General features: G+C 62.3%; 57 protein-coding genes, 2 tRNA genes and 1 pseudogene (1 of these 60 cut by a window edge). 41 read left to right on the plus strand and 19 right to left on the minus strand.

Going from position 1 to position 55,396, the window contains the following annotated elements; translation table 11 throughout:
• The 3 genes and pseudogenes from ABVK50_RS08430 to ABVK50_RS08440 all read left to right on the plus strand — a co-directional run.
• Positions 1-533 carry the 3' portion of an ABC-F family ATP-binding cassette domain-containing protein gene (locus ABVK50_RS08430; RefSeq protein WP_353641991.1) on the plus strand. 1,345 nt of this gene lie to the left of the window's left edge, so the window shows 533 of its 1,878 coding nt (coding positions 1,346-1,878); its start codon lies off the left edge, out of view; it ends in the stop codon at positions 531-533.
• A gap of 404 nt (positions 534-937) precedes the next feature.
• Positions 938-1,120 (plus strand): hypothetical protein, encoded by a 183-nt coding sequence (locus ABVK50_RS08435; RefSeq protein WP_353641990.1) that lies wholly within the window; start codon positions 938-940, stop codon positions 1,118-1,120.
• Between the two features lie 10 nt (positions 1,121-1,130).
• A pseudogene (locus ABVK50_RS08440) lies at positions 1,131-3,253 on the plus strand (molybdopterin oxidoreductase family protein).
• 7 nt (positions 3,254-3,260) lie between these two features.
• Here ABVK50_RS08440 and ABVK50_RS08445 read toward each other — a convergent pair.
• The 5 genes from ABVK50_RS08445 to purM form a co-directional block, all read right to left on the minus strand.
• Positions 3,261-3,554: a type II toxin-antitoxin system RelE/ParE family toxin gene (locus tag ABVK50_RS08445; RefSeq protein ID WP_353641989.1), complete on the minus strand. Its 294-nt coding sequence runs from the start codon at positions 3,552-3,554 to the stop codon at positions 3,261-3,263.
• Positions 3,547-3,834 (minus strand): type II toxin-antitoxin system ParD family antitoxin, encoded by a 288-nt coding sequence (locus ABVK50_RS08450; RefSeq protein ID WP_353641988.1) that lies wholly within the window; start codon positions 3,832-3,834, stop codon positions 3,547-3,549. The genes ABVK50_RS08445 and ABVK50_RS08450 overlap by 8 nt, the downstream gene beginning before the upstream one ends.
• Before the next feature lie 87 nt (positions 3,835-3,921).
• Positions 3,922-4,437 carry a histidine phosphatase family protein gene (locus tag ABVK50_RS08455; RefSeq protein WP_353641987.1) on the minus strand — a complete coding sequence of 172 codons (516 nt, stop codon included), beginning with the start codon at positions 4,435-4,437 and terminating at the stop codon, positions 3,922-3,924.
• 28 nt (positions 4,438-4,465) lie between these two features.
• Positions 4,466-5,179, minus strand: a complete 714-nt coding sequence (purN, locus tag ABVK50_RS08460; protein WP_353641986.1) for a phosphoribosylglycinamide formyltransferase — start codon at positions 5,177-5,179, stop codon at positions 4,466-4,468.
• A complete protein-coding gene (gene purM / locus ABVK50_RS08465) occupies positions 5,176-6,240 on the minus strand; it encodes a phosphoribosylformylglycinamidine cyclo-ligase (RefSeq protein WP_353641985.1) in 1,065 nt (354 codons plus the stop codon). The genes purN and purM overlap by 4 nt, the downstream gene beginning before the upstream one ends.
• A 191-nt stretch (positions 6,241-6,431) precedes the next feature.
• On the opposite strand from purM, the gene ABVK50_RS08470 reads away from it, so the two are divergent.
• From ABVK50_RS08470 to ABVK50_RS08485, 4 genes are all read left to right on the plus strand, one after another.
• On the plus strand, positions 6,432-6,989 hold the full coding sequence (locus tag ABVK50_RS08470) for a CDP-alcohol phosphatidyltransferase family protein (RefSeq protein WP_353645975.1): 558 nt from the start codon (positions 6,432-6,434) through the stop codon (positions 6,987-6,989).
• Entirely contained in the window at positions 6,961-8,157 is a 1,197-nt protein-coding gene (locus ABVK50_RS08475) for an AI-2E family transporter (protein WP_353641984.1), read from the plus strand. The genes ABVK50_RS08470 and ABVK50_RS08475 overlap by 29 nt, the downstream gene beginning before the upstream one ends.
• On the plus strand, positions 8,144-8,845 hold the full coding sequence (gene hdaA, locus ABVK50_RS08480) for a DnaA regulatory inactivator HdaA (protein ID WP_353645974.1): 702 nt from the start codon (positions 8,144-8,146) through the stop codon (positions 8,843-8,845). Before ABVK50_RS08475 ends, hdaA begins: the two co-directional genes overlap by 14 nt.
• A gap of 97 nt (positions 8,846-8,942) precedes the next feature.
• On the plus strand, positions 8,943-9,716 hold the full coding sequence (locus tag ABVK50_RS08485) for a GGDEF domain-containing protein (protein WP_353641983.1): 774 nt from the start codon (positions 8,943-8,945) through the stop codon (positions 9,714-9,716).
• A gap of 48 nt (positions 9,717-9,764) precedes the next feature.
• Here the strand turns inward: ABVK50_RS08485 and ABVK50_RS08490 are convergent, their stop codons facing one another.
• From ABVK50_RS08490 to ABVK50_RS08500, 3 genes are all read right to left on the minus strand, one after another.
• Positions 9,765-9,977: a hypothetical protein gene (locus tag ABVK50_RS08490; RefSeq protein WP_353641982.1), complete on the minus strand. Its 213-nt coding sequence runs from the start codon at positions 9,975-9,977 to the stop codon at positions 9,765-9,767.
• A gap of 200 nt (positions 9,978-10,177) precedes the next feature.
• Positions 10,178-11,482: a beta-ketoacyl-ACP synthase II gene (gene fabF, locus ABVK50_RS08495; protein ID WP_353641981.1), complete on the minus strand. Its 1,305-nt coding sequence runs from the start codon at positions 11,480-11,482 to the stop codon at positions 10,178-10,180.
• Between the two features lie 47 nt (positions 11,483-11,529).
• Positions 11,530-12,108 carry a TetR/AcrR family transcriptional regulator gene (locus ABVK50_RS08500; RefSeq protein ID WP_353641980.1) on the minus strand — a complete coding sequence of 193 codons (579 nt, stop codon included), beginning with the start codon at positions 12,106-12,108 and terminating at the stop codon, positions 11,530-11,532.
• A gap of 86 nt (positions 12,109-12,194) precedes the next feature.
• Here ABVK50_RS08500 and ABVK50_RS08505 point away from each other — a divergent pair, with 86 nt between their 5' ends.
• The 18 genes from ABVK50_RS08505 to ABVK50_RS08590 all read left to right on the plus strand — a co-directional run bounded on the left by ABVK50_RS08505 (position 12,195) and on the right by ABVK50_RS08590 (position 29,550).
• Positions 12,195-13,304, plus strand: a complete 1,110-nt coding sequence (locus tag ABVK50_RS08505; RefSeq protein WP_353641979.1) for an efflux RND transporter periplasmic adaptor subunit — start codon at positions 12,195-12,197, stop codon at positions 13,302-13,304.
• Positions 13,305-13,341: 37 nt separating this feature from the next.
• Positions 13,342-13,794, plus strand: a complete 453-nt coding sequence (locus ABVK50_RS08510; protein WP_353641978.1) for a nuclear transport factor 2 family protein — start codon at positions 13,342-13,344, stop codon at positions 13,792-13,794.
• A 123-nt stretch (positions 13,795-13,917) separates the two neighbouring features.
• Positions 13,918-17,037: an efflux RND transporter permease subunit gene (locus ABVK50_RS08515; RefSeq protein WP_353641977.1), complete on the plus strand. Its 3,120-nt coding sequence runs from the start codon at positions 13,918-13,920 to the stop codon at positions 17,035-17,037.
• Positions 17,038-17,464: 427 nt separating this feature from the next.
• A complete protein-coding gene (locus tag ABVK50_RS08520) occupies positions 17,465-18,010 on the plus strand; it encodes a hypothetical protein (RefSeq protein ID WP_353641976.1) in 546 nt (181 codons plus the stop codon).
• A gap of 415 nt (positions 18,011-18,425) precedes the next feature.
• Positions 18,426-19,643 (plus strand): phage portal protein, encoded by a 1,218-nt coding sequence (locus ABVK50_RS08525; protein ID WP_353641975.1) that lies wholly within the window; start codon positions 18,426-18,428, stop codon positions 19,641-19,643.
• Positions 19,636-19,995 carry a gene transfer agent family protein gene (locus tag ABVK50_RS08530; protein WP_353641974.1) on the plus strand — a complete coding sequence of 120 codons (360 nt, stop codon included), beginning with the start codon at positions 19,636-19,638 and terminating at the stop codon, positions 19,993-19,995. The genes ABVK50_RS08525 and ABVK50_RS08530 overlap by 8 nt, the downstream gene beginning before the upstream one ends.
• Positions 19,992-20,522: an HK97 family phage prohead protease gene (locus ABVK50_RS08535; RefSeq protein WP_353641973.1), complete on the plus strand. Its 531-nt coding sequence runs from the start codon at positions 19,992-19,994 to the stop codon at positions 20,520-20,522. The genes ABVK50_RS08530 and ABVK50_RS08535 overlap by 4 nt, the downstream gene beginning before the upstream one ends.
• Positions 20,519-21,679: a phage major capsid protein gene (locus ABVK50_RS08540; protein ID WP_353641972.1), complete on the plus strand. Its 1,161-nt coding sequence runs from the start codon at positions 20,519-20,521 to the stop codon at positions 21,677-21,679. The genes ABVK50_RS08535 and ABVK50_RS08540 overlap by 4 nt, the downstream gene beginning before the upstream one ends.
• Positions 21,680-21,736: 57 nt before the next feature.
• Positions 21,737-22,474, plus strand: a complete 738-nt coding sequence (locus tag ABVK50_RS08545; protein ID WP_353641971.1) for an Ig domain-containing protein — start codon at positions 21,737-21,739, stop codon at positions 22,472-22,474.
• Between the two features lie 3 nt (positions 22,475-22,477).
• Positions 22,478-23,056 carry a hypothetical protein gene (locus ABVK50_RS08550; protein WP_353641970.1) on the plus strand — a complete coding sequence of 193 codons (579 nt, stop codon included), beginning with the start codon at positions 22,478-22,480 and terminating at the stop codon, positions 23,054-23,056.
• A gap of 70 nt (positions 23,057-23,126) precedes the next feature.
• A complete protein-coding gene (locus ABVK50_RS08555) occupies positions 23,127-23,396 on the plus strand; it encodes an HNH endonuclease signature motif containing protein (protein WP_353647022.1) in 270 nt (89 codons plus the stop codon).
• Complete coding sequence (locus ABVK50_RS08560) at positions 23,393-23,713, plus strand: hypothetical protein (RefSeq protein ID WP_353641968.1); 321 nt, start codon at positions 23,393-23,395, stop codon at positions 23,711-23,713. The genes ABVK50_RS08555 and ABVK50_RS08560 overlap by 4 nt, the downstream gene beginning before the upstream one ends.
• On the plus strand, positions 23,710-24,012 hold the full coding sequence (locus tag ABVK50_RS08565) for a head-tail connector protein (protein WP_353641967.1): 303 nt from the start codon (positions 23,710-23,712) through the stop codon (positions 24,010-24,012). The genes ABVK50_RS08560 and ABVK50_RS08565 overlap by 4 nt, the downstream gene beginning before the upstream one ends.
• 1 nt (position 24,013) lies before the next feature.
• Entirely contained in the window at positions 24,014-24,412 is a 399-nt protein-coding gene (locus ABVK50_RS08570) for an HK97-gp10 family putative phage morphogenesis protein (RefSeq protein WP_353641966.1), read from the plus strand.
• A 2-nt stretch (positions 24,413-24,414) separates the two neighbouring features.
• Positions 24,415-24,822: a DUF3168 domain-containing protein gene (locus ABVK50_RS08575; protein WP_353641965.1), complete on the plus strand. Its 408-nt coding sequence runs from the start codon at positions 24,415-24,417 to the stop codon at positions 24,820-24,822.
• Entirely contained in the window at positions 24,822-25,139 is a 318-nt protein-coding gene (locus tag ABVK50_RS08580; RefSeq protein ID WP_353641964.1) for a phage head closure protein, read from the plus strand. Before ABVK50_RS08575 ends, ABVK50_RS08580 begins: the two co-directional genes overlap by 1 nt.
• 2 nt (positions 25,140-25,141) lie before the next feature.
• Entirely contained in the window at positions 25,142-26,794 is a 1,653-nt protein-coding gene (locus ABVK50_RS08585) for a terminase TerL endonuclease subunit (protein WP_353641963.1), read from the plus strand.
• Between the two features lie 8 nt (positions 26,795-26,802).
• Positions 26,803-29,550: a phage tail tape measure protein gene (locus tag ABVK50_RS08590; protein WP_353641962.1), complete on the plus strand. Its 2,748-nt coding sequence runs from the start codon at positions 26,803-26,805 to the stop codon at positions 29,548-29,550.
• Between the two features lie 3 nt (positions 29,551-29,553).
• Here ABVK50_RS08590 and ABVK50_RS08595 read toward each other — a convergent pair whose 3' ends face one another.
• Positions 29,554-30,432 carry a hypothetical protein gene (locus ABVK50_RS08595; protein ID WP_353641961.1) on the minus strand — a complete coding sequence of 293 codons (879 nt, stop codon included), beginning with the start codon at positions 30,430-30,432 and terminating at the stop codon, positions 29,554-29,556.
• A gap of 146 nt (positions 30,433-30,578) precedes the next feature.
• On the opposite strand from ABVK50_RS08595, the gene ABVK50_RS08600 reads away from it, so the two are divergent.
• Positions 30,579-31,736 (plus strand): Shedu immune nuclease family protein, encoded by a 1,158-nt coding sequence (locus tag ABVK50_RS08600; protein ID WP_353641960.1) that lies wholly within the window; start codon positions 30,579-30,581, stop codon positions 31,734-31,736.
• On the opposite strand, the gene ABVK50_RS08605 is transcribed toward ABVK50_RS08600, so the two are convergent.
• The gene (locus ABVK50_RS08605; protein ID WP_353641959.1) at positions 31,726-31,974 is read right to left on the minus strand and encodes a toxin-antitoxin system HicB family antitoxin; all 249 of its coding nucleotides are present in this window, start codon (positions 31,972-31,974) and stop codon (positions 31,726-31,728) included. The genes ABVK50_RS08600 and ABVK50_RS08605 overlap by 11 nt on opposite strands.
• Before the next feature lie 92 nt (positions 31,975-32,066).
• On the opposite strand from ABVK50_RS08605, the gene ABVK50_RS08610 reads away from it, so the two are divergent.
• The 4 genes from ABVK50_RS08610 to ABVK50_RS08625 all read left to right on the plus strand — a co-directional run bounded on the left by ABVK50_RS08610 (position 32,067) and on the right by ABVK50_RS08625 (position 33,655).
• Entirely contained in the window at positions 32,067-32,216 is a 150-nt protein-coding gene (locus ABVK50_RS08610) for an Arc family DNA-binding protein (protein WP_353641958.1), read from the plus strand.
• On the plus strand, positions 32,213-32,401 hold the full coding sequence (locus ABVK50_RS08615; protein WP_353641957.1) for a hypothetical protein: 189 nt from the start codon (positions 32,213-32,215) through the stop codon (positions 32,399-32,401). Before ABVK50_RS08610 ends, ABVK50_RS08615 begins: the two co-directional genes overlap by 4 nt.
• A 76-nt stretch (positions 32,402-32,477) precedes the next feature.
• A complete protein-coding gene (locus ABVK50_RS08620) occupies positions 32,478-32,615 on the plus strand; it encodes a hypothetical protein (protein ID WP_353641956.1) in 138 nt (45 codons plus the stop codon).
• Positions 32,612-33,655, plus strand: coding sequence for a tyrosine-type recombinase/integrase (locus ABVK50_RS08625; RefSeq protein WP_353641955.1), 1,044 nt, complete (start codon positions 32,612-32,614; stop codon positions 33,653-33,655). Before ABVK50_RS08620 ends, ABVK50_RS08625 begins: the two co-directional genes overlap by 4 nt.
• Positions 33,656-33,754: 99 nt before the next feature.
• Here ABVK50_RS08625 and ABVK50_RS08630 read toward each other — a convergent pair.
• From ABVK50_RS08630 to ABVK50_RS08640, 3 genes are all read right to left on the minus strand, one after another.
• Positions 33,755-33,831, minus strand: a tRNA-Arg gene (locus ABVK50_RS08630).
• Positions 33,832-33,888: 57 nt separating this feature from the next.
• Positions 33,889-34,194, minus strand: coding sequence for an ETC complex I subunit (locus ABVK50_RS08635; protein ID WP_353641954.1), 306 nt, complete (start codon positions 34,192-34,194; stop codon positions 33,889-33,891).
• A gap of 23 nt (positions 34,195-34,217) precedes the next feature.
• Positions 34,218-34,294, minus strand: a tRNA-Pro gene (locus ABVK50_RS08640).
• 345 nt (positions 34,295-34,639) lie between these two features.
• On the opposite strand from ABVK50_RS08640, the gene ABVK50_RS08645 reads away from it, so the two are divergent.
• Positions 34,640-36,262 carry a glycoside hydrolase family 43 protein gene (locus tag ABVK50_RS08645; RefSeq protein WP_353641953.1) on the plus strand — a complete coding sequence of 541 codons (1,623 nt, stop codon included), beginning with the start codon at positions 34,640-34,642 and terminating at the stop codon, positions 36,260-36,262.
• A gap of 85 nt (positions 36,263-36,347) precedes the next feature.
• Here the strand turns inward: ABVK50_RS08645 and ABVK50_RS08650 are convergent, their stop codons facing one another.
• From ABVK50_RS08650 to ABVK50_RS08660, 3 genes are all read right to left on the minus strand, one after another.
• Positions 36,348-37,022, minus strand: a complete 675-nt coding sequence (locus ABVK50_RS08650) for an adenylate/guanylate cyclase domain-containing protein (RefSeq protein ID WP_353641952.1) — start codon at positions 37,020-37,022, stop codon at positions 36,348-36,350.
• A gap of 160 nt (positions 37,023-37,182) precedes the next feature.
• Positions 37,183-38,814, minus strand: a complete 1,632-nt coding sequence (gene groL / locus ABVK50_RS08655; RefSeq protein ID WP_353641951.1) for a chaperonin GroEL — start codon at positions 38,812-38,814, stop codon at positions 37,183-37,185.
• A gap of 58 nt (positions 38,815-38,872) precedes the next feature.
• Positions 38,873-39,187, minus strand: a complete 315-nt coding sequence (locus ABVK50_RS08660) for a co-chaperone GroES (RefSeq protein ID WP_353641950.1) — start codon at positions 39,185-39,187, stop codon at positions 38,873-38,875.
• A 302-nt stretch (positions 39,188-39,489) separates the two neighbouring features.
• Here ABVK50_RS08660 and ABVK50_RS08665 point away from each other — a divergent pair, with 302 nt between their 5' ends.
• From ABVK50_RS08665 to arsK, 7 genes are all read left to right on the plus strand, one after another.
• Positions 39,490-39,822 carry a helix-turn-helix transcriptional regulator gene (locus ABVK50_RS08665; protein ID WP_353641949.1) on the plus strand — a complete coding sequence of 111 codons (333 nt, stop codon included), beginning with the start codon at positions 39,490-39,492 and terminating at the stop codon, positions 39,820-39,822.
• Positions 39,823-39,836: 14 nt separating this feature from the next.
• Entirely contained in the window at positions 39,837-40,346 is a 510-nt protein-coding gene (locus ABVK50_RS08670) for an arsenate reductase ArsC (protein WP_353641948.1), read from the plus strand.
• A gap of 60 nt (positions 40,347-40,406) precedes the next feature.
• Positions 40,407-41,471 carry an ACR3 family arsenite efflux transporter gene (gene arsB / locus ABVK50_RS08675; RefSeq protein WP_353645973.1) on the plus strand — a complete coding sequence of 355 codons (1,065 nt, stop codon included), beginning with the start codon at positions 40,407-40,409 and terminating at the stop codon, positions 41,469-41,471.
• Positions 41,468-41,887, plus strand: a complete 420-nt coding sequence (gene arsC, locus ABVK50_RS08680) for an arsenate reductase (glutaredoxin) (RefSeq protein ID WP_353641947.1) — start codon at positions 41,468-41,470, stop codon at positions 41,885-41,887. The genes arsB and arsC overlap by 4 nt, the downstream gene beginning before the upstream one ends.
• A gap of 80 nt (positions 41,888-41,967) precedes the next feature.
• Positions 41,968-42,288, plus strand: coding sequence for a metalloregulator ArsR/SmtB family transcription factor (locus ABVK50_RS08685; RefSeq protein ID WP_353641946.1), 321 nt, complete (start codon positions 41,968-41,970; stop codon positions 42,286-42,288).
• A 58-nt stretch (positions 42,289-42,346) separates the two neighbouring features.
• On the plus strand, positions 42,347-43,786 hold the full coding sequence (locus ABVK50_RS08690) for an NAD(P)-binding domain-containing protein (RefSeq protein ID WP_353641945.1): 1,440 nt from the start codon (positions 42,347-42,349) through the stop codon (positions 43,784-43,786).
• A complete protein-coding gene (gene arsK / locus ABVK50_RS08695) occupies positions 43,783-45,018 on the plus strand; it encodes an arsenite efflux MFS transporter ArsK (protein WP_353641944.1) in 1,236 nt (411 codons plus the stop codon). Before ABVK50_RS08690 ends, arsK begins: the two co-directional genes overlap by 4 nt.
• Here arsK and ABVK50_RS08700 read toward each other — a convergent pair.
• Both ABVK50_RS08700 and ABVK50_RS08705 read right to left on the minus strand, forming a co-directional pair.
• On the minus strand, positions 45,015-47,090 hold the full coding sequence (locus ABVK50_RS08700) for a response regulator (protein ID WP_353641943.1): 2,076 nt from the start codon (positions 47,088-47,090) through the stop codon (positions 45,015-45,017). The genes arsK and ABVK50_RS08700 overlap by 4 nt on opposite strands.
• A gap of 32 nt (positions 47,091-47,122) precedes the next feature.
• Entirely contained in the window at positions 47,123-52,867 is a 5,745-nt protein-coding gene (locus tag ABVK50_RS08705) for a HAMP domain-containing protein (protein ID WP_353641942.1), read from the minus strand.
• Between the two features lie 285 nt (positions 52,868-53,152).
• On the opposite strand from ABVK50_RS08705, the gene ABVK50_RS08710 reads away from it, so the two are divergent.
• The 3 genes from ABVK50_RS08710 to ABVK50_RS08720 are packed head-to-tail and all read left to right on the plus strand — an operon-like array spanning position 53,153 to position 54,053.
• Positions 53,153-53,518 (plus strand): hypothetical protein, encoded by a 366-nt coding sequence (locus tag ABVK50_RS08710; protein WP_353641941.1) that lies wholly within the window; start codon positions 53,153-53,155, stop codon positions 53,516-53,518.
• A gap of 5 nt (positions 53,519-53,523) precedes the next feature.
• Positions 53,524-53,790: a DUF5985 family protein gene (locus ABVK50_RS08715; protein WP_353645972.1), complete on the plus strand. Its 267-nt coding sequence runs from the start codon at positions 53,524-53,526 to the stop codon at positions 53,788-53,790.
• Positions 53,791-53,798: 8 nt separating this feature from the next.
• Positions 53,799-54,053, plus strand: a complete 255-nt coding sequence (locus ABVK50_RS08720) for a DUF5985 family protein (protein WP_353641940.1) — start codon at positions 53,799-53,801, stop codon at positions 54,051-54,053.
• Positions 54,054-54,055: 2 nt separating this feature from the next.
• Here ABVK50_RS08720 and ABVK50_RS08725 read toward each other — a convergent pair whose 3' ends face one another.
• Positions 54,056-55,228 carry a cystathionine beta-lyase gene (locus tag ABVK50_RS08725; RefSeq protein ID WP_353641939.1) on the minus strand — a complete coding sequence of 391 codons (1,173 nt, stop codon included), beginning with the start codon at positions 55,226-55,228 and terminating at the stop codon, positions 54,056-54,058.
• Positions 55,229-55,396 lie beyond the last annotated feature (168 nt).

Genomic DNA, 55,396 nt, shown 5'->3' on the forward strand with positions numbered 1-55,396 from the left:
ACCTGTTCATCCTAGACGAGCCGACGAATCATCTGGATATCGATTCGCGCGAATCGCTGATCCATGCGCTCAACGATTTTCCGGGCGCGGTGATCCTGATCTCGCACGATCGCCATCTGATCGAGGCGACGGCCGACCGGCTGTGGCTGGTCAAGGACGGGCAGGTGAATCCCTATGACGGCGATCTGGCGGATTATCGCCAGCAGGTCACCGGCGTTGCTGGCGATCGCAAGGAGCGGCGCGAGGCGGAAAAGGCATCCAAGGCCGACCGCCGCCGCGAGGCTGCCCAGCGCCGCGCCGCCTTGGAACCGGTCGCCAAGGAGATCCGCGCCACCGAGGCGCTGATGGACCGCATCCGCAAGCGCATCGACGGCATCGAGGACGAGCTTGCCAATCCGGCGGTCTATGAGAAGGATCCTTCGACAGCGACGCGGCTCGCCAAGGAGCGCTCGCAGCTTGCCCAGACGCTGGCCGGCCATGAGGAAAAATGGCTTGCATTGTCGACGGAATATGAGGAAGGCACGGCGGAGTAGATCGACTTATGGGGGAGCCAACCTTCGACCGCGTCTGCCTAGAGGACTGCTATTTCCTCGGAATGATCGCTGATGGAACGCGGCTTCGTCTGCGCGTATTATTTGCCCTACTGCCTAGTCACCCTTTCTATGCGCGGCCTCTTCCAAATGAAGCGTATTGCTACCGTGAGGGCGATATCACGTTTGAATCGCCCCATATAGCCGAGTTGCATGCCGCTCAAGTCGGTCTAACAAAACATCGGATAACTGCTGATCCAGATGGCACACTAGATCTGGGAAGCATTGAGGTCGTTACGGAAGGTGATCACTACCGCGTCATAACCGAGTGGTTCGATCTAAGACTTAGCGCCGAAAGCGTGTCTGTGACGATGGAAGCTGGAATCGATTCGGACTAGGATCATCCTATGAACCAGCATCAGGAAGCCGAGGACTTCTTTCGTGCGAGAGCGGCAAGGGCTGACCGCAATGCCTTTCTCGATTTTCTCGACGGCGGAGGAAATGAGCCTCCTCCCGAAGGCGATGTCCTTCCAGCAAAACCTGCGCATGTAAAATCGATAAGCGGTGTACGCGGCGGGAAGACCGGCTAAAGTCCATCTCATGAACCAGCACGCTAGGATAAGAATCGGCCATTCGGCCTGTCCGCATGACTGTCCTTCGACCTGTGCGCTCGACGTGGAGATCCTTGACGGCAACCGCATCGGCAGGGTGCACGGGGCGAAGGAGAACAGCTACACGGCCGGTGTGATCTGCGCCAAGGTGGCGCGCTATGCTGACCGCATCCACCATCCCGACCGGCTTCTGAAGCCGCTGGTGCGCGCCGGCGACAAGGGCGAGGGCGTCTGGAAGGAGGCAAGCTGGGAAGCCGCGCTCGATCTCGTGGCGGAAAAGTTCATAGCCGCGGAGGAGAAGCACGGCTCGGAGACGGTCTGGCCGTATTTCTACGCCGGAACGATGGGTTTGGTACAGCGCGACGGCATTGAGCGGCTGCGCCACGCCAAGAAATATTCGGGCTTCTTCGGCTCGATCTGCACCAATCTCGCCTGGACGGCTGGATGATGGGCGCCGGAGCGTTGCGGGGGCCGGACCCACGCGAGATGGCGAAGTCAGATTGCGTGGTGATCTGGGGCACCAATGCGGTGGTCACCCAGGTCAATGTGATGACCCACGCGGTCAGGGCGCGCAAGGAACGCGGGGCGAAGATCGTCGTCATCGACGTGTATGAGAACGCGACGATGAAGCAGGCCGACATGGGGCTGGTGCTGAAGCCCGGCACCGACGGCGCGCTGGCCTGCGCCGTCATGCACGTGCTGTTCCGCGACGGCATGGCCGACTGGAACTATCTCGAAAAATACACCGACGAGCCGAAGGGGCTGGAAGCGCATCTGGCGACCCGCACGCCCGAATGGGCCGCTTCGATCACCGGCCTTTCGGTCGAGGAGATCGAAGCCTTCGCGCGGCTGGTCGGCACGACGAAAAAGACCTATTTCCGGCTTGGCTACGGGTTCTCGCGCCAGCGCAACGGTTCGGTGAACATGCACGCGGCCATGTCCATCGCGTCGGTGACGGGATGCTGGCAATATGAAGGCGGCGGCGCTTTCCACTCCAATTCGGGCGTGCTCAAGCTCAATGGCGAGCTGCACGAGGGCACGCGGCTGCGCGATCCCAACATCCGCTATCTCGACCATTCGCGGATCGGCGCCGTGCTGACGGGCGCTGCCGACGCCCTGTATGGCGGCCCGCCGGTCACCGCGATGCTGATCCAGAACACGAATCCGGCCAATGTGGCGCCCGAGCAGCGGCTGGTGAAGCAAGGTTTCCTGCGCGACGACCTCTTCACCTGCGTACACGAGCAGTTCATGACCGACACTGCGAAGCTCGCCGATGTCGTGCTGCCGGCCACCATGTTCATGGAGCATGACGATATCTACAAGGGCGGCGGCAATCAGCACATCACCCTGGGACCGAAGCTGATCGACCCGCCGGAAGGGCCGCGCACAAATCACTTCGTGATCGAGGAGTTGGGTAGGCGGCTGGGTGTGTCGCATCTGCCGGGCTTCGGCATGACAGAGCGCGAGCACATTGAAATCATGCTCGAAAAGAAGGGGCTGAGCAGCTTTGACGCATTCAGAGAGGAGCGCTGGGCCGACCTGCAGCCGGATTTCGAAGAGGCGCATTTCCTCAAGGGTTTCGGTCATCACGACGGAAAGTTCCGCTTCAAGCCCGACTGGACCGGGCAGGCGGCGCCCAACCGTCCGCCGAAGAGCATGGGCATCTTCGGCCCGCATGAACTTCTGCCGGCATTTCCCGACCATGTGGACCTGATCGAGGTTGCGGACGAGGCGCACCCGTTCAGGCTAGCGACATCGCCGGCGCGCAATTTCTTGAACTCGACCTTCACCGAAACGCCGGTTTCGAAGGCGCGCGAAGGCCGGCCGGAACTGCTTATCCATCCCGAAGACGCGGCGTCGCTGTCGATATTGGACGGCGACCGCGTCGAGATCGGCAATTCGCGTGGCGAAGTGGTGCTGCACGCCAAGCTTTTCGACGGGATGAAACGCGGCGTGGTGATCGCCGAAGGTATTTGGCCGAACGATGCGCATGAACGCGGCGAGGGGATCAACGTGCTGACCGGCGCCGATGCCCCCGCGCCTTATGGCGGCGCGGCGTTCCACGACAACAAGGTGTGGGTGCGGGCTGCCAAATCGAACGGCGCGGACTGAGGCGCGTCTATAGGAGCGTCGTCAGATCGCGCGCGCCGTGCACGACGCGGACAATCTCCACGTGTTTACCCATGTGCCGGTAAAGAACCAGATAACTTCCGACAACCAGCGCGCGCGCATCTGGAGCGATATCGGGCCTTCGCGAGCCGGAATCGGGGAATGTCGCAAGCTGCTTGATCCGAACAGCGAAGGTCTCGAGAACCTGATCTGCTGCGGCGGGATTGTCCATCGCGACACTGCACCAGATGTCGATGAGATCGTCTTCAGCCGCCGGGCTGCGGACGATCCAATACTCAGCCATTGCGCGATGTGTCCGATCCGTTCTCGAACCGGTTGCGCGCGCGCCGCACAATGTCGTCGATATCAAACGGCTCGGGCCGGCCGCTTTCAAGCCCTTGGGCCCAGGCTTTTCTTAGTCGATCTAACTCCGCTTGGCGCAAGGGTTGCCGAAGCCGCCACTCACGCAGGGCCTCACGGATGACCTCACTTGCCGAACCATATTCACCAGTGGCGACGGCCTTCTTGACCACATCGAGCAGTTCCGGCGACAGCGCTACGCTTACTTTTTCGACAGACGACATTCGGCGAACTCCTTGGGAAAACTGGTAGCAAATTTTGCTACCAGTTTCAAGATTCGGTATCGATTTGGGGATAAGCCCCGCCGACCTTCAGCCGAGGTCTTTGGGTCGCAGAAAATGCGTCAGCCGCGCACGGCCGAGGCCAAGTTCGACCCATTTGCCGTCGAAATCAAAGCGGGCGAGCGCAGCGGTCGGGAATTTTTCGTGAAGCCGCTTCAGGGCTTTGGCCCCCGAATCGTCGCCCGCAAGCTGCTTGGCGAGGTCTTCGAAACCGGGATTGTGGCCGAGGATGAGCAGGGTTCTCACTGCTTCCGGCGTTCGCCGAATTTCGGACAGCACGTCTTCCGCTGCAGCGTCATAGAGGGTGTCGGGGAAATCGACTGAGACGGAGCTGGGCAGTGCGGCCGCGACCACCTCCCATGTCTCGCGCGTGCGCGCGGCCGGCGACACCAGCGCCAGTTGCGGCAGCCAGTTGCGGGCGGCAAGTTCTCTCCCCATGCGCTCAGCAGCTTTGCGTCCGCGCGGGGCGAGCGGCCGGTCGAAATCCATGAGTGACGGATCGTCCCAGCTCGACTTCGCGTGGCGCAACAACAGCAGCTGTTTCATGAACCCGGTTTGCGGTTGACGGGCTGTGTCACGGCGTGAAGCGGGCGAGTTGCTCCAGGTCGACGGCTTCGCGGATAGCACTTGGCGAAGACAGGAAACCGCCTGCGCTCTGCTCGACCAGTTCGGTATCGGCAAAGACAGTGCGGCCGTTTTCCATACGCGCCATGCCGAGCGCGACCATGCGCAGGGCGAGCGGATAGAGATGGTGCTCGGCCTTGAGCACGCGCGCGGCAAGCGTGGCTTCGGTGTCGTCCAGAAGCACCGGGACCGCCGCCTGCGCGATGATCGGGCCGGAATCGGTTTCGGCCGTGACGAAATGGACCGTGCAGCCGTGGATGCGCATTCCGGCTTCGAGCGCACGTGCATGGGTGTCAAGCCCCCGGAAGGCGGGAAGCAGGGCGGGGTGGATGTTGAGCATCCGTCCCTTCCATTTTTCCACGAAACCGGTGGTCAGGAGCCGCATGTAGCCGGCGAGGCACACTATCTCGGCCTCGAAGGCCGAGAGCGCATCGTCGATTGCCGCGTCGTGGGCTTCCTTGCTGGAAAAATCGCCCCGCGCGATTGTGCGGGCCGGCAGATCCTTGGCTGCGGCGATATGGAGGCCGCGCGCGTCGGCCTTGTCGGAGATGACGCCGACGATCTCTGCCGGGAAGTTCCGCTCGGAAGCCGCCTCGATCAGCGACGCCATGTTGGAGCCGCGCCCGGAAATCATGATGACTGTGCGTTTGCGGCTGATGCTCATAGCGCGATCGCTCCCCGGTAGATGACGCCTGCGTCGCGGCGCGGCACGATGCGGCCGATCGGCGATACGGTTTCGCCGGCCTCTTGGAGCACGGCCGCGACCTGAGCGGCCTGGCCCGAGGCGACGACGAGGATCATGCCGACGCCGCAATTGAAGGTGCGCATCATCTCGTTCGGCGCGACACCGCCCGTCTTGGCGAGCCAGCCGAACACCGGCGGCACGTCGATCGCCTCGAGGTCGAGTTCGGCGGAAAAGTCCTTGGGCAGCACGCGCGGTATGTTTTCGGGAAAGCCGCCGCCGGTGATGTGCGCCAGCGCCTTGATGCCGTGAGTGCCGCGTATCGCCTTCAACACCGATTTCACATAGATGCGAGTAGGCTCGAGCAGCGCTTCGGCCAATGTGCCTTCGTCGGCGAAAGGCGCGGCGTCCTGCCAGCCGACGCCACTTGCGGCGACGATGCGGCGGACCAGCGAAAAACCGTTGGAGTGCAGCCCGGATGAGGCGAGGCCAAGCAGCACGTCGCCCTCGACAATGTCGTCGGTGGGCAGGAGCTGGCCGCGTTCGGCGGCGCCGACGGCAAAGCCGGCGAGGTCGTAGTCGTTGCCGTGATACATTCCGGGCATTTCCGCCGTCTCGCCGCCTATCAGCGCGCAGCCGGCTTGGCGGCAGCCTTCGGCAATGCCCGCGACGATTGCCGCGCCCTGGTCGGGATCGAGCTTGCCCGTGGCGAAATAATCGAGGAAGAACAGCGGCTCCGCGCCCTGCACGACGATATCGTTGACGCACATCGCGACGAGGTCGATGCCGATCGTGTCGTGCTTGCCGGCCTCGATCGCGACTTTGAGCTTGGTGCCGACTCCGTCATTGGCGGCGACCAATATGGGATCGGAAAAACCGGCGGCCTTCAGGTCGAACAGCCCGCCGAAGCCGCCGATCTCGCCATCCGCGCCGGGACGCCTCGTCGAGCGGACCAGCGGCTTGATCTTTTCCACCATCGCATTGCCGGCGTCGATGTCGACACCCGCCTCGGCGTAGGTGAGTCCGTTTTTCCGTTCGCCCATTTCGCTTCCCTGGCTGCGGCCGCTATCATGGCGCTATTCGCATGAACCGTCACGCCCCGCAAGAAGACGAGCGGATGCCGGGCAGGTTCGGCGAGCAGGCAGCCTGCAAACAGGACTTGCGCGCCCGCACCTTGAGGCCGATGCTCGTTTTGACCATGTATCGGAAGGGGCGATCTGAATATGGAGATGATGTGACCGTCGCCAACATGATCACGATCCTGCGCTTTGTGCTGGTGCCGGGCGTTGTCTATGCGCTTTTGGCCGGCCACATGGATTGGGCCTTCGCCGGCTTCCTGATTGCGGGCATTTCGGACGGTGTCGACGGCTTCGTCGCCCGGCACTTCAACCAACGCTCCGAACTTGGCGCGTATATGGACCCAATGGCCGACAAGCTGCTGCTGGTCAGCGTTTTCGTCGTGCTGGGCTTTATGGGCGAACTGCCTCTGTGGCTGGTGATCGCCGCCGTCTCGCGCGACGCGCTCATAGTATGCGCCGTGCTTCTGTCGACGATCATGGGCAGGCCGGTGGCCATGAAACCGCTGATGGTTTCCAAGGCCAACACGCTCATCCAGATCGTGCTTGCAGCTGTGGTGCTTGCCGAACTTGCCTTCGAAACGCTTTTCGGCCCGCTCCGCACGGGCCTGATATTCCTGTCCGGGCTCTTGACCGTGGCTTCGGCCGCAGCCTATCTCGTTGCCTGGCTGAGGCATATGAGCGGCTATGGCGAAAGCAAGACTCCAGACAGTTGACGTGACGCTGCAGGACGCCGCCGCCGCCGCGTTCCGCCGGCAGATCCTGTTCTGGACCACCACCGCCGTCATCCTCGCGGTATTCATCTATCTGTTCAGCGACATCCTGCTGCCTTTCGTGGCCGGCATGGTGCTCGCCTATTTCCTTGACCCGGTCGCCGACCGGCTCGAGCGGCTCGGCCTGTCGCGGGTGATGGCGACGATCCTGATCCTGATCGCCTTCCTTATCGTGCTGGTGCTCGCACTGGTGATACTGATCCCGGTGCTCGCCTCCCAGCTTTCCGATTTCATCGTCAGGCTGCCGGAATATCTGAGCCGCTTCCAGGCATTGGTCACCTCTTATGATCCGAACTGGTTGGAACAGAGATTCGGACTGGATGCGGGCAGCCTGCAGGAGGGCCTGAATTCGCTGCTGACGTCGGGCATGGGCCTCGTCACCACTGTGTTTCAGTCTATCTGGAGCTCAGGCGTCGCCATATTCAGCATTGCCGGCCTGTTCATCGTCACCCCGGTCGTGGCGTTCTACATGCTGCTCGACTGGGACCGCATGGTGGCGACCGTCGACGGCTGGGTGCCGCGCGACCATGTCGAAACGGTCCGCCAACTCGCCACCGACATCAATACCGCGACGGCGGGTTTCGTTCGCGGGCAGGGCACGCTCTGCCTGATCCTCGGCGCCATGTACGCTTTCGGGCTGACGCTCACCGGCTTGAACTTCGGCATCCTCATCGGCCTCTTTGCCGGGCTGATCAGTTTCATCCCCTATGTGGGCTCGCTGGTCGGGCTGGTGCTTTCGGTCGGTCTCGCGGTCGTGCAGTTCTGGCCGGACTGGACCATGGTGCTCGCGGTGGCCGGCGTTTTCTTCGCCGGCCAGTTTATCGAGGGCAACATCCTGCAGCCGCGCCTTGTCGGGAAAAGCGTCGGGCTGCATCCCGTCTGGCTTATGTTTGCGCTGTTCGCGTTCGGCGCGCTGTTCGGCTTCGTCGGCTTGCTGATCGCGGTGCCGGCGGCGGCGGCGGTGGCGGTGCTGGTTCGCTTCGCCATCTCGCGCTATCTCGAATCGCCGCTCTACAAGGGCCATGTCGAAGAACCAGTGAAGGCCAAGGCCGTCCGGCAGACCAAGCCGGCGGGTGGCGCCGGTGAACGTGACGGCGATGCGCGCGCCTGAAAAACCGCGCCAACTGCCGCTCGATCTCGGCCATTCCACGGGCTATTCGCGCGACGACCTCGTGGTTTCGGACGCCAACAGGCAGGCCGTGGCGCTGATCGACCGCTGGCCGGACTGGCCGGCGACTGTGGTCGTGCTGGCCGGTCCGGCCGGCTCGGGCAAATCGCATCTGGCTTCGATCTGGCGCGAAGGGACCGGCGCGGCGGTGCTAGATCCGGCACGGATCGAAACGGACGCCGCCGCACTCGAAACCGGCCGGCCGGCACTGATCGACGACGCGGACCTCGGCGGCCTCGACGAGCAGGGACTGTTCCATCTGATCAATGCGGCGCGGGCGGCCGGCACACATGTGCTGCTTACCGCGCGGCGGTTTCCCGCGGCCTGGGGCGTGGCGCTCCCCGACCTTATCTCGCGGCTCAAAGCCGCAGCAACGGTAGAAATCCACGAGCCGGACGATCTGCTTCTGGCAGGCGTCATCACCAAGCTGTTCGCCGACCGGCAGATCGAGGTCGATCCCAATGTGGTGCAGTTCCTGGTACGGCGCATCGAGCGCTCGCTGGCGACGGCCATACGCATCGTCGACCGGCTGGACCGCGCGGCCCTTGAGCACAAGACGCGCATCACGCGCAGCCTTGCCGCCGATGCAATCGACGCTATCGACCGCGGCCAGGCCGAATTCGAGATATAGAAGCTGCACAATCGCAAATAGCGCCGTTCGACGCAGCGGCTAAAAATTTAGGCAATTCGATAAACGGTATTTCACGCCGCGCGCGCAATATCCGCGCATGGACCAGCGGACGAAACGCATCGTGGGGAGGCTTTCGATCGTCATCGCTATTGCGGTGGCGTCGACCTATGCCATTTCATTTTCCGTCCGGTGGGCTGCCGGCATGCCGATCGATTGGCTGAGCTGGATCGAATGCCTGGTCATTCCGATCGTCATCGGAACGCCGATCGGCTGGTATGTTTTCTCGCAGGCCGAAAACCTCCAGGCTGCGCATGGTAGACTGGAGAAGGCGCATCTGGACCTCAACAAGGCGCACGAGCGCCTCGCCTTTATCGCCCGCCATGACCACATGACAGGCCTGCTCAACCGTGAAGGCTTTCTGCATCAGCTCGAACAGCACCGCGAGCGCAACGACAGCCACGTCGTGCTGATCGTCGATGCCGACCATTTCAAGCGCATCAATGACCGCTACGGCCATCCCAAGGGTGACGAGGCGCTGATGAAGATCGCGAAGGCGCTGCAATATGCGGTGCGCCGGAAGGACGTCGTCGGCAGGATCGGCGGCGAGGAGTTCGGAATATTGCTGGTCTCGGTCAGCCTCGAGGAAGCCATGCAGATGGCCGACCTCATTCGACGGCAAGTGCAGTGCATCCCCTGGAATCCGGATGCTTCGGAGGCGCCTGGCCTCACCGTCAGCATCGGCGGTGCGGTGATGGATCGCTCTGCGAAAGTCGCCGACGTGCTGCGCCAGGCGGACCGCTGCCTCTATGAAGCCAAGCGGCTCGGCCGCAACCGCGTCGCTTTCGACTATTCAATCCCGGCAGTGGCGTAGCTCAGCACGTCTTGAGGCCGCACGCGGGCCTACCAAGATCTATGCAAGTCATTGGGCGCGGTCACTTTCGGGAGAATTGCTTTCCTTCAGGCGCTGGAGACGCAGTTCCTCGTCTTCCGCCATCTTCGCCCACTTCCGCTTCAGCCGCTCTTCGATTCCGAAGAGTGCCCGAATGCGCCTTCGGATACCCCAGTAGGCGCGCTCCAAAAAGCTCTGACTCAATGCATACACCCCCATCTGTTGTCGCAACACCAATACCATGCCTGGCGGCGGGACCCCAAAAGCGGAGGAAACCACGGCGCGCCAGATGGAGCAGCATGCGCCCAAGCCTGGCTGGAGGCAACCGGGGGAATGCACGCCTGCCACGGAAGCAGGAAGCACACGACAATGCCCGCCTCCGGCAGGGGATCAGACGGGAGTCGTGATCGCATGCGCCGGATTGCTAGGTCAGAGGCAAGATTTCAGTCACGGGACGCTCCGGTGCTCGCGCCGGCCAGTTCGTCCGTCCAGCGCCGGAATAGCGCGCTGGCATTGACTCCTCCGAAGCCAAAGCCATTGGAGATCGCGTATTCCATCGCCATTGGCCGAGCCCGGTTTGCGACGAAGTCGATTCCGTCGCCGGCCGTATCGGGAGCGCTCAGATTGAGTGTCGGCGGCGCCACCTGATCCCTGAGCGCCAGAATCGCGAAGATGGCTCCGAGCCCGCCGGCGGCGCCAAGCAGGTGTCCGGTCGCCGATTTCGTCGCGCTGACAGCAATCGCGAAATCGCGCCCGAACAGCCTCTTGATCGCTTCCATCTCGCCCAGATCTCCGACCGGCGTGGAAGTCGCATGCGCGTTGAGGTGGCTGACGTCGCGCGGCGAAATTCCTGCCTGAGCGATTGCTATCTCCATGGCCCGGCGCGCGCCGTCGCCGTCCTCCGGTCCTGAGGTGACGTGGTGAGCGTCCGCGGTCGTGCCGTAGCCGACGAGCTCGGCGAGCGGCTTTGCACCTCGCGCAAGCGCGTGGTCCAATTCCTCGATTACCAGGACACCGGCTCCCTCACCCATGACGAAGCCGTCCCGTGACATGTCGAAAGGTCGGGAAGCTTCATCAGGACGATGATTGAAGGATGTCGAAAGGGAGCGTGCCGCGGCAAACCCGCCGAGGCTGACGATGTTCATGCACGCTTCCGTGCCACCGCACACGGCGATGTCGGCCTCGTTGGCGCGGATAAGACGAGCCGCGTCGCCGATCGCCTGGATGCCGGCTGCACAGGCCGTCACCGGTGCACCGAGCGGACCTTTGAAGCCGTGGCGGATCGAGATCTGGCCTGCCGCGAGGTTCACCAGGAAGGACGGCACCGTAAAAGGCGACAGACGGCGGACGCCGCGCCGGTCGACCGTGCGCACCGCCTCGGTTATGGCGGGGAAGCCGCCGATGCCCGAGGCGATGATCGTGGCCGTGCGCAAGCGATCCGCTTCCGAGAGGGGTCTCCAGTCCGCCTGAGCAAGCGCCTCGTGTGCAGCCGCGAGCCCGAAGAGGATGAAGCGGTCTACCTTGCGCTGGTCCTTCGGCGCAAAGACGGAATTCGGATCAAACCCAGCTTCGGGGTCTTCTTCCAGGGAGGGGACCACTCCGCCGACTTTCGCCGGCAGGTCTCCCACCACATCGTCCGAAAGCCTCCGGATACCCGAGCGACCGGCCAGGAGGCGCGACCAAGACGCTTCGATATCTGCAGCAAGGGGCGTGACCGCTCCCATGCCCGTAACAACAATCCGTCGCATCTATTCTCCTATCAGTTCGGCTGCGCCGTCAGCGCTGCCCAAGCCGTTCAAGCGGCGACGGCTGCGCGAACCTGTTTTCTCGCCGCATCCAGAAAGGCCTGGGCGAGGTCGGGGTCATTGACGACGCGCGATAGAATCACCGCACCGACCATCGTCGAGAGAACGGCCATGGCCTTGTCATCGGTCTCCTTGCCGTCGGTCGCGGCAGTCAACCGGCCGAGGATTCCGAGATACTCCCTGATCCCCGCTTCGAACGACGCTTTCACGTCGCTGCCTTGCCTGGCTGCGTCCGAGCCGAGCGCCACGATCGGGCAGCCGTCCATCCTTTCTCCGCGATGGTCCATGCTGAGGTAGAATGCGATCACCGCGCCAAGCGGATCCTCGGATTTTTCCGCGGTCGCGGCCGACCATCGGTGGGTGGCGCTCTCCATCGCCCGCCTGGACGCCTGCGCTGCCAGGTCCTCCTTTGACGCGAACTGCTTGTAAAAGGCGCCTTGGGTCAGCCCGGCGCCCTTCATCAGATCCTTGAGGCCGATGCCGTCAAAGCCGTGCTCCCGAAAAAGCCGGCTTGCCACATTGATTACGGTTTCGCGGTTTTCCGCAGCCTGCATGCGACTTACACGCATCATCAATTTCCTTTTTTAGATTGCATTCGTAATCTATACGCTATATAGAGTGCGAACGCAATCTATTTTGACATGAGGCGACGAGCGTGAAAAAGAGACCCGTTCTTGTGCTGGGAGCATTCCTGACCGCAGTCTCAGGGACGGCTGCATTCGTCACACTTGCCATTCCCACGCAGGGAGCCTCTGCCGTGAGCGACCCGAGGCAGGAGGCGCCGATCGTCAGACTGGTGACGGCAGCGCGGGTGACCGGGGCCGAACGCGGCTTCACGGGCATCATCGGAGCGAGGGTGGAGAGCAATCTCGGTTTCCGCGTCCCCGGAAAGATCGTGGAACGGTTCGTGGATGTCGGACAGGAGGTCAAAGCCGGCCAGCCGCTGATGCGGATCGACGACACCGACCTTCGCCTCGCACTCACGGCCAAGCGCAACGCCGTTGCCGCAGCGCGTGCAATAGTCGCTCAGACAGAACCGGATGAACGGCGATACGCCAGTTTGCTCAAAGATGGATGGGTCGCCCGACAGCGCTACGAGCAGGCGAAGGCTGCATTGGATACAGCCGAGGCGCAACTCGCCGCCGCCGAAGCCGAAGCACGGGTCGCCGAGAATGAGGCGACCTATGCTGTCCTGGTAGCGGACGCGGGTGGAACGGTGGTCGAAGCGCTTGGCGAGCCGGGGCAGGTCGTCTCTGCCGGCCAGCCGGTGGTCCGGATCGCCCAGGCAGGCCCCCGCGAAGCGGTGGTCGCGCTTCCCGAAACGATCCGGCCGGCGATCGGCTCGGTGGCCGAGGCCAGCGTGTATGGGGGAGATGGGCGTCGCTATACGGCACATCTCCGGCAGCTGTCGGACTCCGCCGATGCCCAGACCCGTACCTTTGAGGCCCGCTATGTGCTTGACGGTGAGGCCGCGGCGGCACCGCTTGGCGCCACGGTAACCATTCGGCTTGCAAGCCAGGCGAGCCAGCCGGAAGTCCAGGTGCCGCTGGGAGCCGTGCTCGATGACGGCGAGAAGACCGGCGTCTGGGCTTTGGACAGCGCCACCTCGACCGTGCGCTTTCAGCCCGTCAAGCTTGTCCGTGTGACCAGCGAAACCGCCGTGATCTCCGGACTGAACTCTGGCGATCCGATTGTTTCGCTCGGGGCCCATCTTCTGCAGGAGGGCGCTCGCGTCAGGACTGCGTCTCAAAGCAGGGCCAACTGAGCTTCAATCTTTCCGCAATCACCGTTGGAGAGGTCCAATGCTATACAGTTCCATCGTCGAGAAAGAAATCCGAAAGACCTTCGACCACGTCAACAACCATCGCTGGGACGAGGCGGTGAAAGCAGTCGCGCCGCACGTCCATCACCGCGTTTCCGGCGCCCACGCGCTTGGTGGTGAGCGCCACGGCAAAGAAGCCCTGCGCCGCTGGTTTGAGCGCCTCGGCCGCGTCCTGCCCAATCTCCATATCAAGGTCAACAACGTCTGGGTGAAGGGCTGGCCGTGGCATACTACCGTGTTTGCCCAGTGGGACGGCACCGCAACGCTGCTCAACGGCGACGCGTCGTACGTCAACCGTGGTCTCCATGTGTTCACCCTGCGGTGGGGCAGGGTCTATGCACTCGAGGAATTTCAAGATTCACAAGCAGCGGCCCATGCTCTTGCCGCCCAAGCGGCAGCTGGCCTCGAAGAGGCTGCCGCCGAACAATTGTAAGCTAGCGGAGCGCGCAGTTGGAGGCCCACGCCTTCGGATAAGCGCAGTTCACTCGGCACCAACTTCTGCAGGACGGCGCGAGCGTCGGGACGACGAATGCCGAGGAAATAGGATAGCCAACCGATGAACCTCAATCTTTCCGCGATCGCCGTTCGCGAACGCGCCGTCACCCTGTTCTTCATTCTCCTGCTGGTGGCCGCCGGCGCCTACGCGTTCGTCATGCTCGGGCGGGCGGAGGACCCCAACTTCACCATCAAGACCCTGACGGTCACGACCGTATGGCCGGGCGCGACGGCGCGCGAGATGCAGGACCTCGTCGCCGAGCCATTGGAGAAGCGGCTTCAGGAGCTGACCTGGTATGACCGGGTTGAGACGACCACGCGGCCGGGTTACGCCTATATGACGGTCACGCTGAAGGACAGCACACCGCCTTATGTGGTGCAGGAGGAGTTCTACCAGGCCCGCAAGAAGCTCGGGGATGAAGCCCGCAACCTGCCGTCCGGTGTCTTCGGCCCCTTCGTCAACGACGAATATTCGGACGTGAGCTTTGCCCTTTATGCTCTCAAGGCGAAGGGCATGCCGATGCGTGAGTTGGCCAGGCAGGCCGAGGCGATCCGCCAGGACCTCCTGCACGTATCAGGCGTCAAGAAGATCAACATCCTCGGCGAGCGGCCCGAGCAGATATTCGTCGAGTTCTCCTACGCCAAACTGGCGACCCTCGGCGTCTCGGCGCAGGATATCATTGCCGCCTTGCAGCGGCAGAACACCGTCACACCGGCCGGCTCGATCGACATCCAGGGACCGCAGGTCTTCATCCGGGTCGACGGCGCTTATGACAGTGTCCAGGCGATTGCCGACACACCGATCGTCACTGCGGGGCGGACCCTGAAGCTCTCTGACATCGCCGACGTCCGCCGCGGCTACGAGGATCCTCCGACCTACCTTATCCGACGCCAGGGTGAGCCCACCATCATGCTCGCAGCCGTTATGCAGGAGGGCTGGGACGGTCTCGCGCTCGGCAAGGCGCTGGAGGACAGGACTGCGGAAATCGCGCAGACACTGCCCCTCGGAATGACGCTCGACAAGGTGACTGATCAGGCCATCAACATCACGCATGCAGTTGACGAATTCATGATGAAGTTCGCGATGGCGCTCGGAGTGGTGCTGCTGGTGAGCCTGCTCAGCCTAGGCTGGCGCGTCGGCATTGTCGTGGCGGCTGCTGTCCCCCTGACGCTTGCCGTCGTGTTCCTCATCATGCTGGAAACCGGCCGGTTCTTCGACCGCATCACGCTCGGCGCCCTCATCCTGGCGCTCGGTCTTCTCGTCGACGACGCCATCATCGCCATCGAGGTCATGGTGGTGAAGATGGAAGAGGGCATGGACCGCATCAAGGCCGCGGCCTATGCGTGGAGCCACACCGCGGCGCCGATGCTGTCCGGAACACTCGTGACGATCGCCGGGTTCCTGCCGGTGGGCTTCGCGCGCTCGACGGCCGGCGAATACGCCGGCAACATCTTCTGGGTCGTGGGATTCGCCCTTATCGTCTCCTGGATCGTCGCGGTGATCTTCACGCCTTATCTTGGCGTCAAGATGCTGCCTGAGATCAAACCGGTCGAGGGCGGTCACCACGCGATCTACGACACACCGAACTATCGGCGTCTGCGACGGCTCATCACCTTTGCCGTGCGCCACAAGTTCGTAACCAGCGCTATCGTCGGCATCGCCTTCGCGCTTTCCGTTGTCGGCATGGGCTCCCTCAAACAGCAGTTCTTCCCGACATCCGACCGCCCGGAAGTGCTGGTGGAGGTTCGCCTGCCGGAAGGCACCAGCATCGAGACGACGACCGCCACAGTCGAGAAGCTCGAAAACTGGCTGGACGAACAGCCCGAGGCTGAGATCGTCACGAGCTATGTCGGTCAGGGCGCGCCCCGCTTCTTCTTCGCAATGGCGCCGGAACTGCCTGATCCCGCCTTCGCCAAGATCGTCGTGCTGACACCGGACGCGGCGGCGCGCGAGGCCTTGAAGCACCGGCTCCGGGAGGCGGTTTCACAGGGGCTTGCACCTGAGGCCTATGTGCGCGTCACTCAGCTTGTGTTCGGACCCTACACGCCGTTCCCGGTCGAGTTTCGGGTCATGGGACCTGATCCCGCACAATTGTACGGTATTTCCGAGAAGGCCCTCGACATCATGCGAGGCGTCCCGGACGTACGGCAGGCCAACCGCGATTGGGGCAATCGCACGCCCGTACTTCGCTTCATCCCGGATCAGGATCGGCTGAACCTCATCGGCCTCTCGCCGGCCGAGGTGGCCCAGCAACTGCAATTCCTCCTCACCGGCATTCCCGTTACGCAGGTCCGTGAGGACATCCGCAATGTCCCCATCGTTGCACGCAGCGCCGGCGGCGAGCGGCTGGATCCGGCACGTCTGGCGGATTTCTCGTTGATAAGCCGGGACGGCCGGCAGATTCCGCTCGACCAGATCGGCCATTCGGAAGTCCGTCTGGAAGAGCCGATCCTGAAGCGCCGCGATCGCACACCGGTCATCACGATCCGCTCGGATATCAACGAGGCGACCCAGCCTCCAGAAGTTTCCAAGGAGATCATGAAGGCCCTTCAGCCGCTGATCGCATCCCTTCCGGCCGGCTATCGCATTGAACTGGGTGGATCGATCGAGGAGGCTGAAAAAGCCAACACCGCGCTGGGTAAAGTCTTCCCGGCCATGATCGCCGCCATGCTGATCGTCATCATGCTGCAGGTGCGATCCTTCTCCACGATGGCCATGGTCATGCTGACGGCGCCGCTCGGCCTCGTAGGCGTCGTGCCGATGTTGCTCGCCTTCAACCAGCCCTTCGGATTCAACGCTATTCTGGGAATGATAGGACTGGCCGGCATTTTGATGCGCAACACGCTCATCTTGACCGAACAGATCAAGGAGAACCGTGCTGCCGGCCTCGACGACTATCACGCCGTCATCGAAGCCACGGTGCAACGCACAAGGCCCGTGGTCCTGACCGCACTTGCCGCCGTTCTGGCCTTCATTCCTCTCACGAGCTCCGTTTTCTGGGGATCGATGGCCTATACGCTGATCGGCGGCACGGCGGTCGGCACGGTGCTGATCCTGCTCTTCCTTCCCGCGCTCTATGCCGCGTGGTTCCGGATCAAACCAACAGCAGACGACGTTCAAGAGGAGCCATCCGGCTCGACGGATGAACCGGAAATGCAAACAGCAATTGCTGCCGAATAGAGCTCTGTTGTCGCAGGAGGCGGTTCAAGTTCTCGCCCGCTGGCTTTGCCTGAACGCAGGGCCAGCTGCGATAGCCGAATTCGGCATGAGCCGCGCGTTCGGGCAAAGTGTTACCTATGTCTCTGGAATAAATGGAACCCATGCGTCCGGAACGGACCCGTGGGTTAATGGCGATCCCGGCAGGAGCGCCATTTTCGAGGGATTTCAATGGCATATTGTGGCTAACCCCGCCAAACCCGCTCATTGAAAGCAAAAGCGAATTTCCCCCGACTGCTAACCTCTTTCTCAGCCCTTGAAGCACGAAAGCCCCCGGTTCCGCTCCGGGGCTTTCACACCGTTTGGACGGTGCAAGGTCTGTAGAGGACCGTCAACACGATAGCACCGTTCGTCCCCGCCGCAAGGCGCACTCCATCAAGTGGGGCAAAGGATGAACCACCTGCAAAATCCCGCCGCTAAGGCGAAACTCAAAACCTACATCGCAGCCGACAAGCCGAAGAAGGAACGCAAGCCGAAAGAGATCGTCCACGAAATCGAGACCAAGGCGGACTTCGCCGGATGGTGTGCGCAGTTCCCCGGTCCCGCGAAGCTGTTCGGCATGATCGTGCGACGGTGGGGCGGCTCCACCGCGACCGCCCGCGACAGCAAAGGCCAGTGGGCGGCATACACGCATGATGAATGGTGCAAGGTCGCTGGCGTTGCTGCCGTATCGACGTTGAAGCATCGCCTCGACCGGATAGAGGAAGCCGGACTTATCGAGCGCGCCTTGCACCGGCACAATGGCACGGCGGTCAAATCCTTCATCCGTCCGACGCCCTTGGCTCTTTCCGTCACGAACGCCAAGGCGGAAGATTGGAAGCGCCTTGGCTTGTCTGCCCCCGTGAACGGCAAGGCGGCGGCTGGGAAACCAAAGGTCGAAAAGCCTGAAAAGACGTTCGGCGGGACGTTCGTGGTGAAGCCCAAACCAGAAGACTGACAGGGGGTTCCGACTAGCCAATCTCGGCGGTCCAGATTGGCTAGTCTGTTGGCTAGTCCATTGGCTAGTCGATTACACTAAGACACTCTCATTCACTTCGTTCATTCGAGCATCTTTATCCGGGATGTAAACATCCATTCCGTTCCGGCCTGTTTTCGCAAACAGGCTCGGAGTGCATTTTCCGAACCATGTTCGGGGAAGACAAGTCGCTTCGCTCCTTATCCCCTTCCGGGGAGCCATCCCCCCTGTAGTCCCCCCTTCCGCTGGGACGCATTCTGCACCAAGTCCGGTTTGACCGCTGCTCCCGCGCTTTGTAGGATGGCGGCGCTTAATCGACCTGCATCCCTCCGGTTTGCCTTAGAGTGTCGATAGAGCGGGGCGCACCCGCAAGCAAATCCAACGCTTGCAGGTGCGCATGTTCCACTTCTTCCGCGACCGAAAGACCGGATTGGCAGTGCAATCAATTGCACAAGCCGATGAAGTCCGTTCGCTTGCCGATCCTGCCGAATGGCTGCTGGACCTGTTCGGCGCGACCCCGGCCTTGTCGGGCGTTGCAGTCTCTCCCGCCACCGCCATGCGCTGCACAGCCGTCCGCGCCGCCGTGGAGGCGATCAGCGAGGGCATCGGCGGGCTTCCACTCCACGTCTATGAACGGGAAGGCGATGCCCGCGAACGCGCCCCGGATCATCCGGCCTATGCCGTCCTCCACGATCAGGCGAATGACTGGACGCCCGCGAGCCTGTTTCGAGAGCAAGTCACCCGTGACGCCCTGCTACACGGCAACGGCTTCGCGTTCGTCAATCGGCAGGAAGGTCAGCCCCGTGAGTTGATCCGGCTTCGCCCGGAAGCGGTGACGGTGGAGCTTGACCGCATCACGTCCGAACCCCTCTATCGCCTCAGCGAGGGCTCACAGCAGCGGTTCCTTGATCGGCGGGACGTGCTGCATATCGCTGCCCCTTCAATCGACGGCATAAGCGGGGCAAGCCCGGTGACGCAATGCCGGGAAGCCATCGCGCTCGCCATCGTCATGGAACGCCATGCCGCCCGCCTGTTTGGGCGTGGAGGCCGTCCGTCCGGCCTGCTGAAATTCCCTCAGCGGCTGGGAGCCGAGACGGCGAAGCGGATCAAGCAGTCATGGCAAGCTGCCCATGCTGGCGAGAACTCAGGCGGAACCGCCGTCTTGGAGGAAGGCGGAGAGTTTCAGGCGCTCACCCTCAATTCCGTAGACAGCCAGTTCCAGCAGCTTTGGCAGCATTCCATCCTCGAAATCTGCCGAGTGTTTCGCGTACCCCCGCACCTCGTATTCGAGCTTGGACGGGCGACATGGGGCAACGCCGCCGAAATGGGCGCGACCTTCCTTCGCTTCACATTGATGCGCTGGATCAAGGCATGGGAGGGCGAAATCCGGCTGAAGCTGATCGCCCCGGAAGACCGCGCCCGGTTCTATGCCGAGTTCCTAGCGGACGACCTGTTGCGGGCCGATCTTGCCGCCCGCGCCGATGCTTACGGCAAGCTGATCGCCGCCCGCGTCCTGAACCCGAACGAAGTCCGGGCGATGGAGAACCGCGCCGCTTATGCGGGCGGGGACACCTTCCTGAACCCGAACACGACGGCGGGAGGTGGCAATGCCTGAAGCGTCCGCACACCGCCAGTTCTTTGGGGACGCGGAACGCAACTTCCGGCTCACCCCCGAACTCATTGTCGAGCTTGAACGCAAGGCCGGCGCGGGCATCGGCGGATTGTCCCGCAGGTTCTTCAACGGCGACTTCCGCCACCAAGAGCTTTTGGAAGTCGTGCGCCTTGGACTGATCGGCGGCGGGGAGCGCCCGGAAATCGCCGCCAGCCTGGTCGCCGCATACGCCGCCCCGGCTCCAGTGATGGAGCTTTACGGCTTGGCCCTGCCGATCATCGAAACAGTCATGTTCGGTTCCGTGCAATCAATTGCAAACGACCTTCCCGGCGAACATCGGGAGGCCGCAGAATGACCCCCGATCTTCTGGAATGCGAAGTCCGGTTCGCGCCGCCCGCCGATGACGGCACGATTGAGGGCTTGGCTGTCCGCTTCGACGTGCTGGACAGCTACCGCACGACCTTCGACCGCCGCGCCTTCGCATGGGATGGCAAGCGCCTGCCGCTGCTTTGGAGCCACGACCGCAATGAGGTTGTCGGCAGCGTCCGCGCCGTCACCATGGAAGCGGACGGGCTGAAGGTGCGCGGCAAACTGAACCTCGACGTTCAGCGGGCGCGGGAAGTGCGCGCCATGCTGATCGAAGGCGACATATCTGGCCTGTCTATCGGCTTCCGCCGCCTGAAGGACGAAGCCCGCGCCGGGGGCATCCGCCACATCACGCGAGCCGAACTTGTCGAAGTGTCCTTCGTCGCGCTGCCATCCGTCCCCGGTTCAGGCGTGACCTCAGTCCGCGTCCATCAAGTCGAAACAGGCCGCGCGAGCGCAGCGGCCTTTGTCGCAGCCTGCCGCAAGGCCTCGCGCTCATTGGAGAAGTTGAAATGACCCGCCATGCCAAAATCGAGACCCGCAGCGCGGAGCCGATTGAAACCCGTGATGACGATCCGCTTGCCGCCGCCGTTCAGGGCGTCGAAGAACTCCGCACCGCTTCGGAACAGTTCCGCACCCAATTGGACACGCGTCTGACAACCGAACTCCGGGGCATCACCGAACGCATCGCGGGCATCGAAACCCGGTTGAACCGTCCCGGCACGGGCGGCACGGAAAGGCGCGATGACCGGGATGCGGAACGCCGCGCCTTCGATCACTATCTTCGCCATCACGGAACCGAACGCTTCCGGGCCGATGAAATCCGTGCGCTGAACACGTCAGACGATGGCGCTTTGGTCCCGGAGCATTTCATCAGGGAAATCGTCCGGGACATCACCGAGTTCAGCCCGATGCGGCAGCTTGCCCGCATTACCAATGCGACCGGTTCAAGCGCCAAGCTGCCCCGCCGCCTCACCAAGCCCACGGCTGGCATCGTCGCTGAAGGGGCCGCAACGACGGGCAGCGAAAGCACCTATGGCGAATGGGACATCCCGATCTTCGAAATCCGGGAGCACACGGACATTTCGAACCAGATGATCGAGGATAGCGGCTTCGACATGGAAGCCGAAATCCGCGCCGACCTTGCCGAAGCCTTCGGCGAGAAAGAGGGCAACCTGTTCTTCACCGGCACGGGCACGGGCGAAACGCTGGGGCTGCTGAACGACCCCGATTTCCAGACCGTGGACGCCGCCGCCATCGACATAGACGGCGATGAACTGATTGACCTGTTCTATGGCGTCAAGACCACTTACAGCCGCCGTGGCGCGTGGGGAATGAACCGGGGCGTCATCAAGGAAGTACGCAAGCTCAAGAATACGAACGGCGATTACCTGTGGTCCGACAGCATCGCCGCCGATCAGCCGCCGACATTCTTGGGCAAGCCCGTGGTGGAGGTTCCCGCCTTGGGCGACGTGGCCGCCAACGCCATCGTTGCCGTGTTTGGCGATTGGGATCGCGGCTTCCGCATCCTTGACCGCATCAACATGTCCGTCCTTCGCGACAATTTTACCCGCGCCGCGAACGGACAGGTGCGGTTCCATGGACGCCGCCGCGTTGGCGGCAAGCTGATCCAGCCGCAAGCCCTGATCGGCTTGAAGATGCCCGCCGCCTAAGCGTCATTGGCGGCGGACGCTCCCGCCGCCTTTCTCCCATTTTGAAAGGCAACTGCAATGACCATCAACACGACCGCGAAGGCCAAGGTCTTCATCGGCAATCCCAACGCCACCATCGCCCTGTTGGCCGAGTTTGAGGCCGAAGACTGGACCGAAATCAAGGAAGTCGAAGACCTTGGCGAGTGGGGAGCCGAAGGCACGGAAGTCACTTTCATTTCCCTTGCCGACAGTCACACCCGCCGCCGCAAAGGCTCGATTGACAGCGGCACCGTCGCCCTGATCGTCGGGCGCGACCCGCTTGACCCCGGCCAGACCAAGGCCCGCGCCGCCGTGGAAGAATGGCTTCCCTATGCGTTCAAGGTGGAGCTGAACGACAAGCCGACGCCAACCGGGGAAAACACGGTCTTCTATTTCCGCGCTCCCGTCATGTCCGCCCGCAATCAGTTCGGCACGGCGGATGACATTACGAAGACGACGTTCAGTCTCGGCATCGACGGGGCCATTCTGGAAATCCCGTCCGCCGTTGTGGTGGCATTCTTGCCAGCGGCGGGCGCGCTGCCCGGCGCGACACAGAACACCGCCTATAACCAGACCATAGCGGCATCCGGTGGACTTGGCACCGTCTCCTATGCGGTGACGGCGGGGGCGCTGCCGGCAGGGCTTACGCTGAACGCCGCGACCGGCGCTATCAGCGGGACGCCAACGGCGGTGGAGAATGCCAACTTCACCATCACCGCGACCTATACGGGCAGCGGCGAGGCCGAAGCCGCATACACGCTTGCCGTGACGGCGTAAGCCATGCGGCTGGCGGATGAAATCACCATCACCATCGCGGGGGAAGCCGTCGTGCTTGTCCCCGCGTTGCGTCATGCCATCCGCCTTGAACGCCGCCCCGGTTCCTTCTCCGGCCTTGCCCGCGAGATCATAGACGGGAGCCTGTCCGCCGCATGCGACATCATAGGCGATCACACGGACATGCCGTTCTTGGAAAGCCGCGTCCTAGACGAGTTGGACAGGCTGAAGGAACCGCTGCTGCAATATGTGATGGCGCTTGCCGGGATAGACCCCGAAGACAGGCCACATGCCGACGCAACGCGGCAGGGGAGGAAGCCAAGGGACATCCCGTTCAAGGAGTATCAGGCGAACCTCTACCGCATAGGCACGGGATGGCTTGGCTGGACGCCTGAAACGGCGCTTGACGCCACCCCAGCCGAAATCTTGGAAGCCTATCGCGGCAGGCTGGACATGCTGAAGGCGATCTTCGGCAGTTCGGAAGAACCCGACGATAAGCCATCCCCGCTTAGCCTGGACGATAAGTTCAAGATCGCGTTCGGTTCCTTCGGTACGACCAAGGTTCACCGGAAGAAAGCGGCATGACATGCCGATACGCGCCCCTTCCATTCGAGCATGCGGATGCGTCCTGTCCAGCGGGGAGCGTTGCCAGCACATGATTGCCGCAGACCGGGAGCGCAAGGCCCGTTTCGATCAGCAGCGACCCAGCGCCCGCCAACGCGGCTATGACAGCAAGTGGGATAAGGAACGTGCGGCCTATCTGAAGGCGCATCCCCGTTGCGTCCGCTGCCCGTCGCCCGCAACCGTCGTGGATCACGTCACCCCGCACAAGGGAGACAGGCGCCTATTCTGGTCCCGGTCCAACTGGCAACCCCTGTGCACCCCCTGTCATTCGAGCGGCAAGCAGCGAGAGGAACGGCGATGACCAAGCGCGTCAGAACCTACACCTTCGCCGGCAAGACCCTGACGCTCCCGCAATGGGCCGATGAAGTCGGAATTAAAGCCGCCACGCTCCGCGACCGCATAGGCGAATGGAAGTGGCCGCTTGAACGGGCGCTAACCGAACCCGTCATGACTGCCGATCAGCGCACAGTCTACAACCACAACCGCCGCATAATCCGCCGCATTACAGCCTTCGTCCGTACCGGGGGGTATGAAGCAACTTTCCACACTCCCTCGGGGACCGGCGCGGGGAGCGTTCCGGGCGATTTGCAATCCGACAGCCGGGGGAATGCGCCATGACAGTCATCACTGTTGCGGACATCAAGGCGCATGCGAACATCACCATTGACGATGACGACGCGCTGATTGGCGACAAGATCGCCGCCGCCGAAGCTTGGATTGCCAAGTTCATCGGCTCACCGCTGGACGACGCTGTCGCCTTCCCGGACGGCACACCCGAACCGCTGAAGGAAGCTGTCCGCCAGCTTGTCGCGCATCTTTATGAGAACCGGGAAGCCACGCTTGTCGGCGTGACCATGAGCGACGTGTCCCCCGGTCTCTTCGACCTCATGGCACCCTATCGGGAATGGTGCTTCTGACATGAGCGTCCAAACCCAAAGGCTCAGCCGCCTGAACGCCATCCCGAAGGCGGTGCGCAAGGCCGTTCAGCCCGCCTTGGTTCAGTCGGGTAATGAGCTGGCCCAGCGCATGAAGGCGCTGGCACCGGAAGACACCGGGGCGCTGAAGGACAGCATCACCGCAACGCGCCCCGGCCAATCGACGCCGCCCTATTCGCAGCCGGGCGGTTCTCGTATCGCGGCGGAAAACAAAGTGCTTGTGACAGCGGGCAACACGGATGTCCGTTACCCGCATCTTGTCGAATACGGAACCGCCCATGCCGCCGCCCAACCGTTCTTCTGGCCCGCATTCCGGCTGTCCCGGAAGAAGATCGCCAACCGGATCAAGCGGGCCGTCAAGAAGGCCGTGCGGGAGGCGTAACAGTGGAACCCTCCCTTGACCTTCAGAAGTCTTTGCGCAACCGGCTTGTGGCTACGTCCGCCGTAACGGCGCTGGTTCCGGCAACGTCGATACTGGACCGCAATGCCCGCCCCGAACTGGACAACGCCATCATCATTGGCGAAGGCCAGACGCTCCCCGATGAAGGTCTTGCCCGCCACCGGCATCAAGCCTTCGCAGACTTGCATATCTGGCGGAAAGAAGTTGGGCTTGCCGGGAGCAAGCAGATAGCGGGCGCAATCAGGGACGCGCTGAATGATGGTCCGTTGACGCTGGACCATTTCCGTATCGCGGACCTACGCATCGCCAGCACCCGCTTTCTACGCGACCCGGACGGCATCCATTCGCACGCCGTCATGTCCCTTGAAGCCCGTCTTGTGGAGCTGGCGTGATGCGGGCGGGCAAACTTGACCGGATCATCACGATTGAGCGGGCCACGACCACCGTGGACGACTACGGCACGCCGGCTGAAGGCTGGGCGATCCTCGCCACCATTCGGGCGCAACTCATTCAGGGGACAGCGGAAGAATTCATACGATCCTTCGGCACAGCGACTGAAAGCGCCGTCATCTTCCGCATCCGCTATCTGGACGGCATCACTCTTGCCGACCGCGTGACCCATGCCGGGCGCACCTTCGACCTGAAGGAAGTGAAGGAACTCGGCAGGCGCGAAGGCTTGGAACTCCGCTGCCTCGCGACGGGGCAATAGGGATGCCCGTCATCATCAAGAAAAAGCCCGTGCAATCAATTGCACTGAACCCGTTCCCGGACGTTGCCGACCCGTTCGGGTATGGGCAACGGGCGGTTGATTTCCTCCGCGACCTGAAACACCCGAAGTCACGGATGCCGGATAAGGCGTTTCAGCTTGACCCGTGGCAGGAAGAAATCGTCCGCCGCATCTATGGCCCGTGCGACGATCAGGGACGCCGTATCATCCGCAATGTCGTGATGCTGCTGCCCCGTGGCAACCGGAAGACCTCGCTCGGCGCGGCGCTTTCTCTCTTGCACACCATCGGGCCGGAACGTGTCCCCGGTGGCGAAACCATCATGGCCGCCGCCGATCAGAAGCAAGCCAAGATCGGCTTCCGCGAATGCGAGGGCATCATAGAGGCCGGGGGGCACATGTGGCGGAAGGGGCAGGCCAGCCGCCGCTTCGACGCCGCCAATCATATCAAGCTTCAGGAGTACAAGAACCGGATCAGCTTCCCGGACGGATGCACCCTTGAAGCCCTGTCCAATGACGCCGGAACCCAGCACGGTAGGACGCCCGTCTTCGCCTTGGTGGACGAACTCCACGCATGGAAGAAGCGTGAGCTTTGGGACGTGATCCGCACTGGATTGGTGAAGGTTCCGGGATCCCTGCTTGTCGTCATCACCACGGCGGGACGCGGGCAAGAGAACATCGCCTTCGACATTATCGACTATGCCCGCAAGGTGGCGCGTGGGGAGATTGACGACCCGTCCACGCTGCCCGTCCTGTTCGAGACGCCACGCGATGCCGACTGGCAGGACGAAGCCGTATGGCAGGCCGTGAACCCCGGCCTGAAGCATGGCTATCCCGATCTTGCCGCGCTTCGCCAGCTTGCCCGTGAAGCATCGCAGCGCCCAGCCGATCGGGAGGCATTCCGGCAACTCCACCTCAATGTGTGGCTGGACCATTCGTCCGACCCATTCCTTGATATGGCTGTCTATGACGAAGGAGCCGAACCCTTCGAACTTGCCGACATGGAAGACGAGCCCTGTTGGCTGGCGGTGGACCTGTCCAGCAATTCGGACCTCACTGTCATTGTCGCTTGCTGGCGTGACGGGGAAGACGGTTATCGGGTTTGGGCATGGTTCTTCTGCCCGCGAGACAATCTCCACCGCCGTGCGGAGCGGGACGGGGTTCCCTATCCGCTATGGGCGGAACAGGGCTTTATTGAACCGACGCCCGGCAATGTGGTGGACTTCCGCGCGGTGGAAGACACGATCCGTGACCTTTGCGACCGCTTCGACGTGCGGGAAATCGCCTTCGATCCGCATCTTGCCCGCAACATGATGAACACGCTTCGGGAGGATGGCTATCCCGCCGTGGAGATGCGGCAAGGCTGGGTGACGATGGCACCGGCCATCAAAGAACTAGAAAGGGCGATTGTCGGCGGACGCTTCCGCCATGGCGGGCATCCGGTTCTTCGCTGGAACTTCGACAACATCGCCGTGGAGACGGATAAAGCCGGGAACAAGGCATTCCACAAGGGCAAAAGCCGCGACCGCATAGACGGGGCCGTTGCCGCCGCCATGGCCGTCGCCCGCGCCTCTACCGGCGAAGACACACGATCAATCTATGACAGTGACGAGCGGGCCGAAGGGCTGCTTGTGTGGTGAGGTGAGCCGTGGCCCGTGAAACAGAACAGCTTGTTGTCAGCCTTGAAGCGCGCATCCGCGATTTCGAGCGCAATTTCCAGAAGGCAGGCAAGACCGCTAACGACAACTTCGACCGTATAGAGAAGCGGGCGAAGCGTTCCGGCGACGTGCTGGAAAGATCGCTTGGCGGGGCCGCGTCCCGCGCAGGGGCCGCGCTGAAGACTTTCGGCACGGGGTTCGCGGGAGGCATCCTTGGCGGGCTGACAGTCGGCGGGCTTCAGCAGATTGCGGGCAGCATCCGCGACGTGGCGAACAGCGTGGCGCTGATCGGCAGCAACGCCAAGATGGCGGGACTGACGAACAAGGCGTTTCAGGAACTCTCCTATGTCGCGGAGCAGTCCCGCATAGGCGTGGACACGCTGGCGGATGGCATGAAGGAACTTCAGCTTCGCGCTGACGAATTCATTGCCACCGGAGGCGGGCCAGCAGCCGAAAGTTTCCAGCGTCTCGGCTTTACCGCCGAAGAACTGAAGACCAAGCTGAAAGACCCGTCCGCCCTGCTTGTCGAGATCATCGGCAGGATGGAACAACTGGACAAGGCGGCGCAAATCCGCGTGTCCGACGAACTGTTCGGCGGCTCCGCTGGCGAACGCTTCGTGGAGCTTCTGGACAAGGGCGCGGCGGGCATCCGCAAGATGATCCAAGAGGCCAACGAGTTCGGCCTTGTCCTGTCCGATGACGTGATTGCCCGCGCCGATGAAATCGACCGCAAGTTCAACCTGATTTCCCGAACGATCAGCACCCGCCTGAAAGGCTCCATCGTGGAGGCGACGGGGGCGCTGCTCGAATGGTTCGATGGCTTCAACGCAATCGAGGCACAGCAGACGCGCACGCTCGGCAATGAACTTGCCGATATAGGCAAGCGCCGCCTCGACATCGAAAACCAAATCCTGAAGCTTCGCGGCGACAAAGACAGCACCATCGGCGGGGCGTTGTTCGGCGGTGCATACGACAAGCAGATAGAGCACCTTGAACGGGAAAGCGCCGAACTCCACGAAACCGAACAGCGCATCTTGAAGGTGCTGGGGGAACGCTCATCGGACGCCGCCGACGCGGCCAAGGAAGCCGCCCCGGAAGTCGGCAAGCTCAATTCGGCCATTCAGGATACCAGCACCGCCACGGGCGGCGCGGCAAGCGGCCTGAACAGCTATGCCGACGCCATCCGCGCCTTGAAAGGGGAAATCCCCGAACTGGCGGAACAACTCGCCACGCTGGACGCCAGGGCGAAGATTGACAGCACCTATCGCGCCGCCCTCCAGAAGGCCCGGACGATAGGCGAAGTTCAGCAAGCCAATGTCCTTCGGGACAAGGCGCTGGGGGCGCTCGCCAGCAAGGATGCACATTCAGCCGCCGACAAGGGCATGCTCGACCTGATCGGCTTTGCCGAAGGGACTGATAAGGGACGCGGCTATAACGAGACGCTTGGCTATGGCGCGTTCTCCGGGGGAGCCAAGAACCTTGTCGGCATGACGCTGGACGAAATCGACGCCCTGCAATCGTCCATGCTTCAGCACCCGGACAACACGTTCAATTCGTCGGCGCTGGGGCGATACCAGATCGTTCAGAAGACCCTTCGCGGGCTTCGCAACGAAATGGGCTTGTCCGGCTCCGAAACCTTCTCTCCCGAATTGCAGGACCGGCTTGCGCAGCAGCTCTTGCGCCGTCGCGGCAATGACGTGGGAGGGCTTCGGAACGAATGGGAAGGGCTTCGCCGCATAGACGACGCCACCATTCGCCGCGCCTATGACGGCAATTCGCTTCAGGCTCCCGCCGTCGATCCGGGCATGCAGGCCAATCAGGACGCCCAACAGCAGCAGGCGGACGCCGCCCGCCAGCAGGCCGAAGAACAAGCCTCAGCCTATTCCCGCATCATCATGGGGGCGAAGGAATACGCCACCGCCCAGCAGCAGGAACGGCAAGCGTTGTCCATGACCGGACAGGCGGCGGCAGCATTCCGTGCCGAACAGGACATGCTCAATCAGGCCATGCAGGCGGGCATTCAGCTATCGCCCCAACAGCGGCAGGAAATCCAATCGCTCGCCCAAGGCATGGCGTCCGCCGAAGCCGCCACGATGCGCTTTGCAGAGACGCAGGAACAGGCGGCGGAACTTTCGCAGATGTTTGGGCAAACCGCCGTGGACGCCCTGCATGGCATCCTCACCGGCTCCATGACGGCGGAAGAGGCCCTTGCCAATCTCGGCTCCCAACTGCTGAAGATGGCGCTTCAGGCGCTCTTGCTGGGGCAAGGGCCGCTTGCCAGCATCGGCGGCGGTGGAGGCGGCGGCGGGCTGTTCGGGGCGCTGCTAGGCGGGCTGTTGGGTTTGGCCGAAGGCGGGCGCGTCCGGGGACGGGGAACGGGCACGTCTGACAGCATCCCGGCCATGCTGTCCGATGGCGAGTATGTGGTGAACGCAAAGGCCACGCGGAAATACCTGCCCGCGCTTGAAGCCATCAACAGTGGCAAGGCTCCCGCCTTCGCCACGGGCGGCATCGTCGGCAGGAACAGCTTCGCTAACACCTATGCGCCGAACCTCAGCATCAATGTTGCGGGTTCCGGCAATGCCCGACAGGACGCGCACCTTGCGCATCAAATCGCGGACCATGTGGACCGGGCATTGAAGGCCAATCAGCCGAAGGACGGCTTCCGGCGCTCACAGGGGCAGGTGCTGGGGGAAGCAGCACGCATGCTTCAGCGAGCCGGAGCGCGGCAGGGGTGACTATCAATCGGCAGAAGGAGAAGTGGCTTCAGAACGGCCAAAATGCTGCCACTCTGCGTCCGTCAATTTGATCGGCGTTAGGGAATACTCGCAGTCGAAACCATTGTTGTCACTGTAGTATCCCGTGTAAATCCATATCGACGGAAACGGTACTGCCTCTAAGAAGTCGCTTAGTTTCGCAGCAGCATCAAACATTTCATCCGGTTCGCTATGCGTCGTCAAATTGTCGATCACTAGGATCGTGCGATCTTTCCCGGTGTGTCGTTTAGCCGCCTTTTTTTGGATTGCGTTCCTAATCCCGGCTTCAAGATCAAGGTGCGGATTGATAGGAGGTCGCATGAAAAGCCTAGGCCCGGAGTTCTGCTCCTCATGCAATGTAAAGAGCTTCTGCTTTCCCGCTTTGCCCCCAATTTCTTCGAGGATGTGTTTCGGTACGCTTCCGGGGAAGCTCTTTTCTAACTTGAGCACTTCGTACCCGCGTACTGTCCCTTTGCCCATCAGCGTGGCAAATTCGTTCTCCGCACGTATCGCCTTCAGTAGACCTCTATCAGCCATCCGGCAGATTTCGAGGAAGAACGTGGTGCCATCATGCATCACATACTCGAAATCCCACGGGCAGTCTCGTCCCACTATGTAAAATTGAGGTTGTTCTGACTGGTCTCGATAGTGAATTTCGGCATACTGGCGTGCGAATTGAAATGCTACAATCTCTTCTCGATGTCGATCGTCAAGGACATTCAGCCTAACGACTTCTTTTATGCTGCCATCCCGGTCTATGAAGACATGTCGCGTAAAATTTTGCTTTCCGTCAAGATCGAGATTGGGCGAATACGTCCGACCTGGGCCGCGCAAAATTTGAGATGAAAATGCACTTCCGGTCATCATGACACCGTAGTTAGGTGAAGGCGCAGCCGTTGCGTTTTTAGCCCTTGGTCCCGCCCTCCGGCCTCCATCGCCGCCGAAGCTGCTGTCGTTGACGGTTTCCCAGTTTACACCGAAGTATGGTCTTTCCGAAGGGGAGGAAGTCCGTGTCTGAAAACGATGCCGAATACTTTAAGCTACGCAAGGAGGGGAAAATCTACCTCTCCAAAGTCTTCACGCATGGCGCGGTCAATGAACAGCGCAGACGCTTCGCCCACGCTGTTTTCGAGGGGACGGAGCGTGCAGTCCTAGGAGAGGTGGAAGGCGCACTTTGCTTGCGGCTTACGGGCGACCAGCGCAAGACACAGGTCACTGCATTGATTAGCCAAGACGACGCAGCTATTCGGCGCATAACGCTACAAACCTTTAAGTCCCGTGCTGGCGGCTGGTACGAAGGCTACGAGAAGGAGGCTTTCACTTTCAGGGCTGACGAATTTGAACGGCTCTTGGAGTTCCTTCGCCGATTGAAATTCATCGACTTGTCCAATGAAGAGCGTTTCCAGATTGAAGACCTATCTGAAGCTGCCGGTCCGAAGATCATCACCGATGCAACCGACCGGGCGCTGATCGGCAAAATCAAGAAGCTCGATGCCAACGAAAGGGAACGCCTCTTTCGGTCCCTCCACGACAATCTAACTCAGGAGGAAATTAACCTACTGCTTGGCCGCCGACAGGCTCTTGAGCAATTTGACGCCCAACTTGCTTTGGGAGCGTGGTCTGAAGCAAATTGGCAAGACTTCTTTGAGGCCCAGAATTGGGTCTTTGGTTATGGTCTTGACTACAGGATCATGCGACAGTTCGACCGGGAAATGGTTGTCGGTGCAGGCGGCACGGACAACCGTGAAAAGCCCACGGTCGATTTCCTGATGAACTTCACGGACTACACTGTACTGGTGGAGATCAAGCGACCTGACACGCCTATATTCCAACCTCAGAAGTCCGCCCGTGCGGGAACGTGGCGGTTCAGCGCCGACTTCATGGATGCAATCTCGCAAGTCCTAGAGCAAAAAGCGGAGTGGCTTAACGCGGCACAATCCGGCGAGCATTTCAACAAGGCGGGCACAAGCCGTTTGGAGGCCAGAACCCGCGACGCCAAGACAATACTGGTCATCGGAAATCGTGCGGAATTTGGTCGGTCGGGCAACGTACGCGAAACCAACATCAAGCGTGATACGTTCGAGCTGTTTCGGAGGGACACGCGGTCAATTGAAATCGTGACGTTTGACGAACTACTTGAGCGGGCAAATTTCATTATCAAAGAGTAGTTTTAGCTTTTCTCGTCTTACCTTCCAAAGCGTCAAGTCGTTCCTCGACCTCCTTTAAGCGCCGAAGGATTGCGCCATCGTTTGCTTGATCCTCGGTGACATAGGCCCCGCCTACCGAGGCGTTTAGCCGGTCCACAATCAGTTGATTGAGGGATACCGCAGATGCCTTCGCCTCTTTGGAAAGGGCGGTGTGAACCTGCAACGGCAGGCGCACGCTTAGTTTCATCCACACCGGCATAGTTTGCTCCTAACCCGACGCTGCCGCCAGAATGACCTTGACGCGCCAGTAAAGTGCCACCACAATATGGTGGCACATATGGAGGCACTGAGATGGACGATAAGGTCAAGCTCACGGCACGTCTACCCGCCGAACTGTCGGCATGGATCGCAAAGCGAGCGGCACAAAATGAACGGTCGCAGAACCGAGAGATCATCGCGATTTTAAAGGCTGCGAAGGCGACCGAAGCGAGGGCTGCATGAGCAGCACCCTAGTCACGATCAGCAAAGACCTGCGCGGTATCTACTGGGCGCATAAGATCGGCAAGCATTTGGCATCAAAGACCCACGCTGAAGCCAAGGCAAGTGCGAAGCAGCTTTTTGATGCGGCAGGCGGTGAAGGAAAAGCCGAAATCAGAGACCTGACCGGCGAAGCTAACGATGACTAAGCCGCCGCTCCCCTTCATCGCGAAAATGATAGCGCAACGCCCAAAGCCCAAGTCCGCCGTGCCGACGATGAGACGGATGACGAAGGCCATAGAGGCGATGGGCAAGAGCGTCGGCGGCTACGAAATGCGCCCGGACGGCGCGGTGCGCGTCTTGATCGCTGACGCCGCGAAGCCTGCCGACGAACCCAATCCGTGGGACGAGGTGCTGCCATGATCCGGCACAAGAAGCCGCAATATGTACACGTCTACAGTGACCGGCACGGCAAACCCCGTTGTTATTTTCGTCGCCCCGGCCAGCCGCAAATCCCCTTGCCGTGGCCAATGTTCACAAAAGAATGGTGGCTAGCCTATGACAAGGCCAAAGAGGGCGCTCCCGCCGATCCGCCGTTGATTGGCGCATCCCGCACCAAAGCTGGCACCGTGACCGCGCTCGTTGCCGATTATTACGCTTCGTCCCTGTTCACGGCCTTAGAGAGCTCGACGCAGGCTGCCTATCGGAACCAGCTTGAACGCTTTCGGCAGAAGCACGGCGACAAGCCGGTTGCGCTTCTAGAAGCCAAGCACGTCGATATGATCTTGGGCGAGGAAGCGGCCAAGTCCAAGTCGATGGCGAGCAACCTTCGCAAGCGCCTTGCTACGCTCATGCAGTGCGCGGTGAAATGGAATTACCGCCGGGACGACCCGATGCGCCTTGTGGACCGGGTGAAATACAAGACGGCGGGCATTCGCACATGGACCGATGACGATCTTGCCAAGTTCCGCGCCCGTTGGCCGGAAGGCTCACCACAGCGTGTCGCCGTTGAAATCCTTCTCTACACCGGCCTTCGCCGGTCGGATGCGGTGCGGCTTGGACGCCAGCACGTTCAGGGCGACCATATCGTTATCAGTACGAAAAAGAGCGGTGAAACCGTTCAGCTTCAAATCCCGGTGCATCCCGACTTCCGGGCATTCCTCGATACGATCAAGCACGGCCACCTGAATTTCATCGTGACCGGACGCGGCTCGGCTCGCACGGAACAAGGCTTCACCAACTGGATCATCGAAGCCGCACGGGATGCCGGACTACCCCCGAAAAGTTCGCCTCACGGGGTTCGCAAGGCGGCATGTCGCATGCTGGCGGAAGCCGGATGTTCGGCGCTGGAAATCATGTCCATCACCGGCCACCGAGACATCAAGGAAATCGAACTCTATTGCCGCGCAGTCAATGCGAAGCACCTAGCCGCAAGCGGCATCAAGAAGCTGAAAGGTGCGTGACGGTGAGAACAAAGGGAACACGAAAATTGGCTAACCCCGGAACCGGGTTAGCCGAAATCGCCGGTAAGGCGTTGAAAAGTCTCACCCTCAAGAGGGGAATGGCGATCCCGGCAGGATTCGAACCTGCGACCATCGGCTTAGAAGGCCGGTGCTCTATCCAGCTGAGCTACGGGACCGCACGCCGCCCTTGCGGGCCGCGTCCGCCACGGCGCGCCTGGCGCGGGAATTCGCGCTCAATGCGTCCAGGGGATCTTGCGGTCATAGCGGAAATTCTCCGCATAGGAAATCTGCCGGCGCTTGGCTTCCTTCGGCTCCTGCACCCTGAAAGCGATGCCGTGCTTCTGCGCATAGGCGACGGCCTCTTCCTTCGTGTTGAAGGTGAGGCGGATCTGGCTCTTCATGTCGCCGGAGCTGGTGTAACCCATCAGCGGGTCGATCTTGCGGGGCTCTTCGGCGTCGAACTCGAGAACCCAGAAGCCGGTCTTGGCCTTGCCCGACTGCATGGCGGTCTTGGCGGGGCTGAAAATGCGCGCTGACATCAGTGCCTCATCATCTGGTTCGCTGGTCGGAGTGGCAGGATTCGAACCTGCGACCCCCTGATCCCAAATCAGGTGCGCTACCAGGCTGCGCTACACTCCGTGCCGACGCTCGGCGCTGAATTCCCTAGAGTTTCCGCTGTTCTGGCGCAAGGCCAGAACAGCGTGACCACGCCATAAATGGGGATAAATCGTATGGAGCGATACGGATTGACGCCGAAATCCCACGGAAATCCCGTCAGCGTCAAAACATTCTTCTCGGATTTGACCACCGATTCGTGGTGGAAATCGCCCAGAAGAAATCATTCCTGCCGATCGGTCATCAAGGTCTTTGCCACGGCGGATCGACACGCTAGGGAAGAGAACGTCGGCAGCGAGGCGCAATCTGCGCGGGAGGCCGATTCCAATCTCCGGCGGCCTCGGTCTGAGCGCCGCTCGCAAGCCACAGGTGATGCCGATGATCCGTAATCCTATCCTGCCCGGTTTCAATCCAGATCCGTCGATCTGCCGCGTCGGGCAGGACTACTTCATCGCCACCTCGACCTTCGAATGGTATCCCGGCGTCCAGATCCACCATTCGACCGATCTCGTGAACTGGCGGCTGGTCAAGCGCCCTCTCGATCGCGCCGCCCAGCTCGACATGCGCGGCGCTCCCGATTCCGGCGGCATATGGGCGCCGTGTCTTTCTTATGCCGACGGGCTGTTCTGGCTGGTCTATACCGACGTCAAGCGGCTCGACGGCAATTTCAAGGATGCGCACAACTACATCGTGACGGCGCCATCGATCGAGGGCCCATGGTCGGATCCGGTCTATATCAATTCGAGCGGCTTCGACCCGTCGCTCTTCCATGACGACGACGGCAGGAAGTGGTTCCTCAACATGGTCTGGAACCATGTCTCCACCGGCGTCGGCGGCAGCCCCAAGCATCCATCCTTTGCCGGGATACTTCTGCAGGAGTACGATCCGGCGGGCAAGAAGCTCGTCGGGCCGGTCAGGAACATCTTTGCCGGCAGCCCGCACGGGCTGGTCGAGGGGCCGCATCTCTGGAAGCGCAACGGCTGGTATTATCTGACCACCGCCGAAGGCGGCACCGGCTACGGCCATGCCGTCACCATGGCCCGCTCGCGTGACATTGGCGGCCCGTATGAGCTTCACCCCGACACGCACGTCATCACCTCCAAGGACGCGCCGACAGCCGTGCTGCAGCGCGCCGGCCACGGTCAGATCGTCGAGACGCCGGACGGCGCGGTCTATCACACGCATCTCTGCTCGCGGCCTTTGCCGGGACTGCGGCGCTCGCCGCTCGGCCGCGAGACGGCTATACAGAAATGCGCCTGGGGTGAGGACGGCTGGCTGCGGCTCGAGAAGGGCGGACCCGTGCCGGAGGTCGAGGTGCCGGCGCCCGCTGCGGCTTTGCGCAAGCCACGCCCTGAGACGATTCGCCATGATTTCGACGGCGCAGAGCTGCCGCTCGATTTTCAGTGGCTGCGAACGCCTTATCCCGAGCGGCTTTTCTCGCTATCCGGAAAGTCCGGCGCTCTACGCCTCTTCGGGCGCGAATCGATCGGCAGTTGGTACGAGCAGGCGCTGGTCGCCCGGCGGCAGGAAGATTTCTCCTTCCGCGCCGAAACCGAACTCGCCTTTGCGCCGGAGAGTTTCCAGCAGGCGGCCGGGCTGACGCATTATTATAACCGCCACAAGTTCCATTTCCTGGCCGTCACGCATGACGCAAGCCGCGGCCGCGTGCTCACCATCCTGTCCTGCCCCGGCGACTGGCCGAACGGCAAGCTGGACTTTCCGCTCGCCGAGCCGCTGCCGCTCCGCGGAGAGCGTCCGATCGGTCTCGCCGCGGAAGTGGCAGGCGACACCTTGCAGTTCTGGTATCGGGAAGGCGGCGATTGGACGAAGGCAGGACCGGTGCTGGACGCCAGCGTCATTTCCGACGAGGGCGGCCGCGGCGAGCATGGCTCCTTCACCGGCGCCTTCGTCGGCATGGCCGCTTTCGACACGAGCGGCTCCGGCATGCCAGCCGATTTTGAATATTTCAGCTACATCAGGCGCGAGGAGTGAGGTGACGGTCTGGCCACTCGCGGACTTTGCGCATCAAGGGATAATGGTCGACGCGGGCGGGTTGGGCCGGAGGACGGCAAGCCTCTCATCGAGGCAGCGGATAGGTCTGCGGCGACTTGCGATACGCCTCTTCGCATTGGGGCGAGCAAAACCACGGGCCGTCCGGGGCAGCCCGCCGATACGATGCATAAGGAGCATGCATCTTGCACACCGGATCGATCCAGGCCGGGTCTGGCGACGGGGCAAGCTCGATCTCGTAAAGAGGGACTTCATCGGCTACCGATCTAAGCGCCATTTTTCCGAGATCACGCACCACGATTCCTTTGGCGGCAGCCGTCTCGGCAATTGGTTGAGTAGCAAGCAATTGACCGGGGGCTGCAAGCGCGGCGATGCGCGCTGCTATGTTGACGGTCGATCCGAATATATCACTTCCCCTGCGGATGACCTGCCCATGGTTCAGCCCTGCACGCGTTAGCGGCAGGCGCGGCTCTTTTCGGCATGCCTGCAACAGTGTCCCGAGAACCTGGATCGCGATTTCCGGCTCGGGAAACGAGAGCATCGCCTCATCGCCGATCCATTTGATCGGCGGTTCATATCCGTCCAGGGCTTCGCGGACCATTTTCTCGAAAATGTCGAGCACGTCTATCGCGGCTGCGTCTCCGTAGACGTCCGCAATGGCGCTGAATCCGGCAAGATCTATGAATGCGACAGTAGCCGCCGCGCCGGCGGAACTCTGTGTCGGGCTCGCATGGCGTTCCATCGAGATTGCTTAACGCCGATCGCATCGAGTTTCAAATGCAGCCGTCAAGGCGAACTGGCGCTGATCCCAGCCGCTGGGGGAACATTGCTGCAGACCAGCTCCGCATTCTTATAACCTCAATGCAGGTCCACGCCCGCTGCGGGCGTGGACCTGCGCCGTACTAGAAGTCCATACCCGGGCCGCCCGGCATGGCCGGAGCGGGCGTTTCCTTCTTCGGCTTCTCGGCAACCATGGCCTCGGTGGTCACCAGCAGGCCGGCGACCGACGCGGCGTCCTGGAGCGCGGTGCGCACGACCTTGGCCGGGTCGATCACGCCCTGGCCGTAGAGATCGCCGAACTCGTTGGTCTGGGCGTTCCAACCATAGCCGAAGTCGGCGTTTTCGCGCAGCCTGCCGACGATGATCGAGCCCTCGGCGCCAGCATTCTCGGCGATCTGGCGCACCGGCCACTCGATCGCCTTGCGTACGATTTCGACGCCGGTCTTCTGGTCGGGATTGTCGACCTGCACCGTCTCGAGCGCCTTGGCGGCCCTGAGCAGCGCCACGCCGCCGCCGGGCAGGATGCCTTCCTCGACCGCCGCGCGCGTCGCATGCAACGCGTCGTCGACTCTGTCCTTGCGCTCCTTGACCTCGACCTCGGTCGAGCCGCCGACGCGGATGACGGCCACGCCGCCTGCAAGCTTGGCCAACCGCTCCTGCAGCTTCTCGCGGTCGTAGTCAGAGGTGGTCTCCTCGATCTGCGCCTTGATCTGCGTGACGCGGCCCTGGATCTCGTCCTTGCGGCCGGCGCCGTCGACGATTGTGGTGTTCTCCTTCTCGATCACAACCTTCTTGGCCCTGCCGAGCATCTCCAACGTCACATTCTCGAGCTTGATGCCGAGATCTTCGCTGATCGCGGTGCCGCCGGTCAGGATCGCGATATCTTCCAGCATGGCCTTGCGGCGGTCGCCGAAACCCGGCGCCTTGACCGCCGCGACCTTGAGCCCGCCGCGCAGCTTGTTGACCACCAGCGTGGCGAGAGCCTCGCCCTCGACGTCCTCGGCGATGATCAGCAGCGGCTTGGCCGACTGGACCACGGCTTCCAGCACAGGCAGCATGGCCTGCAGGTTGGAGAGCTTCTTCTCATGGATCAGCACATAAGGTTCATCCAGCTCGACCCGCATCTTGTCCTGGTTGGTGATGAAATAGGGCGAGAGATAGCCGCGGTCGAACTGCATGCCTTCGACGACTTCGAGTTCGGTCTCGGCGGTCTTGGCTTCCTCGACGGTGATGACGCCTTCATTGCCGACCTTCTGCATGGCCTCGGCGAGGAAGCGGCCGATCTCGGCGTCGCCATTGGCCGAGATGGTGCCGACCTGCGCGATCTCGTCATTGTTGGTGACTTTGCGGGCGTTGGCCTTCAGCTCGGCAACGACCGCTTCCACGGCCTTGTCGATGCCGCGCTTCAGGTCCATCGGGTTCATGCCCGACGCCACCGCTTTGGCGCCTTCCTTGACGATGGCCTGGGCGAGCACGGTCGCTGTCGTGGTGCCGTCGCCGGCGATGTCGCTGGTCTTGGAGGCGACTTCGCGCACCATCTGCGCGCCCATGTTCTCGAACTTGTCCTCGAGCTCGATTTCCTTGGCGACGGTGACGCCGTCCTTGGTGATGCGCGGGGCGCCGAACGATTTGTCGAGAATGACGTTGCGGCCCTTGGGGCCGAGCGTCACCTTCACCGCATTGGCGAGGATGTCGACGCCGCGCAGCATCTTCTCGCGAGCGTCGGTGTGGAACTTCACTTCCTTGGCAGCCATTGGATCACTCCTTCGAATAGGCAGCTTTCATTGACTGGTGGTTCGCCGTCAGAACCCGTCAGGCGGCGTTCTTCAGTTCGGCGGTGTTCTCGATCACGCCCATCACGTCGCTTTCCTTCATGATGAGCAGATCCTCGCCGTTCAGCTTGATCTCGGTGCCGGACCATTTGCCGAACAGGATACGGTCTCCGACCTTGACGTCGAGCGGCTGAAGCTGGCCGGCTTCGTTGCGCGCGCCGGGTCCGGTGGCGATGACTTCGCCCTCCTGCGGCTTCTCCTTGGCGGTGTCGGGGATGATGATGCCTCCGGCCGTTTTCTCGTCGACCTCGACGCGGCGAACCAGAATACGGTCATGCAATGGACGGAACGTCATGTTGCTCTCCTCATGGACAAACAGATTTGAGGTCCCTGCGCACCGGGCCGGCAATATCGGGCGGCGCGGGGAGCCGCGACCCTTGTTGAGGCGCCGCGCGATTATCGAGCTAGTTTGGAAATTTCAGCTTTCAAGAGGCTCCGGCAAAAATTTTGGCACTCGCGACCGACGAGTGCTAACTCGCCGTGAACCCGTGGCAGTCCGGGGCCAGATTGAAGGCACGCAGGCCAACACCGCAGTTGCGCTATCGTCATCCATCTGTTACGTCCTCCTTAATCTAATTAATCTGGATTTGTGGATACATGGATAAAAAGGCAGCGCTCGCCAGCCTCTCCGCGCTGGGCCAGGATACGAGGCTCGAAGTATTCCGGTTGCTGGTGCGCGCTGGCACCGAAGGTATGCCGGCCGGCGAGGTCGCAACCTCCCTCGGTGCGGTGCAGAACACCATGTCGGCGCATTTGAAAGTGCTCGATCACGCCGGCCTGGTGCGCGCCGAACGCGACGGTCGCACCGTACGCTACGTCGCCGACATGACCGGCTTCCGCGATCTTTTGGCCTACCTGATGGAAGATTGCTGCAATGGTTCGCCGGAGCTCTGCCAGCCAGTGATCCAGGCCGTCACCTGCAATTGCTAGGGAGATTTTCGCCGATGAGCGACCAGCTTTTCAACGTATTGTTTCTCTGCACCGGGAATTCGGCCAGGTCCATTCTCGCCGAGGCGATCCTGAACCGCGTGGGGCAGGGCCGTTTCCGGGCGTTCTCGGCCGGTTCGCAGCCGAAAGGCGAGGTGCATCCCTACGCCCTCCAACTTCTCACGAGCCTCAACCATGATGCTTCCTTTGCCCGCTCGAAAAGCTGGGAAGAGTTTGCCGCCCGGGGCGCGCCGGAGATGAACTTCGTCTTCACCGTCTGCGACAATGCGGCGAACGAGGCCTGCCCGGTGTGGCCGGGGCAGCCGATGACAGCGCATTGGGGCGTGCCGGACCCCGCGGCGGTCGACGGCACCGAGGCGGAAAAGCACCTCGCCTTCGCCGACGCATACCGCATGCTCAACAACCGGATCTCGATCTTCACCAACCTGCCGATGGCCAGGCTGGACCGGCTCTCGCTGCAGAAGCGGCTGGACGAGATCGGGCGCAATCTGCCCGAGGCCGGCTGACCCGAGGAATACGAAATGACAGACCGCACTTTCGACACCGCCGAGCGTACGCCGGCCGGCATCGGCTTCTTCGAAAAATACCTGACGCTCTGGGTCGCGCTTTGCATAGTTGCCGGCATAGCGCTCGGCCACATCCTGCCGGGGGCGTTCCGCGTAATCGCCGCGGCTGAAGTGGCCAAGGTCAACATACCGGTGGCGGTGCTCATCTGGCTGATGATCGTCCCGATGCTGCTGCGCGTCGATTTCGGCTCGCTTGCCCGGGTCGGCACATATTGGCGCGGCATCGGCGTAACGCTATTCGTCAACTGGGCGGTGAAGCCGTTCTCGATGGCGCTGCTCGGCTGGCTCTTCATAGGCTGGCTGTTCCGGCCCTGGCTGCCCGGCGACCAGATCGATTCCTATATTGCCGGCCTGATCATCCTGGCGGCGGCGCCCTGTACGGCGATGGTGTTCGTGTGGTCGAACCTGACCAGGGGAGAGCCGAATTTCACGCTGTCGCAGGTTGCGCTCAACGACGCGATCATGATCGTCGCCTTCGCGCCGATCGTTGGACTGCTCCTCGGGCTGTCGGCGATCACCGTGCCTTGGGATACGCTCGTGCTATCGGTCGTCCTCTACATCCTCATTCCGGTAATCGTAGCACAGGTAGTCCGCCGCCGCGTACTCGCGAGCGGGGGCGAGGGCGCGCTGAACAGCCTGCTCGCTGCCATGCAGCCGCTGTCCCTGGTATCGCTGCTGGCGACGCTCGTGCTCTTGTTCGGGTTCCAGGGCGAGCAGATCATCGCCCAGCCGATGGTGATCGCGCTGCTTGCCGTGCCTATCCTGATCCAGGTCTATTTCAATTCGGGGCTTGCCTACCTCCTGAACCGCATTTCGGGTGAACGGCATTGCGTCGCCGGGCCGTCGGCCCTCATCGGCGCATCCAACTTCTTCGAGCTCGCAGTAGCCGCGGCGATCGTATTGTTCGGGTTGAATTCGGGGGCGGCTCTCGCCACTGTGGTCGGCGTGCTGATCGAGGTGCCGGTCATGCTGTCCGTGGTGTGGATCGTCAACCGCAGCAAGGGCTGGTACGAGAGCGGCCCCGCTGTGCGCCGCGCAACGCCGATTGAAGGGCCTGCCGAATGACCGTCACTATCTATCACAATCCGGCCTGCGGCACGTCCCGCAACACGCTGGCCATGATCAGGCAGTCCGGCGAGGAGCCGGAGGTGATCGAATATCTCAAGAATCCGCCGTCGCGCGAAAGACTTGTCGAGCTTCTCAAGGCGATGGGAATGACCCCGCGCGAACTGCTTCGCGAGAAGGGCACGCCCTATTCGGAGCTTGGGCTGGGCGATCCGAAATTGAGCGACGACGAACTGATAGATTTCATGCTGGCGCACCCGATCCTGATCAATCGCCCGATCGTCGTGACGCCGCTGGGCTCGGTTCTGGCGCGGCCCTCCGAACGGGTCCTCGAGGTCCTGCCCAATCCGGAGATCGGCTCTTTCACGAAAGAAGACGGCGAGGTGGTGAGCGGATCCAGGGGCCGGCGCGGCTGACAGCCTGCCGTATCGCCATCTATTTCGATTTTCATCGAAATTCTATTGACAACCCACAAGGCCAGCAATATGGTATTTCCATGAAACTCGAAAAAGCAGCCAATCAACTCGAAGCGCTGGGAAATCCGACCCGGCTCCAACTCTACCGCACCTTGGTTCGCGCCGGGGAGGAGGGGCTGCCAGTCGGGCGTATCCAGGAAAAGCTGGATATAGCCGCTTCGACGCTCTCGCATCATTTGAAGCGCCTGGTCGACACCGGACTGGTGACGCAAGAGCGGCAGGCGACGACGCTGATCTGCCGCGCCCATTATCCAGGCATGCAGGCACTGATCGGCTACCTGGCCGACGAATGCTGTGCCGATGGAACCTGCCCGCCGGTGGCGAAAGAAGCGGTTGCATAAGGCCGGCATTTTTTTGACTTGATAATTCGAAGTTACTAGAAGGATGGAAGGTGTGAACATGACTTTGAACGGAGAACTTCCTGTTGCGATTGTCGGCGCCGGTCCCGTAGGTCTGGCGGCGGCTGCTCATCTGGTATTGCGCGGCTTGACACCGATTGTCTTCGAGCGTGGCGAGACGGTCGGCTCGGCGCTGCTCCAATGGGGGCATGTCCGGGTGTTTTCGCCGTGGCGCTATAATAGCGATGCGGCGGCGCGGTCGCTGCTCGAGCAATCGGGCTGGGAAGCCCCGGACGACGAGGCGCTGCCGACGGGATCGGAGATCGTACGGGACTATCTCACACCGCTGGCGGCGCTTCCGCAGATCGCGCCCAATCTGAGGCTTGGCGCGGCGGTGACGGCGATCACGCGCCGGGGACACGACAAGGTCTCCGATGAAGGCAGGCAGGAGTCGCCATTCGTCATCCGCTATCGGGATGCAGATGGGGAGCACCGCATGCTTGCCCGCGCTGTGATCGACGCGTCAGGAACCTGGTCGCGGCCCAATCCGATCGGCGTCGACGGTCTTCCGGTTCCGGGGGAGCGCGAGGCAGGCGAACGGATCGCCTACGGCATCCCGGACGTGATCGGCGCGCGCAGGAGCGACTATGCCGGAAAACGCGTGCTGGTGATCGGTGGCGGACATTCCGCGATCAATGTGGCGCTGGCGCTGATAGAGCTTCAGGGCGAGGCGCCGGGCACCGAGATCTTCTGGGCGCTCCGCCGCAACAGTGTCGCGAAGCTTCTCGGCGGCGGCCTGAACGACCAACTGCCGGAGCGCGGTGCGCTCGGCCTGGCCGCCAAGCGGGCGATCGAGGACGGCAGCATGAACATGCTGGCTCCGTTCTCGGCAGATAGCATCGAAGCGACGGGTGACGGTCTCGCGGTCGAGGCGACTCTGGCTGGGAAACCCTTCAGCCTGTCGGTGGACCGCATCGTCGCCGCGACAGGCTTCCGGCCCGACCTGTCGTTCCTTAGCGAGCTTCGCGTCGCGCTTGATCCGGCCGTGGAAGCGCCACCGGCGCTCGCTCCGCTCATCGACCCGAACCTTCATTCCTGCGGCACGGTCCCGCCGCATGGGGTCGAGGAACTCGCCCATCCGGAGACTGGCTTCACGATCGTCGGGTCGAAGTCATACGGCCGCGCGCCGACCTTCCTGATGGCGACCGGTTACGAGCAGGTACGCTCGGTGGTTGCCGAGATCGCCGGGGATCATCGCGCAGCGCGTGAAGTGCACCTCGTGCTACCGGAAACCGGCGTCTGCAGCGCAGGGCCAGCCGCAGGGGACGGAGAGAAGGCGTCGTCCGGATGCTGCGGTGGACCCGCGCCGAAACAGATCGATGCGTGCTGCGTCGCCGATGCGGATGCCAAGGCGGAGGGCCGTGCCGGCTGCGGTTGCGGCGGCAGATCGGCAGACATACAAGCGACTGCCTCGGACAAATCGCTGGAACCCGCCGAATGACACGAAAGACGCCGGCCGCGGTCATCTGGGCGCTGGGGCTCACCCAGATCGTCGGCTACGGCACGCTCTATTACGGGTTCAGTATCCTTGCGCCGGCGATGGCCGCCGATTTCGGTTGGCCGGAGCAGTGGATATTCGGAGCGCTGTCGGCGTCGCTGCTCGCCGGAGCGATCGTGGCTCCGGTGGCGGGCCATTGGGCGGACCGGTTCGGTGCAGGCCGCCTGATGACGTTCGGGTCGGTGTTCGCCGCCATGGCGCTTGCTGCACCGGCGCTCGCCCCGTCAGGCCCGGTATTCGTGCTGGCGCTGGTCGTTGTCGAGATCGCGGCCTCCTTCGTGCTCTACAGTACCGCCTTTGCCGCGATCGTGCAGATCGGAGGGCAGGGCGCGCAGCGAAGCATCACGCATCTCACTCTGATCGCCGGCTTCGCCTCGACCCTTTTCTGGCCGCTGACGGCGACGCTGCACGCGCATCTGGATTGGCGGGAAGTTTATTTCGTCTTCGCCGCGCTCAATCTGGTTTTGTGCCTGCCGATCCATGTCTGGCTCGCCCGCTTCCCGGTCCAGACCAGAGCCAAGGCGGCAGGCGAGGGCGGCGCGCAGCCGGAGCCTGCGGACGGTGGACGCGCAATCGGCCGGCCCGGAATATTCCTGCTGATGCTCGCCGGCTTCGCCATCGAGGGCTTTGTCCTCTCCTCCGTGCTGGTGCATATGGTGCCGCTGACGGCGGCGCTGGGGTTCGGAGCGGCGGGCGTGTTCGTCACCACCCTGTTTGGTCCGGCGCAGGTGCTGAGCCGCCTGACCAACATGGTCTTTGGCGGACGGCTGGCGCAAACCAGGCTGGCCGTGATCGCGGCCTGCCTGCTTCCGGTCGGTCTTGGCGTTCTCCTGTTGACGTCGCCGATGCTGGCCGGCGGCCTTGCCTTTGTTGTCCTGTTCGGGCTCGGTTCCGGCCTGACCAGCATTGTCGGCGGAACGCTGCCGCTCGAACTCTTCGGCCGGCATGGCTACGGAGCCCGGCTTGGCTGGGTATCCGCGGCGCGCCAGCTTTCATCCTCGGTCGCGCCTTTCGGCCTGTCGCTTATGATGGCGCTCGGAGGCACGGCCGTCGCGCTGGGCTGGCTGGCCGCCATCGGCGCCCTGGGTCTCATCGCCTTCGCGGCAGTCGCTTTTATGTGCCGCCAGCCGCGGAGCAGCCGCGCAGAACTCGCAGTGGAAGGCAGCCGCAGTTAGCTGGACGCCCGGGCCGCGGAAGCCGGTTTCACCAGAGCGGCCTGGATGCCGTCGATCAGCGCGGCGTCGGTGAACGGCTTGCTCAGAAGCGGCACGTCTCCCGGACGGTCGGCGACGGCATGGGCGTCGGCGTAACCGCTCATGATGATGGCCGGCCAGTCGGCCCGGACGCTGCGCGCAAAGCGGATGACGTCGAGGCCCGAAACCAGCGGCATGGCGAAATCGGTCAGGATAAGGTCGAATTTTTGCGGCTCGCGCTCGAGCAGGCCGAGAGCCTCGGCGCCGCCGCCGGCGCTGACGACGTTGAAGCCGTTGTCGCGCAGCACGCGGACGGTCAGCTCGCGCAGGCTGATGCTGTCGTCCACGAGCAGGATGACCGGAGATTTCTTGCCGGAGCGGGACCACTGCTTGCCCGCCGGCTTCGGCGGAGCCGAAGGCGCAGCCGGCTCCTGCAACGATCTCGGCAGCCAGATGTGCATGGCGGTCCCGCTGTCGACGACACTCTCGATGCGCAGCGTGCCGCCCGACTGCTTGGCGAAACCATAGACGGTGCTCAAACCCAGCCCCGTACCCTTGCCGACGTCCTTGGTAGTGAAGAACGGCTCGATGACCTTGGCCAGCAGATCCGGCGAGATGCCGAAACCGGTGTCCTCGACGGTCAGCACTGCATAGTCGCCGGCCGGCAGATCCTCCAGATCGTGTTCGACGGTCCTGTTGGAGCCACGCACGGTGATGGTACCGCCCGACGGCATTGCGTCGCGCGCATTGAAGATCAGGTTCAAAAGAGCGAGTTCCAGCTGCCCGGCGTCGACATAGGCAGGCCACACGCTTTCGTCCACCCGCCATTCGAAGCGCACAAGGCCGCCGAGAACCGGGGCCACCAGCCCGTTCATCGTTTCGCCGAGATGGGTGAGGCGCACCGTGTCCGGCTTCAGCCGCTGGCGGCGGGAGAAGGCAAGCATGCGGTTGATGAGCTCGGCGCCCTGCTTGGCGGCATGGCGCATCATCTGGAGGATCTGGGTGGTTTCCTCGGTTGTCGGCACCCTGCGCTCCAGCAGGCCGAGCCCGCTTAGGATCGCGGCGAGAAGATTGTTGAAATCGTGCGCGATGCCGCCCGTCAGCTTGCCGATGGCGTCGAGCCGCTGCGAATGCATGAGCTGGTCTTCGAGCTGCCGGCGGTCGGTGACGTCGAGCAGCGTGCCCAATATTTCTGCCGGCTTTCCGTCGTCGCCGGTCGAGATGACGCCCTGGTCGAGGAAGATGCGGTAGCCGCCGTCAGCGCAGCGCCAGCGGAATTCGCAGGTGTAGGAGCCGGTCTCGCGCGCGCCGTTTAGCGCCCTCGTCAAACGCGGCAGGTCATCCGGATGAACCCGGCTCAGCCCGAACTCCGGCTCTGCGGTCAGGCGCTCCGGCAGAAAGCCGGTCAGCCGCTCGACCGCCTCGCTGACGAAGCGTGCGCCGAAGGGTGGGTCGATCTCGCGGGAGTGGAAGCAGATGGGCACGGACCGCAAGATGGCTTCCTGACGCTCTTCGGACCGGCGTAGCGCCTGTTCCGCCAGCAATCTCTCCGACTTGGCGCGGAGATTCTCCTCCATCAGGCGCTGTTCGATCTCGGCCTGATGCTTGATCTCGCGGGTTTTCTCGAACAAGTCGACAAAAACCGCGACTTTCGACTGGAGCATGACGGGGTCGAAGGGCTTGAAGACGTAGTCGACGGCACCAGCGTCGTAGCCGCGCAACATATGCGCATCTTCCTTGTTGATGGCCGTCAGGAAGATGATCGGCGTGCGCTTTGATTGCTCGCGCTGGCGTATGAAGCCGGCCGTCTCATAACCATCGAGCCCGGGCATGAAGACGTCGAGCAGGATGACTGCAAACTCGTCCTTCAGCAGAAAGCGCAGGGCCTCCTCGCCGGAACGCGCGCAGACGATCTCGGCTATCTCCTCCAGCACGACGCTGATCGCCTGCAGGTTACGCTCGTCGTCATCGACAACGAGCACCTTCGTCCGCTCCATTGCGGCGTGCTCCGGCGCGGCGACAGCCGTACTTGCCGCGACCTTGGCAGCGCTCATCTTCGGCTTCCTCACCTGACGACTTTGGCTCATCAGTTGACGGCGGCCAGTGTTTCGCCGGCGTCGGCGCGCGGCAGGCCGGCCCGCTCACGTGAACGGCCGACCCAGACGCGAAGCAGCGCCAGCAGGAGGTCGAGATCGACCGGCTTGGCAATGTAGTCGGAGGCGCCCGCTTCGAGGCACTTCTGCCGGTCTCCTTTCATCGCCTTGGCAGTCACGGAAATCAGTGGGATGTCGGCGATAGCCGGCCGCTTGCGGATTTCGCGCATGGTTTCGTACCCGTCCATCTCCGGCATCATGATGTCGACCAGCGCAACCGCAGTGTCGGGCGTCTGCTCGAGGATAGCGATGCCGTCCCGTCCCCGTTCGGCATGAAGCACCTGTATGCCGTAGGTTTCAAGCACGCTGGTCAGCGAATAGATGTTTCGGATGTCGTCGTCGACGATCAGCACCTTTGCTCCGGTAAGCTCAGCATTTCCAACGATTGCAGATCGCTCGTCGTCCTCGAGAGCGGCACCTTCACCTTCCATGCTCGGCAGCGCGGCGGCCATCAGTTGGGTCAGCTGCGCAAAATTCTCCGCCCGCGGCGCACCGGCCAGAGCGGGGTTCTGTGCCAGCGCAGGTTCGAGCGCGTCGGCATTGGGCGCGAAAATCAGCACTTTGGAGATGAGGTCGCCCAGATGCTGCGACAACGTCGACACCTGGTGCGCGTTATCCTTGAGGCTGCGCCCGAAGCCAAGCACGATCGCGTCGTAACCGGAAAGATCCATGTCGTCGGCATTGGCGGCCAAACGCCCGATTGCAGCAACCGACGTAACGCCGTCGCGTATTTCATCAACCAGCGACAGCCGCCGGTCGGGGTCGGCGTCGACAACCAGTACCCTGCGCTGTGTCCTGACTTTGCGGTTGTGGATGTCCTGAAACACCCGCATCAGCTCTTCCTGCGTCACCGGCTTGGTCGATACGCTGGACGCCCCCTGACGGACAAGCGAATCGAGGTGGTCCGCGCCAGATATGACGGAAATCGGAATGCCTTTCGTCTTGGGATCGTGGCGCAGAAGGTCGAACAGCACCCAGCCGTCTATGTCGGACAGTCCGAGATCGAGCGTGATCGCGTCGGGCATCAATCTGCGCGCGAGCGCCAGCGTGCCCGAACCGGCAGTGGACAGCACGCCCTTCAGCCCCGAAGAACGGGCGAGGCCAAGCAGGATTTCGCCGAATGTCGGATCGTCCTCGACGATGAGAACGACCCGGTCGCCGGGCGCTATGGAGTCCCGATCATCGCTGAACTCCACAGTGCTATCGGAATCCGGGGAGAGGGGCGCCGCGATCTGCGGCGTGGCCGCCGTTTGCGACACGGTCGTTACAGCTGTGCGCGGTCCATCGAAGGGAATGACCAGCGTGAAGGTCGAGCCCTTGCCGGGTTTGCTTTCGACGCGAAGTTCGCCGCCAAGAAGGCGAGCGATCTCGCGGCTGATCGAAAGGCCCAGGCCGGTGCCGCCATATTTGCGGCTGGTAGTGCCGTCGGCCTGCTGGAAGGCCTCGAAGATCAGCTTTTGCTTGTCCTTGGGAATGCCGATGCCCGTGTCGGTCACAGAGATGGCCAGCGCGTCGTTTGCGGGCTTCACGATGCCGTTGCCGCCGCTGCCCGGCACGGCCTTGAGATCGAGCACGACGCGCCCTTCCGAGGTGAATTTAAAGGCGTTCGACAAAAGGTTCAGCACAATCTGCTGCAGCCGCTTCTCGTCGGTCCTGACGGTTTCGGGAAGGTTCGGGTCGACATTGATGCTGAAGCCCAGGCCCTTGTCGGAAGCGAGCTGCCGGAACGTCCGCTCCATGTGCTGCCGAAGGTGGGTGAGGGGCATGTCGCCTACTTCGATCGAGACAGTGCCGGACTCGATCTTCGACAGATCGAGAATGTCGTTGATGAGGCTGAGCAGGTCCGTTCCCGCGGAGTTGATGGTGCGCGCGAAATCGACCTGCTTCTCGTTGAGGTTGCCCTGCTGATTGCTGGCGAGCAGCTTCGACAGGATCAGAAGGGAATTGAGCGGCGTACGCAGTTCGTGGCTCATATTGGCCAGGAACTCCGATTTGTATTTGGAGGTGAGCGCAAGCTGCTCGGCCTTTTCCTCCAGCGCCCGCCGCGCCATCTCGATTTCGAGGTTCTTGGTTTCGACCTGCTTCTTCTCGTTTTCAAGAAGCTGGGCCTTTTCCTGCAGCTCTTCGTTGGTGGCGTGGAGTTCCTCCTGCTTCTTGGTCAATTCGCTCTGACGCGCCTGCAACTCGGCGGTGAGCAACTGCGACTGCTTCAGCAGCCCCTCGGTGCGCATCGTCGCCGCGATCGTGTTCAAGACGATGCCGACGGACTCCATCAGCTGGTTGAGGAAGGACTGGTGGGTATCGCGGAACTCGCCGAAGGAGGCGAGTTCGATGACCGCTTTGACGTCGTCTTCGAACAGCGCAGGCAGAATGATGACGTTGGTCGGGCCGGCGTCGCCGAGTCCGGAGGTAATGCGCACAAAATTTTCGGGCACATTGTCGAGCAGGATGGCGCGCTTGTCGGCGGCGCTCTGGCCGATCAGGCCTTCGCGCAAATCGAGGCGCTGCTTCATCGTCGTCGAGCTCTCCGCCCCGTAGCTGGCGGCGAGTTCGAGATAGGTTTCGTTCTCGTCGCGGCTGGCGACATAGAACACGCCGTATTGCGCATTCACCAGCGGCGCCAGTTCCGACATGATCAGCCGGGAGACAGTAGTGAGATCGCGCTCGCCCTGCAGCATGCGCGAAAAGCGGGCGAGGTTAGTCTTCAGCCAGTCCTGCTCGGCGTTCTTCAGCGTCTGATCCTTCAGGTTGCGGATCATCTCGTTGATGTTGTCCTTCAGCGCCGCAACCTCGCCGGAAGCCTCGACGGCGATGGAGCGGGTCAGGTCTCCCTTGGTCACGGCGGTCGAGACTTCCGCGATGGCGCGCACCTGCGTCGTCAGATTCGCCGCGAGCTGGTTGACGTTGTCGGTGAGGTCGCGCCACAGTCCGGCCGCGCCCGGCACGCGCGCCTGGCCGCCGAGCTTGCCCTCGATGCCGACCTCGCGCGCCACATTGGTGACTTGGTCGGCGAAAATCGCGAGCGTCTCGATCATGCCGTTGATCGTGTCGGCGAGCGAGGCGATTTCGCCCTTCGCATCCACGGCCAGCTTGCGCTTCAGATTGCCCTGCGCCACCGCCGTGACGACGTCGGCGATGCCGCGCACCTGGTTGGTCAGGTTGGTTGCCATCAGGTTGACGTTGTCGGTCAAATCCTTCCAGGTGCCGGCGACGCCCTCGACCCGCGCCTGCCCGCCGAGCTTGCCTTCGGTGCCGACTTCACGCGCCACGCGCGTCACCTCGCCGGCGAAGGAATTGAGCTGGTCGACCATCGTGTTGATGGTCGATTTCAGCTCGAGGATTTCGCCCTTCACGTCGACGGTGATCTTCTTGGAAAGGTCGCCGCGCGCCACGGCGGTGGTCACCTCGGCAATGTTGCGCACCTGGCCCGTCAGGTTCTCGGCCATCGAATTCACATTGTCGGTCAGATCCTTCCAGGTGCCGGCGACGCCGCGCACCTGCGCCTGTCCGCCGAGCTTGCCTTCCGTACCGACCTCGCGCGCCACGCGCGTCACCTCTGAGGCGAAGGAATTCAACTGGTCCACCATCGTGTTGATGGTGTCCTTGAGCTCCAGGATTTCGCCGCGCACATCGACGGTGATCTTCTTGGAAAGATCGCCGAGCGCCACGGCGGTGGTCACTTCGGCGATATTGCGCACCTGGCCGGTCAGGTTGGCGGCCATGGCGTTGACGTTGTCGGTCAGGTCTTTCCACGTGCCTGCGACGCCGCGCACCTGCGCCTGTCCCCCCAGCTTGCCATCGGAACCCACTTCGCGGGCGACGCGCGTCACCTCCGATGCGAAAGAGTTGAGCTGGTCGACCATCGTGTTGATCACGTCCTTGATCTGCAGGATCTCGCCCAGCGCATCGACGGTGATCTTCTGCGTAAGGTCGCCTGTGGCGATAGCGGTCGCGACCTTGGACACGTCGCGCAACTGCACGGTCAGATTGCCGGCCATGGCGTTGACGTTGTCGGTCAGATCCTTCCAGGTGCCGCCGACGCCCTCAACATGGGCCTGGCCGCCCAGCTTGCCTTCGGTGCCGACCTCACGCGCAACGCGTGAGACCTCCGAGGCAAAGGAGTTCAACTGGTCCACCATCGTGTTGACGGTGTCCTTCAGCTCCAGGATCTCGCCCTTCACATCGACGGTGATCTTCTTGGAAAGGTCGCCGCGCGCCACGGCGGTGGTCACCTCGGCGATGTTGCGCACCTGCCCGGTCAGGTTGGCCGCCATCAGATTGACGTTGTCGGTCAGATCCTTCCAGGTGCCGGCGACGCCTTTCACTTCCGCCTGGCCGCCGAGCTTGCCCTCGGTGCCGACTTCGCGGGCGACGCGCGTCACTTCCGATGCGAAGGAATTGAGCTGGTCCACCATCGTATTGATGGTGTCCTTCAGCTCCAGGATCTCGCCCTTCACCGCGACGGTGATCTTCTTCGACAGGTCGCCCGACGCGACCGCGGTGGTCACATCGGCGATGTTGCGCACCTGACCGGTCAGATTTTCCGCCATGAGATTGACGTTGTCGGTCAGATCCTTCCAGGTGCCGCCGACGCCGCGCACCTGCGCCTGGCCGCCGAGCTTGCCTTCGGTGCCGACCTCGCGCGCCACACGGGTAACTTCGGATGCAAAGGAATTCAGCTGGTCCACCATCGTGTTGATGGTGTTCTTCAGCTCCAGGATTTCCCCCTTCACGTCGACGGTAATCTTCTTCGACAGGTCGCCCGAAGCGACGGCGGTGGTCACTTCCGCGATGTTGCGCACCTGACCGGTCAGATTGTCGGCCATAAGATTGACGTTGTCGGTCAGATCCTTCCAGGTGCCGCCGACGCCTTCCACGCGCGCCTGGCCGCCGAGCTTGCCTTCGGTGCCGACCTCGCGCGCCACACGGGTAACTTCGGACGCGAAGGAATTCAGCTGGTCCACCATCGTGTTGATGGTGTTCTTCAACTCGAGGATCTCACCCTTCACGTCGACGGTGATCTTCTTCGACAGGTCGCCCGAGGCAACGGCCGTGGTCACTTCGGCGATGTTTCTCACCTGGCCGGTAAGATTGGTGGCCATGGCATTGACGTTGTCGGTCAGATCCTTCCAGGTGCCCGCCACACCCTTCACCTTGGCCTGTCCGCCGAGCTTGCCTTCGGTGCCGACCTCGCGCGCCACGCGCGTCACTTCCGAGGCGAAGGAGGCGAGCTGGCCCACCATGGTGTTGACGATCTTGCCTATGCGCAGGAATTCGCCGCGCAGCGGCCGGCCGTCGATTTCGACCATCATCGTCTGCGAGAGATCGCCCTTGGCGACCGCGCCGATAACGCGCGCCACTTCGGCGGTGGGCTGCACCATATCCTCGATCAGATCGTTGACCGAACGGACGCCTGATTCCCAGGAACCGGTGGCGTTGCGGACATGGCCGCGCTCGCCGATGCGGCCATCCTTGCCCACGACACGGGAAAGGCGCTCGAATTCGCGGGTGAGTTGATCGTTGAGCTCGACGATTTCGTTGAAGGTTTCGGCAATCTCCGAATCGAGCCCGTCATAATTGTTGACGAGGCGAACCGAAAAATCGCCGCGTCGGAAGGCCCGCAGGGCCATCAGAACCTGGCGGCGATCAAGCTGTTCCCGTGGAGCCTCGATGTTCATGGCTTGCTCCTCAGGATTGCCGGAAAATTGGATGTGAGGCTAACGCCCGTTCGATATGCCAAGTTCGCCCCCCTGCGAATGTGGACTGCGGGCAACCTGCTAGACCCCCGCCGACGCGCTCAACGCACCACCCGCCCTTTGGTTCCATTGAATCGGACTCTGGCGAATTTTCGCCTGAGGGTTGTCTATGGGCGCTTCGAGCCATAAAACCGTTCCTGTGGCTGCCCAACATTGCGTCGGGGAATTTTCGTTGACGCTGCCGCGCGTCGACCTTTTTTGGGGATAATGAACAGCGATCTGATCGAATTTGTGGAGGTATCGTTCGGATCGGTCTGGTCGGTCGAACTGCTCCTCCTGCTGTATCGCGACCCGCAACGGGCTTGGACCTCCGAAGGGCTTATTCGGGAGCTGCGGAGCAGCGAAGTGCTCGTGGCGCGGAGTGTCGAGCGCCTTGTTGCAGCCGGTCTTGTGCTTGCAGAGACTGACGGAACGGTCCGCTATGGACCGGCATCCGCCCAGCAGAACGACCTCGTTGCGCAGTTGGAAGAGGAATACCGCAAGACGCCGGCGGCAATCCGCCGGCTGATCCTGCAGAGCCCGGTCGAGAAGCTGAGAACCTTCGCCGACGCGTTCAAACTGAAGAAGAGTTGACGGTCATGGAAACACTCAAGATCGCAATTTACGTGTTGTGCATCCTGACCAGCGCGGCCTGTTCGTATCTGCTGTTGCGCGGCTACTGGCGCAGCAGCACGCGCCTGCTGTTCTGGAGCGGCCTTTGCTTCGGCTTCCTCTCGGCCAACAGTTTCGTGGTCATTCTCGACATAATGGTGTTTCCCGCGGCCGATCTGCAGTTCTTCCGCCACTCGGCATCGTTGGCGGCGGTAGGAACCCTGCTGTTCGGGCTGGTATGGGAAACGGAATAGGAGCGGCCATGTTCGATTTCGTTTCGGGGCTGATTACCATGGGTTTCGTGGTCGCCGGCCTGTTCTTCCTCCGCTTCTGGCGGCGCACAGGAGACCAATTGTTCGCAGCCTTCGCCCTCGCGTTCTGGATACTGGCGGCCAACCAGGCGCTACTCGTCTTCGTGCGGATCCCGATCGAGGAGCGCAGCTGGATCTATCTGCTTCGCCTAGGCGCCTTCACCCTGATACTTGCAGCCGTAATCGCGAAGAACCGACGCGCCTAGGCTCAAATAGCCGCAGCGGCTGCCAGCCCCCGAGCGATATCGGCTTTCAGGTCCTCGACGTTTTCGAGCCCGATCTGCAACCGGATGATCGGGCCTTCATATGGGCCCTTGGCGATGGTGCGGTCGGCGAGCGAAACGTGCACCGCAAGGCTTTCGTAACCGCCCCAGGAATAGCCGAGCCCGAAAATCCTGAGCGCGTCGAGGAAGGCGTGCGCCTGTTTCACTCCGCCGCCAGCCAGAACCACCGAGAATATGCCGCTCGAACCGCAGAAATCGCGCTTCCAGAGCGCGTGCCCGGGATGGCTCTCCAGCGCCGGGTGCAGGACGCAGGCGACGCCAGCCTGCGTCTCCAGCCAGCACGCAATGTTGATCGCACTGTCCTGGTGCCGTTCCAGGCGAACGCCCATGGTGCGCAAGCCCCGCAGCACCTGATAGACATCGTCGGGACCGGCGCAGCAGCCGAGCGTGATGAATCCCTCATGCAGTTTCGGCCAGCATTCGGCATTGGCCGAAACCGTGCCGAGCAGCACGTCGGAATGGCCGGCCGGGTATTTGGTCGCTGCGTGGATCGAAATGTCGACGCCATGATCGAGCGGCTTGAAATAGAGCGGCGTCGCCCAAGTGTTGTCCATCATCACAACCGCGCCGCCGGCACGCGCTGCCTTAGCGATGGCGGGAATATCCTGCATTTCGAAGGTGTTCGAGGCTGGCGATTCAGTGAACACGACTTTCGTGTTCGGCTTCATCAGCGCCGCGATGCCCGCACCGACATGCGGGTCGTAATACTCGACCTCGATGCCGAGGCGCTTCAGCATGGTGTCGGCAAAATTGCGTGTCGGAAAATAGATGGAATCGACGATCAGCACATGGTCGCCGACCGACAGGAAAGCCAGCAGCGGAACCGTTACAGCGGCAAGCCCTGAGGGGACAATGATGGTGCCTGCCGAACCTTCGAGCCCATCGATCGCCTCGGCGAGCGCGTCGCTGGTCGGCGTGCCGCGTGTGCCGTAGGTGTATTTCTGCGAACGCGCCGCCATTGTCGCCGCATCGGGAAACAGCACGGTCGAGGCATGCACGACAGGCGGATTGACGAAGCCGAAATAATCGCGCGGGTCATTGCCGGCATGCGCCAGCCGCGTGTGGATGCCCATGGTGTCGAAATCGCGTCCGGCCATCTTGGTCCCTGCTATTCTGATGAAGTCCAAACGCATAGAGCGGCGCGGTAGCGGACGCAACCGGACAGGCGGCAGGCCCGGTAGAAGTCGTCTCGGCCAGAGCGGCTATTTGCCGGTCGAGCCCAATTCGCGTCAAACCGGTTGCCTGGCGGCCATTTCATGGCCAAT

It is taken from the genome of Mesorhizobium sp. WSM2240, assembly GCF_040438645.1.
In the GTDB taxonomy this organism is placed as follows: Bacteria; Pseudomonadota; Alphaproteobacteria; order Rhizobiales; family Rhizobiaceae; genus Allomesorhizobium.

Bases quoted from the DNA above. Each gene is read 5' to 3' on its own strand.
- ABVK50_RS08435 (WP_353641990.1), top strand. From the start codon at position 938: ATGAACCAGCATCAGGAAGCCGAGGACTTCTTTCGTGCGAGAGCGGCA.
- ABVK50_RS08445 (WP_353641989.1), bottom strand. From the start codon at position 3,554: ATGGCTGAGTATTGGATCGTCCGCAGCCCGGCGGCTGAAGACGATCTC.
- ABVK50_RS08450 (WP_353641988.1), bottom strand. From the start codon at position 3,834: ATGTCGTCTGTCGAAAAAGTAAGCGTAGCGCTGTCGCCGGAACTGCTC.
- ABVK50_RS08455 (WP_353641987.1), bottom strand. From the start codon at position 4,437: ATGAAACAGCTGCTGTTGTTGCGCCACGCGAAGTCGAGCTGGGACGAT.
- purN (WP_353641986.1), bottom strand. From the start codon at position 5,179: ATGAGCATCAGCCGCAAACGCACAGTCATCATGATTTCCGGGCGCGGC.
- purM (WP_353641985.1), bottom strand. From the start codon at position 6,240: ATGGGCGAACGGAAAAACGGACTCACCTACGCCGAGGCGGGTGTCGAC.
- ABVK50_RS08475 (WP_353641984.1), top strand. From the start codon at position 6,961: ATGGCGAAAGCAAGACTCCAGACAGTTGACGTGACGCTGCAGGACGCC.
- hdaA (WP_353645974.1), top strand. From the start codon at position 8,144: ATGCGCGCGCCTGAAAAACCGCGCCAACTGCCGCTCGATCTCGGCCAT.
- ABVK50_RS08485 (WP_353641983.1), top strand. From the start codon at position 8,943: ATGGACCAGCGGACGAAACGCATCGTGGGGAGGCTTTCGATCGTCATC.
- ABVK50_RS08490 (WP_353641982.1), bottom strand. From the start codon at position 9,977: ATGGTATTGGTGTTGCGACAACAGATGGGGGTGTATGCATTGAGTCAG.
- fabF (WP_353641981.1), bottom strand. From the start codon at position 11,482: ATGCGACGGATTGTTGTTACGGGCATGGGAGCGGTCACGCCCCTTGCT.
- ABVK50_RS08500 (WP_353641980.1), bottom strand. From the start codon at position 12,108: ATGCGTGTAAGTCGCATGCAGGCTGCGGAAAACCGCGAAACCGTAATC.
- ABVK50_RS08510 (WP_353641978.1), top strand. From the start codon at position 13,342: ATGCTATACAGTTCCATCGTCGAGAAAGAAATCCGAAAGACCTTCGAC.
- ABVK50_RS08515 (WP_353641977.1), top strand. From the start codon at position 13,918: ATGAACCTCAATCTTTCCGCGATCGCCGTTCGCGAACGCGCCGTCACC.
- ABVK50_RS08520 (WP_353641976.1), top strand. From the start codon at position 17,465: ATGAACCACCTGCAAAATCCCGCCGCTAAGGCGAAACTCAAAACCTAC.
- ABVK50_RS08525 (WP_353641975.1), top strand. From the start codon at position 18,426: ATGTTCCACTTCTTCCGCGACCGAAAGACCGGATTGGCAGTGCAATCA.
- ABVK50_RS08530 (WP_353641974.1), top strand. From the start codon at position 19,636: ATGCCTGAAGCGTCCGCACACCGCCAGTTCTTTGGGGACGCGGAACGC.
- ABVK50_RS08535 (WP_353641973.1), top strand. From the start codon at position 19,992: ATGACCCCCGATCTTCTGGAATGCGAAGTCCGGTTCGCGCCGCCCGCC.
- ABVK50_RS08540 (WP_353641972.1), top strand. From the start codon at position 20,519: ATGACCCGCCATGCCAAAATCGAGACCCGCAGCGCGGAGCCGATTGAA.
- ABVK50_RS08545 (WP_353641971.1), top strand. From the start codon at position 21,737: ATGACCATCAACACGACCGCGAAGGCCAAGGTCTTCATCGGCAATCCC.
- ABVK50_RS08550 (WP_353641970.1), top strand. From the start codon at position 22,478: ATGCGGCTGGCGGATGAAATCACCATCACCATCGCGGGGGAAGCCGTC.
- ABVK50_RS08555 (WP_353647022.1), top strand. From the start codon at position 23,127: ATGATTGCCGCAGACCGGGAGCGCAAGGCCCGTTTCGATCAGCAGCGA.
- ABVK50_RS08560 (WP_353641968.1), top strand. From the start codon at position 23,393: ATGACCAAGCGCGTCAGAACCTACACCTTCGCCGGCAAGACCCTGACG.
- ABVK50_RS08565 (WP_353641967.1), top strand. From the start codon at position 23,710: ATGACAGTCATCACTGTTGCGGACATCAAGGCGCATGCGAACATCACC.
- ABVK50_RS08570 (WP_353641966.1), top strand. From the start codon at position 24,014: ATGAGCGTCCAAACCCAAAGGCTCAGCCGCCTGAACGCCATCCCGAAG.
- ABVK50_RS08580 (WP_353641964.1), top strand. From the start codon at position 24,822: ATGCGGGCGGGCAAACTTGACCGGATCATCACGATTGAGCGGGCCACG.
- ABVK50_RS08585 (WP_353641963.1), top strand. From the start codon at position 25,142: ATGCCCGTCATCATCAAGAAAAAGCCCGTGCAATCAATTGCACTGAAC.
- ABVK50_RS08595 (WP_353641961.1), bottom strand. From the start codon at position 30,432: ATGACCGGAAGTGCATTTTCATCTCAAATTTTGCGCGGCCCAGGTCGG.
- ABVK50_RS08605 (WP_353641959.1), bottom strand. From the start codon at position 31,974: ATGCCGGTGTGGATGAAACTAAGCGTGCGCCTGCCGTTGCAGGTTCAC.
- ABVK50_RS08610 (WP_353641958.1), top strand. From the start codon at position 32,067: ATGGACGATAAGGTCAAGCTCACGGCACGTCTACCCGCCGAACTGTCG.
- ABVK50_RS08615 (WP_353641957.1), top strand. From the start codon at position 32,213: ATGAGCAGCACCCTAGTCACGATCAGCAAAGACCTGCGCGGTATCTAC.
- ABVK50_RS08620 (WP_353641956.1), top strand. From the start codon at position 32,478: ATGACGAAGGCCATAGAGGCGATGGGCAAGAGCGTCGGCGGCTACGAA.
- ABVK50_RS08625 (WP_353641955.1), top strand. From the start codon at position 32,612: ATGATCCGGCACAAGAAGCCGCAATATGTACACGTCTACAGTGACCGG.
- ABVK50_RS08635 (WP_353641954.1), bottom strand. From the start codon at position 34,194: ATGTCAGCGCGCATTTTCAGCCCCGCCAAGACCGCCATGCAGTCGGGC.
- ABVK50_RS08650 (WP_353641952.1), bottom strand. From the start codon at position 37,022: ATGGAACGCCATGCGAGCCCGACACAGAGTTCCGCCGGCGCGGCGGCT.
- groL (WP_353641951.1), bottom strand. From the start codon at position 38,814: ATGGCTGCCAAGGAAGTGAAGTTCCACACCGACGCTCGCGAGAAGATG.
- ABVK50_RS08660 (WP_353641950.1), bottom strand. From the start codon at position 39,187: ATGACGTTCCGTCCATTGCATGACCGTATTCTGGTTCGCCGCGTCGAG.
- ABVK50_RS08665 (WP_353641949.1), top strand. From the start codon at position 39,490: ATGGATAAAAAGGCAGCGCTCGCCAGCCTCTCCGCGCTGGGCCAGGAT.
- ABVK50_RS08670 (WP_353641948.1), top strand. From the start codon at position 39,837: ATGAGCGACCAGCTTTTCAACGTATTGTTTCTCTGCACCGGGAATTCG.
- arsC (WP_353641947.1), top strand. From the start codon at position 41,468: ATGACCGTCACTATCTATCACAATCCGGCCTGCGGCACGTCCCGCAAC.
- ABVK50_RS08685 (WP_353641946.1), top strand. From the start codon at position 41,968: ATGAAACTCGAAAAAGCAGCCAATCAACTCGAAGCGCTGGGAAATCCG.
- ABVK50_RS08690 (WP_353641945.1), top strand. From the start codon at position 42,347: ATGACTTTGAACGGAGAACTTCCTGTTGCGATTGTCGGCGCCGGTCCC.
- arsK (WP_353641944.1), top strand. From the start codon at position 43,783: ATGACACGAAAGACGCCGGCCGCGGTCATCTGGGCGCTGGGGCTCACC.
- ABVK50_RS08700 (WP_353641943.1), bottom strand. From the start codon at position 47,090: ATGAGCGCTGCCAAGGTCGCGGCAAGTACGGCTGTCGCCGCGCCGGAG.
- ABVK50_RS08705 (WP_353641942.1), bottom strand. From the start codon at position 52,867: ATGAACATCGAGGCTCCACGGGAACAGCTTGATCGCCGCCAGGTTCTG.
- ABVK50_RS08710 (WP_353641941.1), top strand. From the start codon at position 53,153: ATGAACAGCGATCTGATCGAATTTGTGGAGGTATCGTTCGGATCGGTC.
- ABVK50_RS08715 (WP_353645972.1), top strand. From the start codon at position 53,524: ATGGAAACACTCAAGATCGCAATTTACGTGTTGTGCATCCTGACCAGC.
- ABVK50_RS08720 (WP_353641940.1), top strand. From the start codon at position 53,799: ATGTTCGATTTCGTTTCGGGGCTGATTACCATGGGTTTCGTGGTCGCC.
- ABVK50_RS08725 (WP_353641939.1), bottom strand. From the start codon at position 55,228: ATGGCCGGACGCGATTTCGACACCATGGGCATCCACACGCGGCTGGCG.